We start from the raw sequence: 55707 nt of genomic DNA, 5'->3' as shown, positions 1-55707 counted from the left end.
CTCGCGGCTGCGTCGGCGGTCCAGTTCGCGCCGTGCCTCGGACAACTCCAGCAGGTTGTTGACCGTGGTCAGCAGCTTGCGGTCGTCCCAGGGCTTGGCCAGGTAGTCGGCGGCACCGGCCTTGACCAGGTCCACCGCGCTGCTCAGGTGCGTCCAGGCGGTCAGCAGGATCACCGGCAGGTCCGGGTGGCGCGCACGGATCTGTGCGAAGAGGACTTCGCCTTCCTCGCCGGAGGTGGTGTCCTCGCTGAAGTTCATGTCCTGGATCACCAGGTCGACCGGCTGCGACTCGAGCAGGGCCAGCCCCTCGGCCGGGCTCTGCGCCTGCAGGGTGTCGATATCGTGCAGGGAGAACAGCACGTCCAGCGCGGTACCCACACTGGCGTTGTCGTCGATGATCAGGATCGAAGGCATCAAGCGGTTCTGCAGAAAGGGATGGGCGGCGCCGATGGAGCCGTGTTCGTGTCCATACGCCGGGAGAGCCCGGCGCCACCCACCAAGCATAGCCAAACCCGTGGCGGCGCAGGGGCCGCCCTCGGGGGGGGAGTCTTGTAAGCCGGGCCGGCAGCGCGGCCCGGCCGGGACGGGCGTGGCCTCAGCTGCCCCGCGTGGCGACAGCTGGCGGCACCGCGGCGGCGCGGCGGGCTGGGCCGAACACCGCAATCTGGCCCAGTGCCCACAGCAGCAGCGCGCCCAGCGGCAGGTACAGCAGCGGCATGCGCGGTAGCTCGTACATGTTCATCAACGCCAGGTTGATCGCATAGGCGGCGAGCATGCCCAGCACGATACCCAGCGTGGCCAGCAGGAAGTTCTCGGTCTGGAAGTAGCGCAGGATCTGCCCGCGGGTGGCACCGAGTGCGCGGCGGATGCCGATCTGCTTGCTGCGCTGCTGTACCCAGAAGCTGGCCAGGCCGATGATGCCCAGTGCCGTGACCACCAGCAGCGAGATGCACACGGTGATCAGCAGCCCGACCATGGCCCTGTCGTTCTTGAAGTAGTCATTGCGCTGCGCCTCATAGGTCAGCTTTTCACGCACCAGCCGGTTGGGGTCGTTGCGTTCAAGCGCGGCGATCGCACCCTTGAGCACTTCCTCGCGCCGTTCCGGAGCGGTGCGCAGGACGTACGGACCCTGGGTGAAGTCAGTCCGCACAGGCAGCACGATCGACAGCGTGGTGTTGTTGTTGTAATCGGTGGGGGTGGCCAATGAAGCGACGATGCCCACCACGTGCAGTGGCTGCTTGCCCATGTAGAACGTTTTCCCCAGCGCATTCTCACCGGGGTACAGCTTGTCGGCGAGCGTGCGACTGATGATCACCGAGGAGGCGGTGTTGGTTGAAGCGTTTTTCTGTGCGTCCTCGAAGTTGCTGTATTCACTGGACTGGAAGTCACGGCCGGCGGTCAGCTGCAGCCCGAGCGTGGGCAGTCCGCCTTCGCCAAACATGTACATGGTGACGAAGGCGGTCGGGCGTTCCTGCTCCTGCTTCAGCGAAACACTGGTATTGGAGGAGTTTGGGCGGAACGGAAGCTGGTTGACCTTGGCCGCAGCGGTCACCCCGGAAACTGCGCGCAGGGCGGACAGGTCTTCCTGGGTGCGGGCCTGGCCATTGGTCTGCTTGCCGATGCCGCTGACGCGGACGAACACCAGCTCGCTTTCGGCCAGGCCGCTGGTCTGGCTGATCCGTTCAACGCGCTGGGTGACCAGGAACAGGGCATTGCAGACGATGGCGCAGGTCAGGGCGACTTCCAGCACGATCAGGGCGGCGGCCGTCTTGTGACGGCGCAGGGTGCTGAGGATGGGGCGGATATCCATGGGAGGTCCTCGTACTCGTGCTTACTGCGACTTGAGCTGGATGGCCGGGGTAACCTGCATCGCGCGCCAGGCGGGCAGGAAACCGGCGGCGAGGCTGGCGCACAGGGTCAGGCCGATGGCCAGCAGAAGCATGCTGCCGTCCAGGTGGGCCAGGTTCGCGTAGTCCACGGGTTGCTGGCGTACCGCATACAGGCCGAGCAGGGCCAGGCCGATGCCGAGCACGCCGCCGGCAGCGCCGACCGCACCGGCTTCAACCAGGCATTGCAGGAAGATCTGCCCACGGCTGGCACCGAGGGCACGGCGCACGCCGATCTCGCCACTGCGACGCAGGAACTTCGCCAGCAGCAGGCCCACCGTGTTGACCAGGCAGACGCCGAGGAAGCCCAATGCCAGCCACATCTGCAGGCGCACGTCGCTGGGCACGGCGTTCTTGAACGTCAACCACTCCATCACCGGGCGCAGCCGCACGTTGGTGGGACGCTCGAAACGGCCCGCCGCGCGCTGCTGGTCCGAGTAGTTGACCAGGTAGCTGCGATAGTCCTCGACCTTGGCCGGGTCAAGTTCCACCCAATACTGGATCCAGCTGCAGGGTGCGCTGATCGAGTTGCTGCTGCCATCCGGATTCTCGCCGAAGCAGTTCATGTTGCCGTTGCTGCCGAACTCCAGGTCCATCGCAGTGGAGAACGGCACCAGCAGGTCTTCATCCTTGCCGTAGTTGCCGGTGGTCAGATCGAAGAAGTGGGGTTCGGGGTTCCACTTCTTCATCACGCCGATCACCCGGAGTGAGTGGCCACTCAGGCGGATCTCGCGACCCGTGCTGTCCGCACCCTGGAACAGCTTGTCGTTGATCGCTTTCGACAGCACCACCACGCGGCTGCGGCTGTCATCGTCGCTGCTGCTCCAGGCGCGCCCGTACTGCATCGGCACGTCGAACATCGGGAAGAAATCAGCCGACGTCCAGCGCGTATCCACCGAGAACGGCTTGAGCGTGCTGAGCTCCGGTTCCACCGTGCCGCCGCCCGCACTCATCATCGCCTGGCGGACGCCGCGCTTCTCGCGCAGCAGGGTCTCGGCATCGCGCCGGGTCATCTGTTCCTCAGGCTCCTCACCCGGGGTGTAGCCGCCACGCGGGCGCGGCTCGACCTGCACATAGAACAGCTGGTCGCTCTTGCCGGGAATCGGGTCGCCGGACAGGACGTGGAACACCGTCAGCGTGGTCATCGAGGCGCCGATGCCCAGCGCGATGGCGACCACCATCAGCGCGGTCAGGATCTTGTTGCGGCGGAAGCTGCGTACCGCCAATCGGGCGTAGTAGGCGAACATGGGAGTGACCTCACTCGTTGACGGCGACGATGTGGCGCGGCGTGGCCAGCACCGGCTCGCGCACCAGGTCGGTAACCTGGCCGTCGACGATGTGTACGTTGCGCTGCGCGCGCGCGGCCAGTTCCGGGTCGTGGGTGACCATCACGATGGTGGTGCCAGCGGCATTGATCTCCTCCAGCAGTTCCATCACGCCGCGCGCCATCTGCGTATCCAGGTTGCCGGTCGGTTCGTCGGCCAGCAGCAGGCGCGGGCTGCCGGCCAGCGCACGCGCGATCGCCGCACGCTGCTGCTGGCCGCCCGACAGTTCATTCGGATAGTGCTTCATGCGCGAGCCCAGGCCGACCTGGGTCAGCGCCTTCTCGATGCGTTCGCGGCGCTCGTTGGCGCTCATCTTCCGATAGCGCAGCGGCACGTCGACGTTGTCGAACAGGTTCAGGTCGGGGATCAGGTTGAAGCCCTGGAAGATGAAGCCGATCTTCTGGTTGCGCAGGCGGCTGCGGGCGTCATCGCCCAGCGTGCTCACGTCCTGGCCGTCAAGCATGTAGGTGCCGCTGGTGAAGGTTTCCAGCAGGCCGGCGATGTTGAGGAAGGTGGTCTTGCCGGAGCCGGACGGACCGGTGACGGCGACGAACTCGCCTTCCTTGACCTGCAGTTCCAGTGAGCGCAACGCGTGGGTTTCCACCTGTTCGGTGCGGAAGACCTTGGCGACCGAACGCATTTCGAGCATGTACATGGGGTGTCCTCTCTCCAGGATTCAGGTATCAGTTGACGGAGACGCGTTCGGCGTCCTTGAACAGGTCGCTGCCGGAGACCACGATGCGGTCGCCCGGCTGCACACCCGACTTGATTTCCACTTCGCCCAGGCTGCTGACGCCCAGTTCCACCGGACGCCGCACTGCGGTGCGGCCATCCATCACGTAGGCCACGCCATTGCCCTGTTCGACGAACGGGCCGCGCTCGACCTTCAGCACGTCCTTGCGGGTATCGAGCAGCACGCGCACCGACATCCGCTGGCTCTGGCGCAGGCCCTCCGGCTGCTCACTGGCGAAGCGCACGCGGGCATTGACCTCGCCGTTGACCACTTCCGGCGACACCGCGCTGATCTCGCCCGGGAACGGCTTGCCGTTGCCGCCGGTCAGCTGCGCCGGCATGCCGATCGCCAGGTCACGGGCGAAGCTTTCCGGCACCTTGATCTCGACCTCGAACTTGGACAGGTCGACCACGCCCAGCACCGGCGCATTGGCGGCCAGGTTGGTGGACTGGATGGCCTGCACCTGGCCGACCTGGCCGTCGAAGGGTGCGCGCAGGGTCAGTGCATCGACCTGGCGCTGTACTTCAGCCACCACGGCCTTCTGGCGGTCGGCCAGCAGGCGCTTGTTGCGGGCATCCAGGTCCGCGCCCTGGCTCTGCAGTCGCGCATCGGTGGTGGCGTTGACCAGAGTGATGTCGGCCTTCTTCAGGGAGTCCTTGGCCTTGGCCAGGTCGATCTGCGGCACCGCACCGCCGTCGTAGCCGCGCTGGTAGCGCTGCAGGTCGCGGTCGGCGGCCTGCCGTTCGATCGTGGCCTGGTCGGTTTCCTTGCGCGACTTGGCCCGGGCCAGGGTGGCATCCAGCGCGGCACGGCTGGCCTCGGCTTCCAGGCCGGCCAGGGTGGCCTGTTCCTGGGCCAGCTTGCTGCGCAGTTCCGGGCTGTCGATGATCGCCAGTTCCTGGCCCTTCTTGACCACGTCACCGGCGACCACCTTCAGGTCCACGGTACCGGCCGAGATGGCGTACAGGATCGGGCTGTTGGCGGCGATCACCCGGCCGTCGGCGGCGATGTCACGGACCAGGTCGCCACGCTTCACTTCGGCGATGCGCACGCGGCTGCTGTCGAAGGAGCGGCTGGCGTTGGACCACGCGTGCACGGCCCAGCCGATGCCGGCCAGCAGCACGATGGCGCCCACTGCCGGCCAGCGGTAACGCTGCCAGTTGGCGCGGGTGGCGCCGGCCGGGGCGGAGGAAACGATCTGGTCCTGTGCGGAAGTGTCGCGGATCATCGGGTGCGTGCCTGACGGTGGTAGTTATTACCAAGCATGTAGCGTGCCAACTTTATTTCCTTTCAGGTCAATGGGTTGGGTGGGGCGCTCAAGTGTCCGGGTGTCCGCGGACACCTTTCCGGACACTTTCATTAAGCGGACAGGAGGGGGAAGCCGGACACGCGGGCTAGAATGCGCCGATCGTCTTCAAGGAAACGCGTGACATGTGTGGAATCGTGGGTGCAATCGCCGATCGCGACGTAGTGCCGGTGCTGATCGAGGGCCTGAAGCGGCTTGAGTACCGTGGTTACGACTCCTCGGGCATCGCGGTGATCGACCATGCCGAGCGCCCCGAAGTACGTCGCGTCCGTCGTACCGGCCGCGTATCGGAAATGGCGATGGCAGCCGAAGCCGAAGGCTTCAATGCGGTGCTGGGCATTGGCCATACCCGCTGGGCCACCCATGGGGGCGTCACCGAGGCCAACGCGCATCCGCACATCAGCCAGGGCGTTGCGCTGGTGCACAACGGCATCATCGAGAACCACGAAGAGCAGCGCGAGAAGCTGCGTGCGATGGGCTACACCTTCGAGTCGCAGACCGATACCGAAGTCATCGCGCACCTGATCCACCATCACCTGAAGGGCGGCGACGACCTGCTGGTGGCGCTGCAGCACACGGTGAAGGAGCTGACCGGCGCCTACGCGCTGGCCGTGGTCAGCCGCGCCGAGCCGGAGCGCTTCGTCTGCGCGCGCATGGGCTGCCCGCTGCTGATCGGCCTGGGCGAGGGCGAGAACTTCGTCGCTTCCGACGTCTCGGCGGTGATCTCGGCCACCCGCAAGGTGATCTTCCTGGAAGAGGGCGACACCGCCGAGATCCGTCGCGATGGCGTGCGCATCTTCGACGAGCATGACCAGCCGATCGAGCGCGACGTGCATCTGTCCGATGTGTCGCTGGCTTCGCTGGAGCTGGGTCCGTACCGCCACTTCATGCAGAAGGAAATCCACGAGCAGCCGCGCGCGCTGGGCGATACCATCGAGGCGGCGATCGACGCCGGTGGCTTCCCGGCCGAACTGTTCGGCAAGAACGCCGAAGCGGTGCTGTCGGGCATCGAGGGCGTGCAGATCATTGCCTGTGGTACCAGCTATTACTCCGGTCTGACCGCGCGCTACTGGATCGAAGCCATCGCCGGCCTGCCGTGCAGTGTGGAAATCGCCAGTGAGTACCGCTACCGCGCCGCGTATGCCAACCCGAAGCACCTGATCGTCACCATTTCCCAGTCCGGCGAAACGCTGGATACGATGGAAGCGTTGAAGTACGCCAAGTCGCTTGGCCACAAGCACACGCTGTCGATCTGCAACGTGCCGGAAAGCGCGATTCCGCGCGCCAGCGAGCTGGTCTGCTACACCCGTGCCGGCGCCGAGATCGGCGTGGCGTCGACCAAGGCCTTCACCACCCAGCTGGCCGCACTGTTCCAGCTGACCGTGGTGCTGGGCAAGCTGCATGGCCGCATCGACGCGGCGCAGGAAGCGGACTACCTGGAGCAGCTGCGCTTCCTGCCGGGCAGCGTGCAGCACGCACTGAACATGGAACCGCAGATCGCCGCCTGGGCCGAGCGTTTCGCGCGCAAGAGCAGCGCGCTGTTCCTCGGTCGTGGCCTGCATTACCCGATCGCGCTGGAAGGCTCGCTCAAGCTCAAGGAGATCTCCTACATCCACGCCGAGGCCTACCCGGCGGGTGAGCTGAAGCACGGCCCGCTGGCGCTGGTGGACGAGGACATGCCGGTGGTGGTGATCGCCCCCAACGACAGCCTGCTGGAGAAGGTGAAGTCGAACATGCAGGAAGTGCGCGCCCGTGGTGGCGAGCTGTTCGTGTTTGCCGACCAGGACAGCAACTTCAACGAGTCCGAAGGCGTGCACGTGATCCGCACGCCGCGCCATGCCGGCGTGCTCAGCCCGATCGTGCACACCATTCCGGTGCAGCTGCTGGCCTACCACACCGCGCTGGCGCGCGGCACCGACGTGGACAAGCCGCGTAACCTGGCCAAGAGCGTGACGGTGGAGTAAGACGCCACGCGGGCATCGGCAACTGCGCAGGCTTCCAGGAGCCTGCGCAGGTACAGGGTGGAAGCCGGCTACGGTGATCAATGAAGGCACGGTGCGGGCGACAGCGTCTTCACTGCTTGTTGCGCCTCAGAAGCCGCCAGTGGCAACGGCGGGTGCTACCGAGGATGCGCGTCGCGCGGGCGACCATACCGCCAGCTGGCCGATAAGCAGCAGCAGCGCCGCGCCGACGGGAAGATAGAGCGCGGGCAGGCGATCCAGCTCGTAGTGGCTCATCAGCACCTGGTTGATTCCGTAGGCGCCAATCATGCCCAGCGCGATGCCGATGCTCACCAACAGGAAATTTTCCAGCTGGAAGTAGCGCAGGATCTGTCTGCGGGTTGCACCGAGCGCGCGCCGGATGCCGATGCTGCGGGTCCGTTGCGAGACCCAGAAACTGGCGATTCCAAACAGCCCCAGCGCGGTGATCGCCAACAGCCCCATCATGAGTATGGCCAGCAGCCACGCCATGTCACGATCCTTCTGGTAGTACTGCCGCATCACGTCGGTGAAGGCGGCGTGCTCCATGATGACGCGACGGTTGCTGCTGCGTTCGAGCGCTGCGATCGCGGCCTTCTCGACCGCCTCACGCTGTGACGGATCGGTCCGGAGCGCGAACCGGCCCATCGTCAGATCCTTCATCGGTAGCAACAGCGAGAAGCCGGCGTTCTCGATGCCGCCATTGTCGTTTGGCCGGATCAGGCGTTCGACCACGCCGACAATGCGGTGTGGAGAATTGTCAGGGTTCCACGCGTAGATTTCCTTGCCAATGGCACTCTGCCCCGGAAACAGCCTCTCCGCCACGTCCCGGGTGATGATGGCCGATGGCACCCGCAGCGCCGGGCCACCGCTATTGAACTGTTCCCAGTCGACGTATTCGGAGGGAGAGAAATCCCGTCCTTCCACCAGCGTGAGTCCAAGGGTATCGAGCAGATCCTTGCCCAGGTACATGGCGACGTTGAGGCTGGGGCCGCGCTGGTTTCGATCCAGCCGAACCGATCCATTCCAGGCGGAATTGTCGAACGGAACATGATTCAGGCTGGTGGCGGCCTTGACGCCGGCGATCGAGCGCAACTCCGCCAGATCCTGCCGCACCTGCGCTCCGGGGTTCTCACTCTCGCCAATACCCGCGACGTTGATCCTCACGACCTGGTCGTCGGCCAAGCCGGTCGCCCGCTCCATGCGCTCCAACCGCTGGCTGATCATGAAGGTCGCATTGGAGACGATCGCACAGCTGAGCGCGATCTCGAGAATGATCAGAACCGCTTGGATCTTGTTGCGTTTGAGACTGGAGAGGATGGGGCCGATACTCATGGAATCTCCGGAACAGAAGGGTGCGACGTTTCGGCTGGATGCAGCAGGCGGTTCATGGTGCAGGCGCGGGCACGCACCGCCGCGGTTCTCCTATTGCAGCTTTGCCTGCACCGAAGGACTTACCTGCATTGCTCGCCATGCGGGAAAAATGCCTGCGGCCAGACTGGCAGAAACCGAAAGTACGAACGTTGCAAGCAGCATCGACATGCCCATGTGCACTTCCGATGCATAGCTGTGGGACTGATGGCGAACCGCCCACAGGCCGATGTTGGCGAGCAGCAGCCCGACGCCACCGCCAACCAGACCGATGGTCCCGGCCTCGACCAGGAATTGCCGGAATATGTCCCGACGAGAAGCGCCCAGTGCACGGCGGACGCCGATTTCAGGCGCGCGTCGCATGAACATCGCCATCAGCAGGCCCACCGTGTTGAGCAGGCATACGAGCAGGAAGCCCAGGGCCACCCAGAGCTGCAGCCGCACATCGGCAGGCACCGCACCGCGCTGGTCCAGCCAGTCCATGACGTTGTGCAACCTGACGTTGCTGGGGCGCTGGAATCGCCCGGCCGCCCGTTGTTGCTCGGAGTAGCTCTGCAGGTACCTTTGATAGGCCTGTGCGCGCTCAACGGTCGGAAGCTCGACCCAGTACTGGAGCCAGGAACATGGCGCATTGAGGGCCTGCGCGCCTTCTGGATCCGCGCTGACGTCGCCCCAGCAGTTCATGCTGCCCTGGATGCCCAGTTTCAGCGAAAGCGCGGTCCAGAACGGCACGAAGACCTGTTCCACGTCGCTGAAGCGATCGTTGGTCATGTCGTAGAACTTCGGCATCGGCCGCCATTGGTCAAGAACGCCGATGATCTGGAACCGGCGACCGGCAACCAGAAGGCTCTTGCCGGTGCTGTCGGAACCGCTGAACAGTTTTTCGTTCAGCGCCTTCGAGATGACCGCAACCTGCGCCCGGCCCTGGTCTTCGGTGGCGCTCCAGCCCCCGCCATATCGGAAGGGTGCCTCGAACATGGGGAAGAAGTCTGCCGAGGTGTACCGTGCGTCGACAATGAATGGCCGGATATGGGATGCCTCCGGTTCAACGGCCACACTGCCGCCAACCATCACCGCCTGGCGGTCAGCCTTGCGATCGCGGAGCAGGGCTTCTGCATCGAACCGGGTCAATTGTTCGGCCGGCTCCCCATCAGCGGCCTGATCGCTCTTTGGGCGAGGATCGAGCTGTGGATAGAACAGGCGCTCGCTTTTGGCGGGAATGGGGTTTCCCGACAGGGCGGAGAAGACCGTCAGCGCCGTCATCGAGCCGCCGATACCCACTCCGATGGCCGCAATCATCAACATCGTCAGGCCCTTGTTACGCTTGAAGCTGCGTAGGGCCAGATTCACATAGTAGGCAAGCACACATCGTCTCCAAGTGTCGCACCTGGGCCTGACCATGCAGCCAGGCCCGTCCGTTGGGTCGCTTCCAAGAGTCAGCTTGCCGGCATCGTCGAGAGCATCGCATCCTGGTCCATTGCCGGTGCTGCGCGTTCCCTTTCAAACTCGTCGGTGAATCCATCCAGCAGGCTCTGCAGCATGCGCGAGGACTCCGTTGGGTGATGGCAATCACCCCGGGTGGAGTACCAGGTGCAGATCAGTCGGATCTTCTCCAGCCCGATCCCTGAATCGGTATAGCTGATGCTTGCACGTTTGGGCGGTGCGGCGTTGACCAGCAGCATCGGGATCTTCCGGGAGCTGGTGGGTTCCACCGAAAGTTGCCAGTCGGTCGCGCTCTCATCAACCCGATCAAGGTTGTCCAGCATGTGATAGGCGCGCCGCGTTCCATCCTTGCAGGGAGCACACTTGCCGCAGGAGTTCTGGTGATAGAACCTGGCGAGGTCGCGTGCGACACCCACCATCGAGGTTCTATCGGACAGTACGATGATGACCCCGCTGCCCAGGCTGCCGCCGATGCCGGCCAGGCTGTCATAGTCCAGTTGCAGGTCCGCGTGTTCCGCTCCGACCGCGGTTCCACTCGTGCCGCCAACAAGTGCTGCCTTCAGGGACCCGTTCCCGGAGATGCCACCGGCGTGTTCATGGATGAGGGAGCCGAGCGCAGTGCCCAGCGGAAGCTCATATAGTCCCGGGCGGGCCACATCCCCGACAACACTGAAGATGGTGGTTCCACTGGCGTACCGGCTGCCGACTGCACGGAACTGCTCGGGACCGAGCCGGATGGCCAGCAGGGCCTGCAGAACGGTCTCGAGATTGTTCACTACCGTGGGTTGCTTCTGGAAACCGCTGCGGGTCGGCATCGCTGGCTTGCCACGTGGACGGCCTGGTCGGCCCTCAAGCAGTTCCAGCAGTGCGGTTTCTTCCCCCGCCAGATAGCCACTTTCAGACCGCTCGATTCGGATGTCACAGGCTGCAGGGTCCAGGAGCTTCTGCATGCGCGCCTCCTGCACAGCAGCCTCCAGTAGTTGCTGCTCATGCTCAAGCGACTGCCCGAGGTGGATGAAGGCGACCTGCGCGCCCACGATACTTGCTGCAAGTGCAACAGCCTCGATGACGGCGTGCGGATTCAGCCTGATCAGTGCGGATTCCTTGCCGCCGCCCAGTTGGCCGGTATTGGCATTGCAGACGAAGAAGCGCGCTGCTGCGCTGTTGTCACGGACCTGCTTCCACTTCACTGCGGTGGGAAAGCCACCGCCCGCCCGTCCGCGCAGGCCGGACGCAGCCAGGCGTGCCAATGCATCTGCAGCGCCCCCTCGCATTGCCTGGGCCAGGGTATCGTAGCCGCCGACGCTGAGGTAGCCGGCGAGGCCCCCGCGGCCGCTTCCACGCAGTTCGCCCAGCAGCGGTCCTTCGACGATGATGTCCTGCGTCGAGTGACTGCTCATGCTTTCAAGTGCATTCGATCCCATGGAATCCGTCCTGTCTGATGATGATCTTCTCTGATGCAGGCATGAGCAGATGTGCGGCGGAGAGAGTTCCTCATGTCCCGCTGCGTCAACGGCTGCCTCCGCTACTTGCGTGCAACCTCTCGCATGGGCCAGTCGTACGGCATGCCGGGGTTGTCGCCATAGGCGACTACGGCACGCTTTCCACGCAGGGCGAACGTCCTGTCCACGCTGACCCACGCCACGCTCTCCCCGGAAGCCAGCAGGGGGGACTGGCTGGTCAGGACAAAAGCCTCACCGTCGGCATTGAATCGAAGCGTCTGGTTCTCAATACGCCCGTGCGCCTGGGCCCCGGGGAACGTACTGGTCGAAAGCGTGATCAGGCCGAACTGCGGGACATAGACAAAGAGGTACCCGATCTCGGTTCTGGAGATGGAAAAATGGCTGGCGATCGCGGCGTTGCCACGATAGAGCGTGCCATCGGTGATCGAGAATCCGGCCGAGGGCGTGAATGTTGAATGGGGCGCTGCCGAGGCACTCATGGCTGCCACGGCAAAGACGATTCCCATCAGGTGAACATGGCGTTTCATGCGATGTCCCTAGTGGAATTTTCTGGTGCGTTGTCAGGATCCCCCCTTGAGCATTGGCTCAAGGGGGGATTTTCAGCCGGCTTTACAGCTGCTGCATCGAGTCATCGCCGCTGCCGCTGCCACCACCCGCACCGCCGCCGCTGCATGCACAGCCGCAACCACATGCGCCTGCAGCTGCCTGCAGGTCCTGCGTACCGGTAAACACCTGAGGATTGAACATGCTGTTTTCTCCTTCGTTGTGTACAACCATGAGCCGTGCACATGCACGGCCCGCCTTTAACCGCAACACGGGCTCACGGCACTACGCACAGACACCTTCCGTGGCGTGAAGCGGCAACTCGCAGTTTGCCCACATGCGGTCGACGGCAAGCTTCTCGAGATGCCTGCAGTAGAGTTCGTTGTGCTTTTCGAACTCACCATAGACATTGAAGGCGGTAGACCTGCATCCGCCGTTGCAGAAGTACTTGACGTCGCAATGCCTGCAGACATCCAGATTGTCGACAACCGCCGTCCTGACGCGACGCATGACGGGCGATGTGTCATAGATCTCCTTGATATCCAGTTCCCTGACGTTTCCGCAGATGAACTGGTCGAAATGCATCGTCTGGCACGGGTATACGAATCCCGCCGGATCAACACTGAACTCACCTTCGCCCACGCCACAGTGGTTGCGCGGCACGACGGGGGATGGGGGCGCGGTCTTCACCGGTTGCGGCGTACGGCCTCGCAGATAGTCCCGGGTACGGTTCTGGGCGAGTCCCCATTCGGCCAGGGTGGGGATCTGCTGGATGCTCAGCTCCTGGTGATCGCCGGCCTGGAACAGGATCGGAGCGAGGCCGTCAACACCGAGATCATCGAGCGCGAACTCGTAGATCTCCTTCATGAACCCGATGTTCTTGTCAGTCAGCGCGGGCACCAGCGAGATGCGTGGGCCGGGCTTGCCGCGCCGCTTGCGAACCTCAACCAGCTTGCGGATGCCGCGGATCGTTGGTGCGAACGTGTTGCGTCCCCGGTAGCGCTCATGCATGTGCCGTTCATGCCCATCCAGGCTGATGGTCACCATGTTGACGAACTCGCAGAGCTTCTCGGCGACCGCATCCTTGATCAGGATGCCATTGGTCAGCACCTCGATCTTGAGCGTGCTGCTCAGGGATCGGGCGTGCTCGAACAGTTCCAGCGCGTCTGGTCTCATCAGTGGCTCGCCACCGGTGAAGACCAGGTGCTTGACGCCGTTCTCGACCAGTCGGGTTATCAGCGCCTTGCTCTCGTCGGTGGTCAGGATCGAAGCGATCCTGCCCTGCTTCTCCATCTTGATCTTGTACTCCCGATCACTCTTGTTGTAGCAGTACGGGCACTTGAGGTTGCAGTTGTTGGTGAGGTGCATGTACACCGTGTGTGCGAAAGCACGAGGACCAAAGGTCGGCCGTTCGCCTTCGTCGTACTCGTCGTGGTGCAGGAAGCCGACGCTGGAAAGATCGTCAACGAACTGATGCACTGCCGTGCGCGCAATGTCCTCGGTCATGCCGAAGCGCTCGACGATTTCGCTGACGATGTCCTCGGTGGTCCGGTACAGCTGCAACCGGGTCAGGATGAAGTGGCCGGAATCGTTCACCCGCACCCATTTGAAGTTGTGCGGGTCGAAGTAGAGGTACCAGCCATCCCGATTCCACATGCGGACGCGGGGGGGGAGCATCACCATGTTCATTGTCGATCCTCTCAGGTCGTTTCCATTCCGATGGGGTCTTTCCCGTGGACGTGCTGCGACTGGAACTGTTGCAGGAACAAGCGAGCGTATGCCCCCTGCGAGGCGATGAGTTCTTCGTGGGTCCCCTCTTCGACCAGCACGCCCTTCTCGATGAGGACGATCCTGTCGGCCAGCATCAGGGTCGACAGGCGATGGGCGATGATGATGGTTGTCCTGCCCCGGCATAGCGACTGCAGGCTTCGCTGGATGGCTTCCTCCGACTGCGAATCCAGCGCCGATACCGCCTCATCGAGGATGAGGATCCGGGGGTCACGCAGGAACATGCGGGCGAGTGCGATCCGCTGGCACTCGCCGCCCGACAGAGTGAGCCCACGCTCACCTACGCATGTCTCGTAACCTTGAGGGAGGCTGCTGATGAAGTGGTGGGCATTGGCATTGCGGGCAGCGGCGACCACTTCTTCCTGCGTTGCCATCGGCCGTCCGAGGCGGATGTTGTCCAGGATGCTTCCGGTGAACAGGAACGCTTGCTGCTCGACAATACCGATGGCCGCCCGGAGATCTGGAAGCGCGACACTGCGGATGTCGGATCCATCGATCAGTATCTGTCCTGCCTGGATCTCATTGAGTCTTGGCAGCAGGCGGACCAGCGAGCTTTTCCCCGCGCCCGAATGGCCGACCAGGGCGACCGTTTCGCGCCCAGCGATGGTCAGGCTGAAATCCTGGAATACCTTGGATTCGGGTTTGTAGGCGAAGTCGATGGCGCGGAATTCGACCCGTCCCTGGGAGAGCCTGAAGGTCTCTCCATGAGCGTGCTCGGGTTCTTCGTCGAGGAATTCATAGATCCGCTGCACCGCAGAGGCCGCCTGCTGGATGCCGATGTTGGCGGCAACCAACGCGTTGACCGGGGCATACAGGAAGTTCATCAGCGAAAGAATGCCGACGACCTGGCCGAGCGACATCTCACCCTGTGTTACCAGGTGCAGTCCGTACCACAGCACGAAAGCTGTGCTGAGCGAGGTGACCAGGCTGGTGCCGATGCCGCTGACGACGCCGAACCAGTTGGTCCGCACGTAGACGCCTTTGAGTGTTTCCAGTCGCTGCGTCATCAGTTCGGCCTGGCTGTTCTCCTGGCCGAGCGATTTGATGGTGGCCACACCGGCCAGGCGCTCGCTGATCGCTGCGGATGTGGCCGCCTGTTGTTCCTGCATGTCCGCGCTGAGCGAGCGCATGCGCTGGTTGGTGAAAAGACGAATGCAGCCGAATGGGATGATGGTGAGCAGCAGCACCGCGCCCATTCGGGGCTGCAGGTAAAGGATGATCGCGGCGCCGACGACGAAGGTCAGGGCATTGACCGCGATGGTCACGAAGTTCCTGACCAGCGCGCCTTCGACGGCGCGCGCATCGTTCATGAGGCGGGACTGCAGGTAGGTCGAGTGCTTGTTGGTGAAGAACTTGAGCGGGAGTGACTGCAGGTGCCGGAACAGCGTCGATTGCGCGTCGACGATGATCGACTCCTTCAGCGTCAGCGTTACGCTTTCATTGATGTAGGAGAACGCGTGGCGAAGCAGGATGAGCGCAACCAGTGCCATTCCCAGCTGGTTGACGATGCTGAAAGCGCGCTTTTCGACAACAACATCGATGATGTGCATCGTCAGCAGCGGAACGGGCAACTGGAGCAGCACCGACAGGACCATCAGGCTGGCCGCCAGCGTTACGGATGCCTTCCGGTGCCCGATGAAATCCCGCCAGAAGCGCCTGAGCAAAACCGACAGCGCGCTTTGCGAAGCGCGGGGGGCTACATCGGCGTTATGCCGGTTCTTGTCCAGTTCCATATGTATGGCTCATGAACATCCTGTTATGAGCGTTAAGTACCTGTGCCATGTAAGGCTGTCAAGGCAGGGTGCGCAATTCTTTTCCTTGTGGATGCGCGAGGAGCGCTGCGGCGCGAGAGCCGATCTGCCCGGATCGGTTGCCGTGCCTCCCTTTCACGCCCATCAGGCGGGGCGCTCACGGCGGAAGTGGTACGCGGTCGGATGATTTTGTCCGGCCTGTCGGCGCGGAGCACGGGATCTTGAGTGCGCAGATCTCGACGCATTCAGCGTCGGTTTCAACCACGGTGCCATTCTCTGGATCGTCAGTAGGTTCCCACGACGAACTGTCCTATCGATGCCGGTAGTGACCGATGGTCGCAGTCGTAGAATCGATTTGACCGAGGTCCGGGTTGAGCGGTTGAGCCCACCTCGTTCGCGTTGCAGCACGTCGTCTGCCGATCCATTCCAAGCGGCAGAGGGGTGCGCCAGACGTGCGCTGAAAGGTCTGTTCCCGGGGAGGGGGCGTATCGGAAGAGCACACTTTTTTGACTTCAGTGACCTGCACCAGGAAACAAGAATGAACGTCCGCGAACTCCTGCAATCCAAGAAAGAAGCTGTCATCACCATCGACGCCGAAGACACCATCGGTGCCGCCGCCCACAAGATGAGCGCGAACAAGATCGCTGCGCTGGTGGTGATGAAGGACGATGCCCCGGTCGGCATCATTTCCGAAAAGGACATCGTGCGCACCCTGGCCGACGACGGCCCGCAGGCCGGCCGCCGGGTGATTTCCAGCCTGCCGTCCACCGGCCTGGAGGGCATTGCGCCGGAAGCGACCCTGAAGCAGGCCATGTCGTTGATGACGTACTCGCGGCGCCGTCATCTGATGGTCACTGAAGGCGCCCGCCTGGTCGGCATCCTCAGCCTGGGCGATATCGTGAAGAACCTGCTGGGCGAGCTGGAACTGGAAAAGGCCGTGCTTCAGGACATCTACATGGCCGCCCACTGAGGCTGCGGCACTGGAAGCAGAGAAGCCGGGCATTGCCCGGCTTCTTCGTTCACGGCATCGGTGAAATCAGAAAGTGACCTTCACCGAGTCGGCGCTGTAGTTCGCCGGGCCGTGGTAGACCACTTCGATGTTGTTGCCATCCGGATCGAGCACGAAGGCACCGTAGTAGCCCGGATGGTAGGGGCGTTCGCCTGGCGCGCCATTGTCGGTGCCGCCGGCAGCGATTGCGGCGGCATGGAAGGCATCGACGGTGGCGCTGTCGCGCGCCTGGAAGGCCAGATGGTGGCGGCCGGTCAGGTGGCCGGCGGCGGCCTCGCTGCTGGCGCTGGAAATGAACAGCTCGTCGGCCCAGAAGAAGTCCGGCCCTTTGCCACCCAGCGGGACGCCGATCGTATCGAACACCGCCTGGTAGAAGCGGCGGCTGGCGGCGAGGTCGCGTACGACCAGCTGGATGTGGTCGATCAGTCGCCCGCGGTGCAGTTCCATCGTTTCCATACGAACCTCGCAAAAAAGGGGACGGAGGGGATTAAGTCGCTTCCGGCCCAATAGTGCCAGAAACGACTTAATCCCCTCCGTCCCCTTTTTGTCAGTTGGCGATGATCTCGACCCAGTAGCCGTCCGGGTCCTTGATGAAGGCCAGGTTCTTCATGCGGCCGTCGGTCAGGCGCTTCTGGAAGGTCACGCCGAGGTCTTCGAAGCGCTGGCAGGCGGCTTCGATGTCCGGCACCGACACGCAGATGTGGCCGAAGCCGCGCGGGTCGCTGTTGCCGTCGTGGTAGACCGCGCCGTCCTGGCTCTCGGTACCGTGGTTGTGGGTCAGTTCCAGCACGCCCGGCAGGCCGGCCATCCACGCGCGGCGCTGGGCATCGTCTTCCGGTACCACCGCGCCGGCCGGCACGTAGGCCAGGAAGTACAGGCTGAACTGGGCGTCCGGGAAGTCGCGCTTGTCGATCAGCTGGTAGCCGAGCACGCGGGTGTAGAAGTCCAGCGAGGCGGTGATGTCCTTCACCCGCAGCATGGTGTGGTTGAACACGAAGCCGCTGGTTTCGGCCGGGGCCTGGGCGGCGACGCCGGGGATATCGCGCAGGGCGGGAATGGTCATGGGGGAGGTCCTTCAGACGGGGCCGTTGCCGGCCGGATGGCTTCATTCTACCGGCCCGCACCTGACGGCACCGCGACGTACAATGGGCGGATCGCACCGTTCCGTCCTGATAACGATTGCCCGCCATGTCGCAGCGTGAATGGGTGGCCGCCGCCATCCGCAAGATCGAAGCCGATTTCAACCGTTCCGCCGATACCCACCTGATCCCGCTGGCGCTGCCCGGGTTCGAGGGCATCGATCTGTACCTGAAGGACGAGTCGAGCCATCCCACCGGCAGCCTCAAGCACCGGCTGGCGCGCTCGCTGTTCCTGTATGCGTTGACCAACGGCTGGTTGCGCGAGGGGCGGCCGGTGATCGAGGCCTCCAGTGGATCGACCGCCGTCTCTGAAGCCTATTTCGCGCGCCTGCTGGGCCTGCCGTTCATTGCGGTGATCCCGGCGACCACCTCGCCGGAAAAGATCGCCGCGATCGAGTTCCACGGGGGCCGCTGCCACCTGGTCGAGCGTGCCTGCGACCTCAACTGTGATTCGGAAAAGCTGGCCCGCGAAACCGGCGGCCACTTCATGGACCAGTTCACCTATGCCGAGCGCGCTACCGACTGGCGCGCCAACAACAACATTGCCGAATCCATCTTCAAGCAGATGGCCGAGGAGCCCAGCCCGGTTCCGGAGTGGATCGTGTGCAGCCCCGGCACCGGCGGTACCGCCGCCACGCTGGGGCGTTATGTCAGCTATCGCCGGCATGACACCCGCATCCTGTGCGCGGACCCGGAAGTGTCGGTGTTCTTCGACGGCTACAAGGCTGCCGTGGCCGGTGAACAGGACTGGCGCGGACTGACCTGCAGCGGTGGCTCGCGCGTGGAAGGCATCGGCCGGCCACGGGTGGAGCCGAGTTTCATCCCGACCAGCGTCGATGCGATGGTGAAGGTGCCCGACGCGCTGAGCCTGGCCGCGATGCGCCATGTCAGCCGCCAGCTCGGACGCCGTGTCGGTGGCTCCACTGGCACCAATTTCATCGGCGTGCTGCAGGCGGCGCAATGGATGCGCGAGGCGGGCCACCAGGGCAGCATCGTCAGCATCCTGTGCGACAGCGGCGAGCGCTACGCGCAAAGCTATTACGATCCGTCGTGGTACGCGCGGCAGGGCATCGATGTCGACGGCGCCGATGCACAGTTGGCCGCAGCGGTGGCCGGGCAGGGGTTGCCGGAACTGCCGTGGTGCAGCCTGGAAGCGTTGTAGCGCCCTTGTAACGTCGAGCCATGCTCGACTCCGGGAAAGAGCCGTCGAGCATGGCTCGACGCTAGAGATTCAATACCCCGCTGCGGTGAACGCATCCAGCACCGCGTCGCGCAGCGCATCTGGCAAGGCCTCGATGTCCATTGCGCGGTCATCCAGGTGCAGGCTGGGGTCCAGGATGCTGGCACGGCCCTGGGCCAATGCCTGCAGCCACAGCAGCACGCAGATCACGAACTCGCGCTCGTGGCCCAGCTGCAGCTGGCTGGCGCCGCGCTCGACCACTTCGAACGGGTACCACTCCTGGGCGTCGTTGAAGGTGCCGCCCTGCTGCAGCACCGCCTGCAGCTGCTGCAGGTGGCGCGGGGCGTCATCGCCGGCATCGCACAGCGCGGCGATCCAGGTCAGTTCGGCCGGGCTGGCGGACAGCGCCAGCGACCGCGCCGGTGAGGTGGATGCAACTGCAGCCAGACCTTCCATGTGGGGCCTCGTTCGGTACCTACCGCTGCGGACTCCCCCGCAGCCAGAGCTTCGGTGCGTGACCGTAAGGCCGATGTGAATGCCGCGCCCCCTTGTCAGCCACGCCTGCCAGCGCCATATCTACCGGGCTGCCCGCCCGCCGGGCCCGTTTCCTGGAGATCTGCCGTGACCGTTGCCAACCCCCTGCTTGATGTTTCCGGCCTGCCGCGCTTCGAGGCGATCCGCCCCGAGCACGTCGCACCGGCGCTGGATGTGCTGCTGGCTGAGGCCGAAGCCGCCGTCAGCAAGGCCGAGCAGGTGCAGCCGGTGCGCTGGGAGACCTTCGTCGCCCCGCTGGACGATGCCACCGAGCGCCTGTGGCGCGCCTGGGGCCTGGTCGGCCACCTGCAGGGCGTGGTCAACACCCCGGAACTGCGTGAGGCCTACAACAGCAACCTGCCGCGGGTGACCCGCTTCGCCAGCGCGCTGGGCCAGAACCTGGCGCTGTACCGCCAGTACCAGGCACTGGCCGCCAGCCCGGAGGCCGCGCACTTCGACGAGGCCCAGCGCAAGGTGCTGGACAACACGCTGCGTGATTTCCGCCTGGGGGGGGCCGAGCTGGCGCCCGAGGCGCAGCAGCGCTTTGCTGCGATCAAGGAAGAGCTGTCGGCGCTGTCGGCGAAGTTCTCGCAGAACGTGCTCGATGCCACCGATGCGTGGTCGCTGATCATCGAGGACGAAGCACGACTGAAGGGGCTGCCGGAGGACGTGAAGGCTGCCGCGCACGCTGCGGCGGAAAAGGAGGGCAAGTCCGGCTGGAAGCTGACCCTGCAGATGCCGTGCTACCTGCCGGTGCAGACCTGGGCCGAAGACCGCGACCTGCGCGAGATCCTGTACCGCGCCAGCGCGCAGCGTGCATCCGAATTCGGCGATGACGCGCTGGACAACAGCAGCAACATCGACCGCATTCTCGCCCTGCGCGCGGAGCTGGCCGCGCTGCTCGGCTTCGCTTCGTACGGCGATTATTCGGTGGCGACCAAGATGGCGCAGGATCCGGCCGAAGTGCTGGGTTTCCTGCGCGACCTGGCCACGCGCGCCAAGCCGTTCGCCGCCAAGGACCGCGCCGAACTAGAGCAGTTCGCGCGCGAACAGTTGGGCATCGAGACACTGCAGGCCTGGGACCTGGCATTCGCCGCCGACCGCCTGAAGCAGGCGCGCTACAGCTATTCCGAGCAGGAGGTGAAGCAGTACTTCACCGAACCAAAGGTGCTGGGCGGCCTGTTCTCGGTGATCGAGCAGCTGTATGGCCTGCGCGTGCAGGAGGACAGTGCGCCGGTCTGGCATGAAGACGTGCGCTTCTTCCGCCTGGTCGATGCGCAGGGCGCGCTGGTGGGCCAGTTCTACCTGGACCTGTACGCACGCGAAGGCAAGCGCGGCGGTGCGTGGATGGACGATTGCCGCAACCGCCGCGAGCGTGCCGACGGCAGCGTGCAGACCCCGCTGGTCTACCTGGTGTGCAACTTTGGCCGTGGTGCCAACGGCAAGCCGGCGACCTTCAGCCACAACGAAGTAACCACGTTGTTCCATGAGATGGGCCACGGCCTGCACCAGCTGCTGACCCGCATCGGCGAACTGGGTGTGGCCGGCATCAACGGCGTGGAATGGGACGCGGTGGAGCTGCCCAGCCAGTTCATGGAGAACTTCTGCTGGGAATGGGACCACCTGCAGGGCATGACCGCGCATGTTGAAACGGGTGAGCCACTGCCGCGCGCGCTGTACGAGCGCATGCTGGCCGCGCGCAATTTCCACAGCGGCATGGCCACGGTGCGCCAGCTGGAATTCGGCCTGTTCGACATGCTGCTGCACAGCCAGTTCGAACCGGCGCAGGACAGCGTGCTGGCACTGCTGGACCGCGTGCGCGCGGAAGTGGCCGTGAACCACCCGCCGGTCTGGAATCGCTTCCCGCACCAGTTCAGCCATATCTTCGCCGGTGGTTACGCCGCGGGTTACTACAGCTACAAGTGGGCCGAAGTGCTCAGCGCCGATGCCTACGCCGCGTTCGAGGAAGCGCCGCAGGCACTGGCTGAAACCGGTGCACGCTTCCGCGATGAGATCCTGTCGCGTGGTGGCAGCCGCCCGGCGGCGGAGAACTTCAAGGCCTTCCGCGGCCGCGCACCGCAGATCGACGCGCTGCTGCGCCACTCGGGCATGGCGTAAGCCGTTGTGGTGGGTGCCAACCTGGGTTGGCACGTTACCGCTATCCACGCATGGCGTGGATCTACCGGAATGTTCGGACATGGCGTAACGCTTTGGTAGGCGCCAACCTTGGTTGGCGAAAAGCCCAGGCCAACCAAGGTTGGCCTCTACCTGGCGTCCCGGCTTGTGATCATTCGGCGTAGATCATCTTCCGGGTCATGCCGCCGTCGACGATGAAATCCTGGCCGGTGCTGAAACCGGACAGTGATGACAGCAGGTACACCGCCAGCGCGCCGATGTCTTCGGGGCGGCCAACCCGGCCGACCGGGTGCTGTGCCTGGTCGATGGCCGAGTACTCCGGCGCGTGTCGTCGCGAGGGGGCCTGCCAGGCGGTGGTTCCGACCCAGCCCGGACTGATGCTGTTGACCCGCACCGTTGGGCCGGCACTGATCGCCAGCGCATGGGTGAACGCCACCAGCCCACCTTTGGCCGCAGCGTAGGCCTCGCTGTGCGCTTCGGATTGCCAGGCGCGGGTCGAGGCGATGTTGATGATCGCGCCGGCAGCACTGGCCGTCAGCGCCGGTAGTGCGTGCTTGCTGCACAGGAAGGCACCGTGCAGCGAGGACAGCCGGCGCTGCCACTCGTTCCAGTCCATGTCCTGCAGCAGCGTGCCATGCGGTCCGGCGATGCCCGCGTTGTTGACCAGCCCGTCGATGCGGCCGAAACGCTGCAAGGCGACGGCGATGAAGTCGCGCACGCTGGCTTCGTCGGTGATGTCCAGGCGCTGGAATGCGGTGTCGTCACCGCGCTGCCATTCCGCCAGACACGCATCGCCGGCCTCCACGTCCAGGTCGCCGATCAGCACGCGTCCGCCGGCACCGAGCACCGCCTGGGCGATGCCACGGCCGATGCCGTTGGCGCCGCCGGTGACCAGCACCACCTTGCCCGACAGCGGCGCGGCCGGCCATGCGGCAATCGGCGGCACCGTGCTCACGTCAGGTCTTCGCCACGCAGGCGGCGATGCCAGCCGTCCACGCCGATGCGGTCCAGGGTCTGGATGTTGCGCTCGACGATCACGTCCGGGTCCGGATAGACATCCACCGCGCGCGCCACGCTGTCTTCGCGCAGCAGGTGCAGGGTGGGGAAGGGCGCGCGATTGGTATAGTTGCTGGCGTCGTCCGCGGCCACGCCGTCGAACTGGTAGTCCGGGTGGAAGCTGGCCACCTGCAGGATGCCCTGCAGGTCCAGTGCCTCGATCGCGGCGTCGGCGTTGTCGAGGAAATCGTTGTAGTCGAGGAAATCGGTCAGCACCTGCGGATGCACGATCAACGTGGTGTCGATCTGTTCGGCCGGCGTATCGCGCAGCAGCACCAGTTCCTCGGCCAGCTGCTCAACCAGGGCTTCTGGCGTGGTCGCATCGCTGAGCACGATGCGGACCTGGTCCTTCACATACACCGCCTTGGCGAACGGACACAGGTTCAGGCCGATGACGATGCGCTCCAGCCACAGGCGGGTGGCGGCGATCGGGTCATCGGTGGGCAGGTGGGAATCGGTCATGGCGGGCACGTCGGCTGGCGGGGCCGCCATTGTAGGCGCGTCGCTGGCAACGCGCCGTCGTACCTGCCGCTGGCAGCGCCGGGGCGTGCCCGGCGGATGCCTCAGTCGCGGAAGTTGTTGAACTGCAGCGGCAGCTCGAACTTGCCGGCCTTGAGCACGGCGATGGCGTCCTGCAGGTCGTCGCGCTTCTTGCCCTGCACGCGCAGCTTGTCGCCGTTGATCTGGCTTTCCACCTTCAGCTTGGCATCCTTCAGCGCCGCCGCGATCTTCTTGGCGATCTTCTGCTCGATGCCCTGCTTGACGGTGATCTTTTGCCGGGCCTGGGCCAGGTTGGTCTCGATGTCGCCGAACTCCAGGCTGAGCACGTCGATGCCGCGTGCGGCCAGGCGTGCGCGCAGGATGTCGTTCATCTGCTTGAGCTGGAACTCGGTCGGCGCGGTCTGGTTGATCACATCGCCATCGCGCTCGAACTTGGCGTCCACGCCCTTGAAGTCGAAGCGGGTGCTCAGTTCGCGGTTGGCCTGGTCGATGGCGTTGGTCAGCTCGTGGGTGTCGACTTCGGACACGACGTCGAAGGAAGGCATGGGCGATGCTCCGCAGGATTCAGTGGTGGCCATTCTATCGCGAGGGCCCGCATGACTGCCTTCTGTAGAGTCGAGCCATGCTCGACCGCTGTGTGAAGAACAGTCGAGCATGGCTCGACTCTACAGAAGGGCGGCAGTTGAGCATGGCTCGACTCTACAAGCCGGTGTGGTCGGCGATAATGGGCCATGAACGTGCAACGCTCCCCCTCGCGTGCGGTGGCCTGGATGGTCGCTGCGGTCGCCTGTTTCTCGCTGATGGACGCTGGCATGAAGCAGCTGTCGGCCAGCTATCCGACCCTGGAAGTGACCTTCCTGCGCGGCGCGGCCTCGTTGCCGTTCGTGCTGGTCTGGGTGCTGGCCAGCGCCGGGCCGCGCTCGCTGGTGCCGCGTCGCTGGGGCCTGCACCTGCTGCGTGGCGCGCTGGGCATGGCGATGATCGGCTGCTTCGTGTTCGCCCTGCGCGACCTGCCGCTGTCCACCGCCTACACCATCTATTTCGTCGCCCCGCTGCTGATCGCCGCACTGTCGGTGCCGCTGCTGGGCGAACGGGTCGGGCCGCGGCGTTGGGTCGCCATCGGCATTGGCCTGGTCGGCGTGCTGGTGGTGCTGCGACCGGGCGTCGACGGTTTCATCTCGGTGCCCGGCCTGATGGTGCTGGCCGCCGCCACCGCCTATGCCGTGGCGGCGATCACGGTCAGCCTGCTGACCCGCACCGATACCTCGCAGTCGATGGTGGTCTGGTTCCTGGTGATCATGGCCATCGGCGCCGGCCTGCTGTCCCTTCCCGGCTGGGTGCCGCTGCAGCTGGCGCATGCGCCGCTGATCGCCGGCATGGGCCTGGCCGGGGCGCTGGGCCAGATCGCCCTGACCAAGGCGTTCCAGCTGGGCGAGGCTTCGATGATCGCGCCCCTGGAATACAGCGGGCTGGTCTGGGTGATCGGCTGGGACCTGGCCTTCTGGGGCCAGCTGCCCGATGGCTATACCTGGGTGGGTGCGGCGATCATCGTCGCTTCCGGCCTGTACCTGCTGCACCGCGAGCGGGTGAACCGGCAGGAACCGCCGAAGCCGCTGGATCATCCCTGAGTCGGCTGGGCCAGGGAATGGGGTCAGAGCCCCTGCGGGGATCCGACCCCGGGGTCGGATCCCCGCAGGGGCTCTGACCCCAGCCAACGCGCCGGTGCGGGTGCCTTAGAACCAAAAGGAATAACATTCTGGCCCATGGCGCGGGCGCGCGACCGCCTGCGCTGGTAGGCTGCACGCCCCCTTCCGTCACCCAGCCGGTGAGCCACGCCCGTGATCGAGTTCCAGCGCCTGCACAAATCCTATGCCGTTGCCGGCCGCGAAGTCAGCGCGCTGCAACCGCTGGACCTGACCATCGAGGCCGGTGAGGTATTCGGCATCATCGGCCATTCCGGCGCTGGCAAGTCGACCCTGATCCGCATGATCAACCGCCTGGAAGAACCCAGCGGCGGACGGCTGCTGATCGGTGGCGAGGATGTCACCGCACTGGACGCGGATGGCCTGCGCACGCTGCGCCGGCGCATCGGCATGATCTTCCAGCACTTCAACCTGCTGTCGTCGCGCACGGTGGCCGGCAATGTCGCCTTCCCGCTGGAGCTGGCCGGCACGCCGAAGGCGGAGATCGACGCGCGCGTGGCCGAGCTGCTGCAGACCGTGGGCCTGGAAGCGCATGCGCAGAAGTACCCCGCACAGCTGTCCGGTGGCCAGAAGCAGCGCGTCGGCATCGCCCGTGCGCTGGCGACCCGCCCGCAGATCCTGCTGTGCGACGAGGCCACCAGCGCGCTGGATCCGCAGACCACGGCCTCGGTGCTGTCGCTGCTGTCGAAGATCAACCGCGAGCTGGGCCTGACCATCGTGCTGATCACCCACGAGATGGACGTGATCCGCCGTGTCTGCGACCGCGTTGCCGTCCTCGACGCCGGCCAGATGGTCGAGACCGGACCGGTTACCCGGGTGTTCCTGCATCCGCAGCACCCGACCACGCGCCGGTTCGTCAGCGAATCGGAGCACGTGGACGAAGGGGCGTTGCACCGCGATTTCGACGTGGTGGGCGGGCGCATCGTGCGCCTGACCTTCCTCGGCGGCGATACCTACGAACCCCTGCTCGGCAGCGTCGCGCGCCAGACCGGGGTCGACTACAACATCCTGTCCGGCCGCATCGACCGGATCAAGGACACCCCCTATGGCCAGCTGGTGGTCGCCCTGGTGGGCGGTGACCAGTCCGCCGCGCAGGCCGCCTTCGTGGCTGCCGGCGTGCATGTCGAGGAGCTGCGTCGATGATCATCGCCACTGCCGGCGGTTTCTTCCGCCACCTGGATGCGGGCAAGTGGGCCGACATCGGCCAGGCCACCATCGACACCCTGCTGATGCTGCTCGGTTCGCTGCCGCTGACCCTGGCCATCGGCCTGCCGCTGGGCGTGCTGCTGTACCTGTTCGGTGCGCCGCAGATGAAGCGCCGTCCGTTCGCCTATGGCGTGCTGGCGCTGGTGGTGAACCTGCTGCGCTCGGTGCCTTTCATCATCCTGATGATCGTGCTGATTCCGGTCACGCTGTTCCTGATGGGAACGTCGCTGGGCGTGCGCGGCGCGATCGTGCCGCTGGTGATCGGCGCGGCGCCCTTCTATGCGCGCCTGGTCGAGACCGCGTTGCGCGAAGTGGACCGTGGCGTGATCGAGGCGACCCAGGCGATGGGCGCCACCACCTGGCAGCTGGTCACCCGGGTGCTGCTGCCGGAAGCGCGGCCGGGCCTGATCGCCGGTGCGACGGTCACCACCGTGGCCCTGATCGGCTTCACCGCGATGGGCGGTGCGATCGGTTCCGGCGGCCTTGGTGACCTGGCGTTCCGCGATGGCTACCAGCGTTCGCACACCGACGTGGCCCTGGTTACCGTGGTCCTGCTGCTGGTGCTGGTGCAGCTGCTGCAGATGCTCGGCGACCGCCTGGTCGCGCATTACAGCCGCAAGTAACGGGCGCCGGGCATCGTTCGGGTAGTGCCGGCCGTTGGCCGGCAGCCTGTAGCCTGCAGAGTGTCGATATTGTGCCTGTCATAGCGCCAGGCTCTGGAAGCCGCCACGCCCATCAGGAATCGATATCGCCAGACTGGGACTGGCAGCACATCGCGTTCCTTGGTATGTTCCGTTAAACGTAATACGTTTTGCGGAATGATCCGTTCATTCCGCTGCAAGCAGACCCGCGCCCTGTTTGAAGGAACCTGCCCACGCGCCTGGCGCCAGATCCGGCGAGTGGCGGAACGCAAACTGCAGCTGCTCGACTCGGCACAGACGTTGGCCTTCCTGCGCAGCCCGCCCGGGAATCGTCTTGAGGCGCTGTCAGGCGATCGAAGAGGGCAGTACAGCCTTCGCATCAGCAATCAATGGCGGCTCTGCTTTACCTGGACCGACGGCGGCGCCGATGCCGTGGAAATTGTTGACTATCACTGAGGTGCCCGCCATGAAGCGTCCCCACAACGGCATGCGCGCCATCCATCCTGGCGAGATCCTGCGCGAAGAGTTCCTGCTGCCCCTGGCGCTGAGCGTGAATGCGCTGGCGAAGGCCCTGGATGTGCCCGCAACGCGACTGCACGCCATCGTGCACGGCCAACGCAGCATTTCGGCGGACACTGCAGCGCGGCTGGCGCGGCATTTTGGTGGGGATGCCGCGTCCTGGCTCGCGATGCAGGCGGCCTACGATCTCAAGACATTGCCAACGCGCAGCGAAATCGAACGCCGGGTGCAGCCACGCGCGGCGTGAAGTCCGGGCGCACGGACCCGGTTCCGCACCCGCGATCCGATCAACGCGCGTTCGGTACTTCGTAGCCCAGCTTGCCGACCTGTTCCGGATGCTGCGGCACGCGCTTGAGCTTGTCGGTGTTCACGCCGTACTCGTCGCGCAGGCGCTCGGCCAGCTCCTTGTACAGGGCCTTGTCCATGTCCGGCTTGCGCGCGAAGATCCAGGCCATCTCGCGGCCCGGATAACCGATCAGTGCCCACGAGTAGTCGGGGGCGACTTCCAGCACCCGCGAATGGGTCGGCACCACGCGATAGAACCAGGTTCGCCAGCCGTGGTTGCCGCTGTCCGGATCGACGCTGGCACGTGCGCGTATTTCCTGCAGCGGTTCGCCGAAGCCATCACGGTAGCGGTAGGTGATGCCGACCTTGTGCTCGTCGCGCAGCTCGTACTCGTTGACGCTGGCGACATGCCCGCGTTCGATGAAGTTCGGCACGCGGCCGATCACATACCAGGTGCCCATGAAGCGCTTCAGGTCGATCGGCGCCCCCGGGGCGGCCGCGTCGGTGGCGCTGGCGCGGGGCGACGGCGGCTCACTGGCGGCCATGGCAGGACCTGCCAGGGACAGAGCCAGCAGCACGGCGCAGAACGGGCGGATCGAAGTCATGCGGGAGCGGGCTCCAGTGGGCTTGCACGCGCATGGTCGACTGTGTGCACGCGATCCGTCAATGGTGTCGCATCCTGTGAGAAGGGGCTTGCCCAAGCTGTGTTGCATTGTCTACCGGAGAAGCCCCATGAATGCTCGTTCCGTCCCTCGCCCTGCAACTGAACGCGTCATCGAACGCGCCGACCCGCGCCTGCTGCGCGGCGTGCAACAGCTGGCCCTGGCCGGACTGGCGCTGGTACTGGTCTGGCCGGCGGCACGTGGCAGCAGCGCATGGCTGGGCTGGCTGCCGATGTGGCTGGTGGGCATGCCGCTCACGGCCTGGTGGGCGCTGCTGCGCTTTCCGCTGCCGCGCCTGTCATGGCGGCGGCTGGCGCGGCGTACCGGTGGACAGGCGCGCCGTCGGCCGGCTCCCGCCGCACGCGGCCGGCGCAGTCCGGCGGCCACGGCCTGACCTTCGACACGGGGGAGGCTGCGACATTCCGTGCTAGCGTTCCACGGCTTATGACTGCCTGGAGCTGCAATGTCACGACTCGCTTCCGCCTGCCTGTTGGCCGGCATGATGACCGCTGCCTCGGTGGGGACCGCCGTGGCCGCTGAAGACACCGATCGCTACGCCTGGCTGGAGGACGTCACCGGCGACAAGCCACTGTCCTGGGTCAAGGAACAGAATGCCAAGTCCGAGGCGCGCCTGGCGCAGACTCCGGCCTTCAAGCAGATGGAGACCAGCATCCGCGAGGTGCTCGACTCCGATGCCAAGATCCCCGGCGTGCAGAAGATCGGCGACTACTACTACAACTTCTGGAAGGACCAGCAGCACGAGCGCGGCCTGTGGCGCCGCACCACCCTGGCCGAGTACCGCAAGGCCTCGCCGCAGTGGGAAACCGTGCTCGACCTGGATGCGCTGAACAAGGCCGAGGGTGAGAACTGGGTCTGGCACGGCGCCGATTGCCTGCGCCCGGATTACAGCCGCTGCCTGATCGCGCTGTCGCGCGGCGGCGCCGACGCCGACGTCACCCGTGAGTTCGACCTGGCCAACAAGACCTGGATCAAGGACGGCTTCTTCCGTCCGGAGTCGAAGGGTGGCCTCAACTGGGTCGACCGCGACACCGTGTTCGTCTACACCGACTTCGGTGCCGGCACGATGACCACGTCCGGCTATCCGCGCGTGGCCAAGCTGTGGAAGCGCGGCACGCCGATGGCCTCGGCCACCGTGGTGTACGAAGGCAAGCCGGAAGACATGTACATCGCGGCGATGCACGATGACACCCCGGGCTTCGAGCGCAACCTGGTCAGCCGCACGCTGGCGTTCTACAACAACGAGCTCTACCTGCGTGGCGACGACGGCACGCTGACCAAGATCGACGCGCCGAACTCTGCCGAGAAGGGCCTGCACAAGCAGTGGCTGACCCTGGAACTGCGCGATCCGTGGACCGTGGGCGGCAAAACCTACGCGTCCGGTTCGCTGCTGGCGACGAAGCTGGACGACTTCCTGGCCGGCAAGCGCGACTTCGAGGTGCTGTTCACCCCGACCGCGACCACCTCGCTGGCCAGCGCCACCTGGACCAAAAGCCACCTGGTGCTGAACGTGCTGGATGACGTCAAGAACCGCCTGTCAGTGCTGACCCCGGGCGCAGATGGCTGGAAGACCAGCCGCTTCGTCGGCGCGCCGGCCTTCGGCACGCTGGCCGTGGGCGCGGTGGACAGCAATGACAGCGACGCGGTGTGGCTGACCGCCACCGACTACCTGACCCCAACCACGCTGGCGCTGGCCGAGATCGGCCAGGCACCGGAAACGCTGAAGACCATGCCGGCCTTCTTCGATGCCAAGGGCAAGGTGATCGAGCAGCACTTCGCCACCAGCAAGGACGGCACCCGCGTGCCGTACTTCGTGGTGCACGACAGGGCGATGAAGCTCGATGGCTCCAATCCGACCCTGCTGTACGGCTACGGTGGTTTCGAGATCTCGCTGACCCCGAGCTATTCCGGTGGCATGGGTCGCGCCTGGCTGGAGAAGGGCGGCGTGTACGTGGTCGCCAACATCCGTGGCGGCGGCGAGTACGGCCCGCGCTGGCACCAGGCGGCGCTGAAGCAGAACCGCCACAAGGCCTATGAAGACATGGCCGCCGTGGCACGGGACCTGGTCAAGCGCAAGATCACCTCCGCCAAGCACCTGGGCGTGCAGGGCGGCAGCAACGGTGGCCTGCTGACCGGCAACATGCTGACCCAGTACCCGGAACTGTTCGGTGCGGTGGTGGTGCAGGTGCCGCTGCTGGACATGAAGCGCTACAGCCACCTGTTGGCCGGCGCCTCGTGGATGGCCGAGTACGGCAACCCGGACACCAGCGACTGGGAGTTCATCAAGACCTTCTCGCCGTACCACTTGTTCAACGCGAAGAAGAACTACCCGCCGGTGCTGTTCACCACCTCCACCCGCGATGACCGCGTGCACCCGGGCCACGCCCGCAAGATGGCGGCGAAGATGATCGACGCCGGCAAGGACGTGACCTACTACGAGAACATCGAAGGTGGCCACGGCGGCGCAGCCAACAACGCGCAGGCCGCGCACATGTCGGCGCTGGCCTACAGCTTCCTGTGGGAGCGGTTGGGCGGCAAGTAAGCAGAACGGAAAACGCCGCCCTCGGGCGGCGTTTTTCTTTGGGGCCACATATCCACGCATGGCGTGGATCTACCCATGAACGTCACGCATGGCGTGGATCTACCTATGTACCGTGCGCTGGAACAGTAGATCCACGCCATGCGTGGATGCCGTTCGCGCGGACGATCAGCCGCTCCAGCGCTTCAACCCACGCGCGATGCGCGCCACCGCCTCCTGCAACCGCGGCACTTCCTGGGTGTATGCCAGCCGCACATGCTGGTTGGCGCGGTGGAAGCCGAAGTCCAGGCCCGGGGTGAACGCCACGTGCTCGGTTTCCAGGAAGTGCGCGCAGAACGCCTGCGCGTCGTCGGTGAAGGCGCTGACATCGGCGTACAGGTAGAACGCGCCCTGCGGCTCGACCTCGATGCGGAAGCCCAGCTCACGCAGCGCGGGCAGCAGGAAGTCACGGCGCTGCCGGAACGCCTCGCGGCGCTGTTCGAAGATCGCCATCGATTCCTCGCTGAAGCAGGCCAGCGCGGCATGCTGGGCAATGCTCGATGCGCTGATGTACAGGTTCTGCGCCAGCTTCTCCAGATCGGGTACCGCTGACGGCGGTGCCACCAGCCAGCCCAGCCGCCAGCCGGTCATGCCGAAGTACTTGGAGAAACTGTTCAGCACGAACGCGCTGTCGTCCACCTGCAGCACGCTGGGTGCATCCAGGCCGTAGGTCAGGCCGTGATAGATCTCGTCCACCACCAGGTGGCCGCCCCGCGCGTGCAGGGTCTGCGACAGGGCGGCCAGTTCGTCGGCGGACAGCACGGTGCCGGTCGGATTGGCCGGTGAGGCGACCAGCGCGCCGACGCTGTCGGCATTCCAGTGCTGTTCCACCAGGGACGGGGTCAGCTGGTAAGCGGTGTCCGGGCCGACCGGCACCAGCTGTGCGCCGCCTTCGACGAGGCGCAGGAAGTGGCGGTTGCAGGGGTAGCCGGGGTCGGCCAGCAGCCAGTGGCGGCCGGGATCGACCAGCAGGCTGCTGGCCAGCAGCAGCGCACCGGACCCGCCCGGGGTGACCAGGATGCGTTCGGGATCGATGTCCAGCCCATAGTGGCTGCGATAGAAGCCGCTGATCGCCTGCCGCAGTGCCGGCAGGCCACGCGCGGCGGTGTAGCGGGTGTGGCCGGCGGCCAGTGCGGCCTGGCCGGCACGCACGACGGGTTCGGCGGTGGTGAAGTCCGGTTCGCCGATTTCCAGGTGGATCACATCGTGGCCGGCCTGCTCCAGCGCCTGTGCGCGGGCCAGCAGGGACATCACGTGGAACGGGGCGATTTCATGGCTGCGCCGGCTGTAGCCCGGCGTGTGGGGCAGGGTACTCATATGCCCATGGTACGCCGCGCGCGGGGAGCATGCGTTTGGGTAGTGCCGGCCGCTGGCCGGCATTCCGACCCATTCCGGAGTTCATGAGGTTGCCGGCCAGCGGCCGGCACTACCGGCAGGGTTGCCGGCAGTCCTTCCGCGACCCAGACTCGGACACAAGGACGCCATTGCATTGCCGCTCAAGGAGCCTTATCTCATGAAATCCACCCTCTGCCTGTTACTCGCCAGCCTGATGACCACCACTGCTACCGCCGCCACGCCGCCCGTTCCGCCGGATGCCGCCAAGCATCCGCATGTGGTCAAGGCGCCGTTCGGCGCGACCCGCAACGATGACTATTACTGGCTGCGCGACGACAAGCGCGAGAACAAGGAGATGCTGGCCTACCTGCAGGCCGAGAATGCCTACGCCGACCAGCTGCTGGCACCACTGAAGCCGCTGGAAGACACCCTGTACAAGGAGATCGTCGGCCGCATCAAGCAGGACGATTCCAGCGTGCCGGCGCGCGAGCGCGGCTACTGGTACTACAGCCGCTTCGAGACCGGCCAGGACTACCCCATCCACGCGCGCCGCAAGGGCAGCATGGAGGCGGCCGAGGAAATCCTGCTGGACGTCAACGCGATGGCCGCCGGCAAGGGCTACTTCAGCGTCGGCTCGATGGAAGTGAGCCAGGACAACCAGCTGCTGGCCTGGGCCGATGACGATGTCGGCCGCCGCCAGTACACGATCCGCTTCAAGGACCTGGCCACCGGCCAGGTGCTGCCCGATGTGATCACCGGCAGTTCCGGCGACCTGGTCTGGGCCGACGACAACCGCACCGTGCTGTACGTCGAGAACGATCCGGAAACGCTGTTGACCGTGCGCGTCAAGAAACACGTGCTGGGCACCCCGGCCAGCACCGACACCGTCGTCTACGAAGAGAAGGACGACAGCTTCTACATGGGCATCGGCCGCACCCGCGACGATCGCTTCATCACCATCGGCGTGCACAGCACCGTGTCCTCGGAAGAGCGCTACGCGCCGGCCAGCGACCCGACCACCTTCACCGTGCTGGCGCCGCGCCAGCGTGATGTCGAGTACGACGCCGACCACTACGACGGCCGCTGGGTGATCCGCACCAACGACGGTGCGAAGAATTTCAAGCTGGTCACCGCACCGACCGATGCCACCTCGCGCGCGCAGTGGAAGGACTGGATCGCGCACGACGATGCGGTGTTCATCGAAGGCTTCGAGCTGTTCGACAGCTACACCGCCATCGCCGAACGGTCCGAGGGCCTGGAGCGCATCCGCCTGCTGTTCAAGGATGGCCGCAGCGACTACGTGAAGGCCGATGAGCCGGCGTATTCGATGGGCTTGGGCGACAACACCGAGGCCGATACGCCGTGGCTGCGCTACGTCTACACCTCGATGACCACCCCGACCACCGTGTTCGAGCTGAATACCGCCACCGGCGAGCGTCGCCAGCTGAAGCAGCAGCCGGTGATTGGCTATGACGCCTCGAAGTACGAGACCGACCGCGTCTGGATCACCGCTCGCGATGGCGTGAAGGTGCCGGTGTCGCTGGTCTACCGCAAGGGCTACCAGAAGGACGGCAAGGGTGCGCTGTTCCAGTACGCCTACGGCAGCTACGGCATGTCGATGGACCCGTACTTCAACCAGACCGCGGTGAGCCTGCTCGATCGTGGCGTGGTGTATGCCATCGCCCACATCCGCGGCGGCCAGGAGATGGGGCGCGACTGGTACGAGAACGGCAAGCTGCTGCACAAGCAGAACACCTTCAACGACTTCGTCGACGTCACCCGTGGCCTGGTGGCGCAGGGCTGGGCGGCGAAGGATCGCGTGGCCGCGTCCGGCGGCAGCGCCGGTGGCCTGCTGATGGGTGCCGTGGCCAACCAGGCTCCGCAGAATTACCGGGTGATGGTGGCGCAGGTGCCGTTCGTCGACGTGGTCACCACCATGCTCGACCCGACCATTCCGCTGACCACCAACGAATACGACGAGTGGGGCAACCCGGAGCAGAAGCAGTACTACGACTACATGCTGTCCTACTCGCCCTACGACAACGTGAAGCCGCAGGCCTACCCGGCGCTGTTCGTGGGCACCGGCCTGTGGGATTCGCAGGTGCAGTACTGGGAGCCGGCCAAGTGGGTGGCCAAGCTGCGTGACGACAACACCGGCCACTACCCGATCCTGTTCCGCACCAACATGGAAGCCGGCCACGGTGGCAAGTCGGGGCGCTTCCAGCGCTATCGGGAGCTGTCCGAGTCTTACGCGTTCGTGCTGCAGCAGCTGGGCATCGCCCAGCCGTAACGGCGAAGGGGTGCCGGGCGCTGCCGGGCACCCCGAACCGGTATCCTTGCGGCCATGAGCCTGCCCGAGCCATCTGCACCCCGCGATACCGCCACGCCGCCGCGCGTGGTGCGTTTCCGTTGGGCGTGGTGGCTGCTGGCCTACGTCAGCCTCGGCACCGGCATCGTCGGCATCTTCGTTCCGGGCCTGCCGACCACCGTATTCATCCTGATCTCGGCCTGGGCTGCATCACGTGGCTCCGAACGCCTGCACACCTGGTTGCTGCAGCATCCGCGCTTCGGCCCGGCCATCGCCAACTGGCAGGCGCACGGTGCGGTCAGCCGCTACGGCAAGTGGATGGCCACGATCACCATGGCGGTGTGCGCCGCGATCATGCTGTGGTGCGTGCCGATCGCCTGGGTGAAGTGGTTCTCGATCGGCAGCATGACCGTGGTGGCGATCTGGCTGTGGACGCGGCCGCTGCCACCGCCCGCGGATTGAGCGCCTGCGGGAGTGCCGGCCGCTGGCCGGCAACCCGATCCCCTGCACGAACCGCTCAGCCGCCAATGGCTATACTCGGGGCATGAAGATCCCCCATCGAAACGCCATCCTGATTCCGCTGGCAGCGGCCTCGCTGCTGCTCCTCGCCGCCTGCGGCAACAAGGGCCCGCTGGTACTGCCGCAGAAGCCGGTGCCGGTGGAAGAAACCGTCGAACCCGCAGCCGAGCCCGCCACCGAGGCGACCCCGGCGGAGACCCAGGGAACCGCTACCCCGGCCACGACCGTGGACCCGGCTGCACCGGCCACCCAGCCGGCACCCGCGCCAGCGAAGAAGGCGGGCAGCGGGAATGAGTAAGGCCGGTTCCAAGGCCCTGCGCTTCAGCAAGATGCATGGCGCGGGCAATGATTTCGTAGTGATCGACCTGCGTGATGGCACTGCGCCGCCCACGCCTGAACTGGCCGCGCGCCTGGCCGACCGCCACACCGGCGTTGGCTGCGACCAGATCCTGACCATCGAGGCGCCGCGTGCGGACGGTTCGGTGGCCTCGTACCGCATCTGGAATGCCGACGGTTCCAACTCGGAACAGTGCGGCAACGGCGCACGCTGCATCGCCGCCTGGCTGGTGCGCGAGGGCAGTGCGCAGGGCGATGCATTCGTCATCGACAGCCCGCTGGCCAGCCATGAAGTGAAGGTGCTGGGCGAGGGGCAGTTTGCGGTGACGATGGGGGTGCCCGCCTTCGAGCCGGGCAACGTGCCGCTGATGGGTTTTGCACACCCGCGCGAGGAATACCTGCTGCCGCTGCAGGGCGAGAGCGTACGCTTCGCCGCGGTGTCGATGGGCAATCCGCATGCGGTGATCGAAGTGGGCCTGATCGATGCCGCACCGGTCGAGCGCGTCGGTGCGCTGCTGCAGCAGCATGCGTCGTTCCCGCGCTCGGTGAACGTGGGCTTCGCCCAGGTGATGAGCCCGGCGCACGCCCGCCTGCGCGTGTTCGAGCGCGGCGTTGGCGAAACCCTGGCCTGCGGCAGTGGTGCCTGCGCCGCCGCGGTGACCCTGATGCAGCGTGGCCGCCTGCAGCGCGATGCGCGCATCAGCCTGCCCGGTGGCGACCTGCGCATCCAGTGGCCGGGCGATGGCCAGCCGGTGGTGATGGCCGGCCCGACCGCATTCGTCTTCGAAGGGGAGTGGATCGCATGACCGAAACCGTCGACAAGCTCGGGGCCCATGAAGTCGCTGCCTGGTTGCGGCGTCATCCCGGCTTCCTCAAGCAGTTCCCGGACCTGGCCCTGACCCTGGTGGTGCCGCGCGACGACGGCCCGACCGCGTCGCTGGCCAGCTACCAGCTGGAAGTGCTGCGCGAGAAGAACCGCGAGCTGGCACGACGGTTGGCCGATCTGGGCGCGACCGCCCAGGTCAATGAACGCCTGGCGGTGCGCACGCACCAGCTGACCCTGGCGCTGATGAAGCAGGACAACGCCGCCGACACCCTGCGTGCGATGGCCGCATCGCTGCAGGAAGACTTCGCCGGTGACCTGGTGCGGCTGGTGGTGCATGCGCCGGTGGCCGGGCTGGAACAGGCCGACTGGCTGCAGGTGATTGCCGCTGACGATCCGCAGCTGGGCCCGTTCCGCGATTGCCTGAACGACGGCGAGCCGATCTGTGGCCGCCTGCAGCCGGAAAAGAATGCCGTGCTGTACGGCGTGCGCAGCGAGGAAGTGCAGACCACCGCGCTGCTGCCGCTGCCGGGCGTCGGCCTGATCGCGGTCGGCAGCCACGATCCGAATCGCTTCTACCCGGGCATGGGGACGTTGTTCCTGCGCATGATGGGCGACGCGCTGGTCACCGGCCTGAAGCGCTTCCCCGGCTGAGCAGGGCACGTCGACGATGAGCGCGGTACAGGCCTTCCTGCAGCACCTGCAGGTGGAGCGGCGGATGTCGGCCCATACGCTCGACGCCTACCGCCGCGACCTGGACGCGCTGTCGGCCTGGGCCGCGCCGCGTGGCATGGCAGTGGAGGCACTGGATGCCGACGCGGTGCGCCAGTTCGTCGCCGACGAGCACCGGCGTGGCCTGTCGGCCAAGAGCCTGCAACGCCGCTTGTCGGCCTGCCGCAGTTTCTACGCCTGGCTGCTCAAGCACGGGCGCATCGAGGTCAGTCCGGCAGCGACGCTGAAGGCGCCGCGCGCGCCGCGCCGCTTGCCCCAGGTGCTTGATGCCGACGAAGCCGTGCAGCTGGTCGAGCTGGAGCCGGAAGGTGAACTCGGCCGCCGTGACCGCGCGCTGCTGGAACTGTTCTATTCCTCCGGCCTGCGCCTGAGCGAAGTCTGCGCGCTGACCTGGCGTGACCTGGATTTCGACAGCGGCCTGGTCAACGTGCTGGGCAAGGGCAACCGCCAGCGCCGGGTGCCGTTCGGCTGGCCCGCACGCGAGGCGTTGCAGGCATGGCGTGCGGAAAGTGGCGGCGGTCCGGCCTCGCCGGTGTTCCCCGGCCGCAACGGGCCGATCAGCCAACGCGCGGTGCAGATCCGCATCCGCCAGCTGGCGCAGCGCCAGGGCCTGTTCAAGCACGTGCACCCGCACATGCTGCGGCACAGTTTCGCCAGCCACATCCTGGAATCGTCCGGCGACCTGCGCGGTGTGCAGGAGCTGCTCGGCCACGCCGACATCGCCACGACGCAGATCTACACCCACCTCGATTTCCAGCACCTGGCCAAGGTCTACGACGCCGCGCATCCGCGCGCCAAGCGCCGCAGCAGGGACGACAAGGCTGAATAGCCTGCCCTTGATCTGGATCAGGGCAGGTCGGATGCAACCGGCGCACCGTGGCCGCAGGCCACGAGGACACCGCCGCCATGGCGAAGCCCATACCGTTGCATCCCAGACACCCCGAGCGCATCTGCTGGGGCTGCGACCGTTACTGCGCCGCTGAAGCGCTGGCCTGCGGCAATGGCTCCGGCCGCACCCAGCATCCGATCGAGACGCAGGGTGAAGACTGGTACCTCGCCTGGGGCATCGAGCCGAATCCGGACCGGCCTTCGCAGGCCAAGCGCTGAACGGCAGGCGTTCCACGTTCGGGCGGCGGGGTCCGCGCGCATTCCGATGCGCTCGTTAAAAGGGCGCCCTCTTCCCATGGGGCGCCACCAAGCGCTGAACGGCAGCCATCCGCGCAGGCTTGATCGCACCCGGCGCTGTCCCCATCTCCCGTGAACAGCTATCGGAGGCCGCATGGACCCCAGTCAGAACCCCAACGTTTTCCACGCCACCACCATCGTCTGCGTCCGTCGCGGCGAGCACGTGGCCATTGCCGGCGACGGCCAGGTCACGCTGGGCCACACCGTGATGAAGGGCAATGCGCGCAAGGTGCGCCGCCTCGGTCGTGACGGCCAGGTGCTGGCCGGCTTCGCCGGTGCCGCCGCCGATGCCTTCACCCTGTTCGAACTGTTCGAGGCCAAGCTGGAAAAGCATGGCCAGCTGCAGCGCGCTGCGGTCGAGCTGGCCAAGGATTGGCGCACCGAGCGCCGCCTCGGCAAGCTTGAGGCCCTGCTGGCGGTGGCCGACAAGGAAACCTCGCTGATCATCAGCGGCACCGGTGATGTGATCGAGCCGGAGGACGGCATCATCGCCATCGGTTCCGGTGGTTCCTACGCACTCTCGGCCGCGCGCGCACTGATGGCGCACACCGAACTGGATGCGCGCACCATCGCCAGCGAAGCGATCGGCATCGCCGGCGACATCTGCATCTACACCAACCGCAACGTGGTGGTCGAGGAGCTGTGAGGGTTGTGCCGGCCGATGGCCGGCAACCTCATGAGCCCGGACACACGTGCCTGGTTGCCGGCCAGCGGCCGGCACGACCGACAACGCATTCGTGAGCACATCCATGTCGAAGATCGAAGTTTCCTCCGCCACCATGACCCCGCGCGAGATCGTGCAGGAACTGGACCGGCACATCGTCGGCCAGCACGACGCCAAGCGCGCCGTGGCGATCGCCCTGCGCAACCGCTGGCGCCGCATGCAGCTGGTGCCTGAGCTGCGCAATGAAGTGATGCCGAAGAACATCCTGATGATCGGCCCGACCGGCGTCGGCAAGACCGAGATCGCACGTCGCCTGGCCACCCTGGCCAACGCGCCGTTCGTGAAGGTCGAAGCGACCCGCTTCACCGAAGTCGGCTACGTCGGCAAGGACGTCGAGCAGATCATCCGCGACCTGGCCGATACCGCGGTCAAGCTGTACCGCGAACAGGCCAAGGTGCGCGTGCGTACCCAGGCCGAAGAGCGTGCCGAAGACCGTATCCTCGATGCGCTGCTGCCGCGCCGCAGCGGTGGCATCGGTTTTGATCCGGAAGTCGCCCGCAACGAACCGTCGGCGCAGGACAACGAGACCCGCATCAAGTTCCGCAAGATGCTGCGCAATGGTGAGCTGGACGAACGCGAGATCGAACTCGACCTGGCTGCCAACGTCAGCATGGACATCATGACCCCGCCGGGCATGGAGGAAATGGGCCAGCAGCTGAAGTCGATGTTCGCCAACCTTGGCGGCGGCGCCAAGGCGCACAAGCGCACGCTGACCATCAAGGCTGCACGTCCGCTGCTGATCGAGGAAGAAGCCGGCAAGCTGGTCAACGAGGACGACATCCGCACTGCCGCGATCGAGGCCTGCGAGCAGCACGGCATCGTCTTCATCGACGAGATCGACAAGGTCGCCAAGCGTGGTGACAACGTGGGCGGTGGCGACGTGTCCCGCGAAGGCGTGCAGCGCGACCTGCTGCCGCTGGTGGAAGGCTCCAACGTGTCGACCAAGTACGGCACGATCAAGACCGACCACATCCTGTTCATTGCGTCGGGCGCGTTCCACCTGGCCAAGCCCAGCGATCTGATTCCGGAGCTGCAGGGCCGCTTCCCGATCCGCGTTGAACTGGGAGCGCTGAGCAAGGGTGATTTCGTGCGCATCCTGACCGAGCCGAAGGCCGCGCTGACCAAGCAGTACGAAGCACTGCTGGCCACCGAAGGCGTCAAGGTCAGCTTCACCGCCGACGCCATCGATCGCCTGGCCGAGATCGCCTTCCAGGTGAATGAGCGCCAGGAAAACATCGGTGCGCGTCGCCTGCATACGGTGCTGGAGCGCCTGCTGGATTCACTCAGCTACGAAGCGCCGGACCGCGACGGCGAAACCCTGGCCATCGACAGCGCCTACGTCGATGCCCACCTGGGTGAGCTGGTGCAGGACCCGGACCTGAGCCGCTACATCCTGTAACGCCCGATGGGGTCGGATCCCTCGCCGTGGCGAGGGCTCTGACCCGCTCGCTGCAACAGAAAAGGCCGCCGCAAGGCGGCCTTTTTCCTGTGCGGTCAGCGTGATTGCCGCGCGCGGTAGGCCTGCAGCACCTGGTCGATCACCGCACTGGTGCGGGCGGCGCTGATGCCGTTCGAGGGCGAGCGCCCGTTGCCGCGCAGTTCGTCCACGAGGGAGGCAATCAACGGTTGCTGGATCGACGGCGGGTTGGGGATGTCGAACGTCTGCACGCCGGCTTCGGTTTCCAGCTCCATCGGAACGTCCTCGAAGGTGGCAAAGCGCAGCTGCCCACGGTCGCCGGTGATCTCGATCTCATCCTGGCGGCGGAACGCGCAGAAGCTCCATTGCGCGATGCCGTGAGCACCCGTCCCGGTGCGGAAGCACATCGAGACGCTGTCCTCGGCGGCGTAGGCGCCGGTCAACGAACTGGCCAGGCCACGCACATCGCTCAGCGGCCCCAGCAGATGATCCAGCAGGTCCAGGGTGTGCGAGCCCAGGTCGACGAACAGGCCGCCGCCGGCGATCGCCGGATTGGTCCGCCAGAAGTCAGGCGATGCGGCATTCGCCGAATGCGGCCGATGCAGGGTCGCGCGCACGCTGCGCGGCGTGCCGATCGCGCCGCTGTCCAGCAACTGCTTCACCTGTGCGAAGCGGGGCAGGGCGCGGCGGTAGTAGGCCACGAATACCGGTACGCCGCTGCGGGCGCTGGCTTCAACGATGCGCTGGCACTCGCCGTGGTCCATGGCCATCGGCTTTTCGATATAGACCGGCTTGCTCGCGGCAATCGCCTGCAATGCGTACTGCATGTGCGTGGAGGGCGGTGTTGCGACGTACACCGCGTTCACCTCCGGATCGGCGATGAGTGCATCGGCGTCCGCGTACCAGCGGGGAATCGCATGGCGCCGCGCATAATCCTCGGCCAATGCGGCATTGCGGCGCATGACCGCTGCCACCCGCGAGCCGGGTATGCTGGCCAGGGCGGGGCCGCTCTTCTTCTCGGTGACGCTGCCGCAGCCGATGAAGCCCCATACCACGTTGTCCAGGATCATCACGATGCGTCCAGAAAAGGGAAGGTCCGCCGGGTTCAACCCAACAGTGAGCGTAATCGATCACCGGCGGAGGCGGAGACATCAGCACCGGTGGGCAGGAAGCAACGAAGCTGCCACTGCCGGGTCCGGATCGCGTCCTTTGCGGTCGGCGTGCTCCACGGCGGATAGACACGGAGGGCGCGCTTTCCGCCCTCGCCATCGCGCGACATCACGCCGCGCTCGATCAGCAGGTCACGACTGAAGATGAACTGCCCGCGCTGTGTTCCGTCGAAGATCGCGATCACCACGAAGTGCACAGCATCGGCTGCATCCAATGGAGCGATATCAGAACCGGGGGCGGGGCGCTTCCACAGGGTTACGAACTGGCCGGTCTTGGTGGGGGTGATCTTCGCGACGCGGAACACGATGCTGTGACCCTCAAGGGCAAAGCGGCAGGCACCGTACTCTGCGCTTTCCGCTTCCGCCACGATCGGTCCGGTCAACTGCAGCCCTGCGGGCAGGTAGAGATCGTGCAGTGCCGCGATGGCGGCAGCAACGCCGCTCATGCTTCCGGCAACGGCTCGGGCACCGTTCCGGGAACGAACACACCGTCCTTCACGTAGGCGGCCAGGGTCATGTCCAGTGCGAGCATGCCGTCGCGCTTGAGGTCCATCAGTTCCGGTTCGACCATTGCCCCGTGCAGCACGCCCAGCACGGTGGCGTGCAGCATGCGTGCGGCGATCTTGGGGTCGGCGCCTTCGCGCAGCTGGCCCAGATCGCGGGCGCGGCGCAGGGCGCGCTCCATCCGGTCCAGCGCATCGCGGAATCCGGCCTGCTGCATCTCGGTCAGCACCTTGGTGTCAGCCGACGCATCGCTGCGCAGCATGATTTCCATGGTCTTGCGCAGGCGCTCGTCCTCGGACAGCTCGATGAACGAGTGGATCATTACCGCGCGCAGGTCGTGCACCGGGGTGTCGCGCTGGTCGGTGGAGGTGCGCTCCAGTTCCTGCATGAAGGGCAGGTGCACGCGCTCGACGATCGCGGCCAGCACCTCGCTCTTGTTCTTGAAGTGCCAGTAGACCGCGCCACGGGTGTAGCCGGCGCGGGCACCGATCATCTCCAGCGTGGTACGGGCCACGCCGTGTTCATGGAAGCAGGCTTCGGCGGCGTCAAGGATGCCTTCCCGGGTTGCCTGGGTGTCCTCTTTGGTCTTGCGGGCCATGGGTGTGGGTACGAGTGCGGGTGAAACGTGGCTGAATTGTACCGGTTTACAAACAAACAAGCATGTATGTATATTTCGCACCCATCATTCCCGTCGTGTGCGTGGCAGGCCGGTCCGGCTCCCACTCCACCCGGGTGGGCGCGATCTGCGGGGCTTTCACCGGAACAAGGGGAAGTCCAGCGGTATCAGCCTCCTCTGAGATTCCTTCCTCCAAGAGCCTTTCCGTCATGTTGCTGAGCCGAATCCGACCCTTTGCACTGTCGCTGGCAATCGCCGCGACCGTGGCTGCCTGCGGCGGCCAACCCCAGGCCCCCGAACAGGGCCCGGGTGACGTCACCGTGGTCACGCTGAAGTCCGAGACCGTGGGCCTGACCCGCGAGCTGCCGGGCCGTACCAATGCCTTCCTGGTCGCCGAAGTGCGCCCGCAGGTCAACGGCATCGTCGCCAAGCGCCTGTTCACCGAGGGCGGCATGGTCAAGGCCGGCGAGGCGCTGTACCAGCTCGACGACGCCAGCTACCGGGCCCAGGCCAACAACGCCCGCGCCCAGCTGGCCCGCGCCGAAGCCACCGCCAATGCCGCCCGCCTGAGTGCCAAGCGCATCACCGAGCTGGCCAAGGTCGATGCGGTCAGCCAGCAGGACCTGGAAAACGCCGTGGCCGCGCAGAAGCAGGCCGAGGCTGACGTCGGGGCCGCCAAGGCTTCGCTGGATGCGGCCAACGTCACCCTGGGCTACGCCCGCATCACCGCGCCGATCAGCGGCCGCATCGGCAAGTCCAGCGTCACCCAGGGTGCGCTGGTCAGCGCCGGCCAGGCCAACGCACTGGCCACCGTGCAGCAGCTGGACCCGATCTATGTCGACCTGACCCAGTCCTCGGCCGAGCTGCTGCAGCTGCGCCGCGAACTGGCCGCCGGCCGCCTGCAGGACAACCAGACCCTGCCGGTCAGCATCCTGATGGAAGACGGCAGCACCTTCGAGCACAAGGGCACGCTGGAGTTCTCCGAAGTCAGCGTCGATCCGACCACCGGCAGCTTCGGCCTGCGCGTGAAGGTGGACAACCCGGACGGCCTGCTGATGCCGGGCATGTACGTGCGTGCGGTGATCGGCGGCGGCGTGCGCAGCGACGCGGTGCTGGTGCCGATGCAGGGCATCGCCCGCGATCCGAAGGGCGACACCACGGCGATGGTGGTCGACAAGGACAACAAGGTCGAAGTGCGCCCGGTCAAGGTCAGCCGCACGGTCGGCGACAAATGGCTGGTCGAGGACGGTCTGAAGGCTGGTGACAAGGTCATCGTCGAAGGCCTGCAGAAGATCGGCCCCGGCATGCCGGTCAAGGCCACCGAGAAGGGCGCTGCTCCGGCCAAGCCGGCAGCGGCCGCCCAGCCTGCCGCCCCGGCCGGCGACGCGAAGTAAGCGGAGAACCCCATGGCACGCTTTTTCATCGATCGACCCATCTTCGCGTGGGTGATCGCCATCATCATCATGCTCGCCGGCGGCCTGGCCCTGTTCAAGCTGCCGGTCTCGATGTATCCCAACGTCGCACCGCCGGCGGTGGAAATCAGCGCCACCTATCCGGGTGCATCGGCCAAGGTGGTCGAGGACTCGGTGACGCAGATCATCGAGCAGAACATGAAGGGCCTTGATGGCCTGATCTACTTCTCCTCCAACAGCTCGTCCAACGGCCAGGCCACCATCACCCTGACCTTCGAGAGCGGCACCAACCCGGACATCGCCCAGGTGCAGGTGCAGAACAAGCTGCAGCTGGCCATGCCGCTGCTGCCGCAGGAAGTGCAGCGGCAGGGCATCAACGTGGCCAAGTCCAGCTCGGGCTTCCTGAACGTCATCGCGTTCGTGTCCGAGAACGGCAGCATGGATGCCAACGACATCGCCGACTACGTCGGTTCCAATGTCGTCGACCGTCTCAGCCGTGTGCCGGGCGTGGGCAACATCCAGGTGTTCGGTGGCAAGTACGCCATGCGCATCTGGCTGGACCCGAACAAGCTGCACACCTATGGCCTGTCGGTGCCGGAAGTGACCGCCGCGATCAAGGCGCAGAACGCCCAGGTGGCCATCGGCCAGCTCGGCGGTGCGCCGTCGGTGAAGGGCCAGCAGCTCAACGCCACGATCAACGCGCAGTCGCGCCTGCAGACCCCGGAACAGTTCCGCAACATCATCGTGCGCGGTGCGCAGGACGGTGCCGAACTGCGCCTGGGCGATGTCGCCCGCGTCGAGCTGGGTGCCGAGTCCTATGACTTCGTCACCCGCTACAACGGCCAGCCGGCCAGCGGCCTGGCGGTCACCCTGGCCACCGGCGCCAACGCGCTGGATACCGCAGCCGGCGTGGATGCCGCGCTGCAGGACATGAAGAGCTTCTTCCCGGCCGGCCTGAAGGCCGAGATCCCGTACGACACCACCCCGTTCGTGCGCGTGTCGATCAAGGGCGTGGTGCAGACCCTGATCGAAGCGATCGTGCTGGTGTTCGTGGTGATGTACCTGTTCCTGCAGAACTTCCGCGCCACCCTGATCCCGACCATCGCCGTGCCGGTGGTGCTGCTGGGTACCTTCGGCGTGCTGGCGATGCTGGGCTTCTCGGTGAACATGCTGACCATGTTCGCGATGGTGCTGGCGATCGGCCTGCTGGTGGACGATGCCATCGTGGTGGTGGAGAACGTCGAGCGCATCATGTCCGAGGAAGGGCTGTCGCCGCTCGAAGCGACCCGCAAGTCGATGGGCCAGATCACCGGCGCACTGGTGGGTATCGGCCTGGTGCTGTCGGCGGTGTTCGTGCCGATGGCCTTCATGAGCGGCTCCACCGGCGTGATCTATCGCCAGTTCTCGGCCACGATTGTTTCTGCGATGGCCTTGTCGGTGCTGGTGGCGATCGTGCTGACCCCGGCGCTGTGCGCGACCATGCTCAAGCCGCTGAAGAAGGGTGAGCACCACGTCGCACACAAGGGCTGGTCCGGTCGTTTCTTCAATGGTTTCAACCGCGGCTTTGACCGTACCAGTGAAAGCTACCAGCGCGGCGTGCGCGGCATCATCCACCGTCCGTGGCGCTTCATGGGCATCGTGGCGGCACTGTTCGTGCTGATGGGCGTGCTGTTCGTGCGCCTGCCCAGCTCGTTCCTGCCCAACGAAGACCAGGGCGTACTGATGGCGCTGGTGCAGGCCCCGGTCGGCGCCACTCAGGAACGTACGCTGGAATCGATCGCGGCACTGGAAAACCACTTCCTGCAGAACGAGAAGGATGCGGTGGACTCGGTGTTCTCGGTGCAGGGTTTCAGCTTCGCCGGCATGGGCCAGAACGCCGGCATGGCCTTCGTCAAGCTGAAGGACTGGAGCGAGCGTGACGCCAACAACGGCGTGATGCCGATCACCGGTCGTGCCATGGCGGCACTGGGACAGATCAAGGATGCCTTCATCTTCGCCTTCCCGCCGCCGGCCATTCCGGAACTGGGTACCGCTTCGGGCTACACCTTCTTCCTGAAGGACAACAGCGGCCAGGGCCACGAGGCACTCGTCGCCGCGCGCAACCAGCTGCTGGGCCTCGCCGCCGGCAGCAAGAAGCTGGCCAACGTGCGCCCGAACGGCCAGGAAGACACGCCGCAGTTCCGCATCGATATCGACGCGGCCAAGGCGACCTCGCTGGGGCTGTCGATCGACCAGATCAACGGCACGCTGGCCGCCGCGTGGGGCAGCTCGTACATCGATGACTTCGTCGATCGCGGCCGCGTCAAGCGTGTGTTCGTGCAGGCCGACCAGGCGTTCCGCATGGTGCCGGAGGACTTTGATCTCTGGTCCGTGAAGAACGACAAGGGCGAGATGGTGCCGTTCAGTGCGTTTGCCACCAAGCACTGGGACTACGGCTCGCCGCGCCTGGAACGCTACAACGGCGTGTCGGCGATGGAAATCCAGGGCGAACCGGCCCCGGGCGTGGCCTCCGGTGATGCCATGGCCGAGATCGAACAGCTGGCCAAGCAGCTGCCGCAGGGCTTCGGCATCGAGTGGACGGCGATGTCCTACCAGGAGCGCCAGGCCGGCTCGCAGACGCCGCTGCTGTACACGCTGTCGCTGATGATCGTGTTCCTGTGCCTGGCCGCGATGTACGAAAGCTGGAGCGTGCCGACCGCGGTGCTGCTGGCGGCCCCGCTGGGTATCCTCGGCGCGGTGCTGGCCAACACCTTCAAGGGCCTGGAGCGCGACATCTACTTCCAGGTGGCGATGCTGACCACGGTGGGCCTGACCAGCAAGAACGCGATCCTGATCGTCGAGTTCGCCAAGGAAAACCTGGAGAAGGGCGCCAGCCTGATCGAGTCGATCATGCATGCCGTGCGCGACCGCCTGCGCCCGATCGTGATGACCTCGCTGGCCTTCGGCATGGGCGTGGTACCGCTGGCGATCTCCACCGGTGCCGGCTCCGGCGCCAAGCAGGCGATCGGCACCGGCGTGCTCGGCGGAATGATCGTCGGCACCGTGCTCGGCGTGTTCTTCGTACCGCTGTTCTTCGTGGTGGTGCAGCGCCTGTTCAAGCGCAAATCCTCGACGTAAGCGAAACGGTCGTGCCGGCCGCTGGCCGGCACGACCTCCTGCCATCCGGCAGTACCGATGGAAGTCATTCCCATGAAAAGTGCATCCCTGTTCCTTTCCATCGCCGCCGCGCTCGCGCTGGGCGGCTGCTCCACCCTGGCACCGAAGGACACCGCCGTCGCTCCGGCCATTCCGGCGCAGTGGCCGGCCGAGGCCACGCAGGGCCAGGTGGCCGATGTCGCCGCCGTCGGCTGGCGCGATTTCTTCACCGATGCGCGCCTGCAGCAGGTGATCGACCAGTCGCTGCAGAACAACCGCGACCTGCGCGTGGCCGTGCTCAATGTTGAACGCGCGCGCGGCCAGTACCGCGTGCAGCGCGCCGACCGCGTGCCCGGCGTGGCCGTCACCGGCCAGATGCAGCGCCAGGGCACCGACGCCGGTGTCACCGAGCAGTTCACCGCCGGTGTCGGCGTGGCCGAGTTCGAGCTGGACCTGTTCGGCCGCGTGCGCAATCTCAGTGAAGCGGCGCTGCAGCAGTACTTCGCCGTGGCCGCCAACCGCCGCAACGCGCAGCTGAGCCTGGTGGCCGAGACCGCGACGGCGTGGCTGACCTATGGCGCCGATGCGCAGCGGCTGAAGATCGCCGACGCCACGCTGAAGACCTACGAGGACTCGCTGCGCCTGGCCGAAGCCCGCCACGAGCGTGGTGGCAGTTCGGCGCTGGAACTGACCCAGACCCGTACCCTGGTCGAGACCGCGCGCACCGATGCCGCGCGCCTGCGCGGGCAGCTGGCGCAGGACCGCAACGCACTGGCGCTGCTGGCCGGTGGCCAGCTGGATCCGACGCTGCTGCCGGACAGCATCGAACCGCAGCTGCTGGCGCTGGCACCGCCGCCGGCCGGCCTGCCCAGCGACGTGCTGCTGCAGCGCCCGGACATCATGGCTGCCGAACACCAGCTGCTGGCCGCCAATGCCAACATCGGCGCGGCACGTGCGGCGTTCTTCCCGAGCATCTCGCTGACCGGCAGCATCGGCAGCGGCTCGAGCGAACTGTCCAACCTGTTCGACAGCGGCACCCGCGTGTGGAGCTTCCTGCCGAAGATCACCCTGCCGATCTTCCAGGGTGGCAAGCTGCGCGCCAACCTGGCCATCGCCAATGCGGACCGTGACATCGCGCTGGCGCAGTACGAGAAGTCGATCCAGGTGGGCTTCCGCGAAACGGCCGATGCGCTGGCATTGAATGTCAGCCTGGATGAGCAGGTGAGTTCACAGCAGCGCCTGGTGGAAGCGGCCGAACAGGCCAACCGCCTGTCGCAGGCACGCTACGACGCTGGCCTGGACAGCTTCGTGACCCTGCTTGATGCGCGGCGTACCGCCTACAACGCGCAGCAGACCCAGCTGCAGGCGCAGCTGGCGCAGCAGGCCAACCGCATCACCCTGTACAAGGTGCTGGGTGGCGGCTGGCACGAGCGCAGCTGAGAGAAGCCGGCCAGCGGCCGGCTCTACCCGGATGATCGATGGTAGTGCCGGCCGCTGGCCGGCAGTGTCATTCCAGGGCCAGCTACACCGCCTCATCGTCGCGCCGCGCCACATGGCAGGCGCGCACCCGCGCCAGCGCGTCGCCGGCTTCGCGGGCCATCTGCTCGTACTCGCGGCGGATCTCTTCCAGCCGCTCTTCGTCCAGTTCTTCCAGATCCAACAGTTCGTTGTTGGCCTCTGCGGTGGCACGGATCAGCTCGTCGAGCTTGATCTGCATCGCGGCGGTATCCGCGTTCTGCGTGTGCTGGATCAGGAACACCATCAGGAAGGTGATGATGGTGGTACCGGTGTTGATCACCAGCTGCCAGGTGTCGTTGAAACCGAACACCGGACCGCTGATGCCCCAGATCACCACGATCGCTACCGCAGCCAGGAAGGTCCACGGCGAACCGGTGGCGGCCGCGGCCTTCTTGGCGATCGTATTGAACAGATTGCGTGCTTTCATCGTCGTCGTCCCACTCAGGTGACGAGGATGATCGGCAGTGGCTCGTGCAGGGGCCGTGCAGCCGTCGCGAGGCAGCTCAGGCGCGCAGGCGCGGCGCGTCCTGCAGGCGCACCGGGCTGGTCTGGTAGACGTGCTGCCAGCAACGGTCGACGAATTCGCGGGCCTGGGCTTCGCTCAGGCGCGGCATGATCTGCAGTGCGTACTGGGTCTGGAACATCTCGTCGCGCTGCGCATTGCTGGCGCGCGGCTGGGTGATCAGCGAATCGCAGGCAAACTTGATCCATGGCACGTACGAGCCGAACGAGTTGTGCGGCAGTGCGCCGTCGGCATGCTGGCGGCGCCAGTGGTCAAGTTCGGCGTCAACGTTGATGACCGGGGGAATGGTGGGGACTTCGGCGTGCATGTCGATCCAATCGGTTGAAGTGGATGGGAGTGGGGGTTCATCGCAGTGTGGCGTATGCGCCGGTGCAAGCCGTGTCAGCGCGGCGTGGAGCCGGCGTTGCGATTGCCTATCAATTGCGCGTGCTCGACCGCACCGAGGTCTTCGGCGATGTCGGCCATCGCGTTGCACAGAGGCGCTCATGGTCGAGCGGATGGCCACGCACCAGTTCCAGCTGCAGGCCCTGGTAGGCGGTCCAGAACAGCGCGCCGCGCTGGTGCAGCGCGTACTGCTGCTGCAGGCGTTCGCGGATGGCATCGAGAACCGGGTCGGGCGTAGGGCGAACGGCGTGCGCGCACATGGCTGGCTCCGCCGGGGGGAGAAGGCCCCGGTAACCCCACCCTAGGCGCGTTGCCCGGGTGGGGTGTTACCGCTGTGTATGCAGGCCTGGCAGCTGACTGTGCACGGGTTCACGGCAATGGCCGCAAACGCTGCCGGGACAAGGGTGTGCCGGCACTGAAGCGTTCATTAAGCGGGTTCAACAGTACGCTGCGTGGTGCTCATTCACCGATGTCTTCGTTCCAGATGTCCGGATGGCGGCTGATGAAGTCGCCGAGCAGGTCGACGCATTCCTGGTTGTCGAGGTCGATCACGTTGACGCCGTTCTCGCGCAGCCAGTCGATGCCGCCCTGGAAGGTGCGCGATTCGCCCACCACCACGGTGCCGATGTTGAACTGGCGGACCAGGCCCGAGCAGTACCAGCACGGGGCCAGGGTGGTGACCATGATGGTGTCCTGATAGCGGCGCTGGCGGCCGGCCTTGCGGAAGGCGTCGGTCTCGCCATGCACGGAGGGGTCGCCTTCCTGCACGCGGCGGTTGTGGCCACAGCCGAGCAGGCGGCCGTCGTTGTGGTACAGCGCCGCGCCGATCGGTACGCCGCCTTCGGCCAGGCCCTGGCGGGCTTCGGCGATGGCGGTTTGCAGCAGGGCCTGGTAGTCGGGCGTGGTGATCATGCGGGGGCTCCGGTAAGTCGTGGCCCGCCATGATACGGGCAGGGGGTGCCGCTGGCCCCCGGCGGTGCGATAATCGGGGCCATGAGCGAATCCCCCTACAAAGCCGGTACCACCCATTTCGGGTTCCGCGACGTCGCCGCCAAGGACAAGCAGAAGCTGGTCGGCCAGGTGTTCACCTCGGTCGCGCGTAACTACGACCTGATGAACGACCTGATGAGCCTGGGCGTGCACCGGGCGTGGAAGCGCTACTACGTGGCGACCGCGCAGGTGAAGCCGGGCGACCGCGTGCTCGACCTGGCCGGCGGCACCGGCGACATCGCCGCCCTGCTGAAGGAGCGCGTCGGCGCCGAGGGCTCGGTGGTGCTGGGCGACATCAACGCCGGCATGCTGTCGGTCGGCCGTGACCGCCTGACCAACCGCGGCCTGGTGCTCGGCCTGGACTACGTGCAGTGCAACGCCGAAGCCCTGCCGTTCCCGGACAACAGCTTCGACCTGGTCACGATTGCCTTTGGCCTGCGCAACGTGACCGACAAGGACGCTGGCCTGCGCGAGATGTACCGCGTGCTGAAGGTGGGCGGCCAGGCCCGCGTGCTGGAGTTCTCCGAAGTCACCGCGGACTGGTTCAAGCCGATCTACGACTTCCACTCGTTCAGGATCCTGCCCAAGCTGGGCAAGCTGTTCGCCAACGATTCGGACAGCTACCAGTACCTGGCCGAGAGCATCCGCAAGCACCCACCGCAGGATGAACTGAAGGCGATGATGGGGCAGGCCGGTTTCGAGCGCTGCCACTACAAGAACCTGACCGGCGGCATCGTTTCGATCCACTCCGGCTACAAGCTGTAAAGCGTGTGGGGCCGCCGGGCATGGCCCGGCGCTACCTGTTCTGGTAGGTGCCAACCTTGGTTGGCACACGCTTGCACCGGGCGCTGACACATCCGTGCCAACCAAGGTTGGCACCTACCTGTGGATGCCGACCTTGGTTGGCATGTGCGGGAGGCGCAGGATCAGCCCCGCCCGCCATTACCCCGCACCGCGCAACGCCTGCGGGGCCGCAGGGAGGTACCATTGGGGGTCTGATCCCCGTAACGGTCCCGATTCATGCGTAATCCGCTGATGCTCCTTCCGCTGGCCGTGGCCCTGGCCGCCGGCTGCTCCCAGGAGGCGGCCGCGCCCGCCGCCGCCCCGACTGCCGCAAAGGCTCCCGCCGCCCCCGTGAACGCCGAGAACCGCAGCCACGACGAAAGCTCGTACGCCGAGCCGGACAAGGTCGTCATCAAGGACATCGCGCTGGATCTGAAGCTGGACTTCGACCAGAAGCAGATCGGCGGCACCGCCACCTACACCCTGGAATGGAAGCAGAAGGATGCCAAGCAGCTGGTGCTCGACACCCGCGAGCTGACCGTGTCCAAGGTCGAGGCCGTCGCCGCCGATGGCGCGCGCAGCGCGCTGAAGTTCGAGCTGGCCCCGGTCGACAAGGTGTTCGGCAGCAAGCTGACCATCGAGGCCCCGGAACAGCCGGCCAAGGTGGAAGTGACCTACCACACCGCACCGACCGCTTCGGGCCTGCAGTGGCTGGCGCCGTCGATGACCGAGGGCAAGAAGCTGCCCTTCATGTTCAGCCAGTCGCAGGCGATCCACGCCCGTTCCTGGGTGCCGCTGCAGGACACCCCGAGCGTGCGCTTCACCTACAGCGCGCACGTGGTCTCGCGCCCGGACGTGATGGTGCTGATGAGCGCCGACAACGATCCGAAGGCCGCGCGTGACGGTGACTACACCTTCAAGATGCCGCAGCCGATTCCGTCGTACCTGCTGGCCATCGCCGCCGGTGACCTGGTGTTCGAGCCGATCTCCGGCCGCTCCGGCGTCTGGGCCGAGCCGACCATGGTCAACAAGGCCGCCAAGGAATTCGAAGACACCGAGAAGATGATCGGTGCCGCCGAGAAGCTGTACGGCGAATACCGCTGGGGCCGCTACGACATGCTGGTGCTGCCGCCGTCGTTCCCGTTCGGCGGCATGGAGAACCCGCGCCTGACCTTCGCCACCCCGACCGTGATCGTCGGTGACAAGTCGCTGGTCTCGCTGGTCGCACACGAACTGGCGCACAGCTGGTCGGGCAACCTGGTGACCAACGCCAGCTGGAAGGACATCTGGCTCAATGAAGGCTTCACCACCTACGTCCAGGGCCGCATCACCGAAGCCCTGTACGGCAAGGAGATGGCCGAGATGGAGAAGCAGATCGACCAGACCGACCTGCTGGCCGAAGTGAAGGACATGAGCCCGGCCGACCAGGCGCTGGCGCTGCCGCCGCTGAACGAGCGTGACCCCGACGAAGCCCTCAGCCAGGTGGCCTATGTCAAGGGCTCGTGGTTCCTGGAATTCCTGGAACAGCGCTTCGGCCGCGAGACCTTCGATCCGTTCCTGCGCGGTTGGTTCGATGACCACGCATTCCAGAGCGCGAACACCGACCAGTTCGTCGAGTACATGAAGAAGAACCTGCTGCCGAAGAATCCGTCGGCAGTGACCGAGGCCGAACTGAAGGCATGGCTGGACGAGCCGGGCATTCCGGCGTTCGCGGCCAAGGCGCAGTCGCGCAACTTCAGCAGTGTCGATACCGCGCGCATTGCCTTTGCCAGCGCCGGCACCGTGCCGAGCAGCCAGGTCATCGCCGACTGGAGCACGCAGGAATGGGTGCGCTTCATCGACGGCCTGGGCGCGACCCAGCCGCTGGACAAGCTGGCCACGCTGGACAAGGCGTTCCACTTCACCGGCACCCCGAATGGCGAGATCGCCATGCGCTGGTACCCGCTGGCGATCCGCAGCGGTTACGAGCAGGCCAATGAAGGTGCAGCCGCGTTCATCGAGCGCGTCGGTCGTCGCAAGCTGATCATGCCGATCTACGCCGAACTGGTGAAGACGCCGAAGGGTCTGGAGCTGGCCAAGCAGGCCTTCGAAAAGGCCAAGCCGGGCTACCACCCGATCACCACCGCCTCGGTCCAGGACATGCTGGCCAAGGCCGAAGCCAAGTATGAAGACGCGCCGGGTATCCCCCGGCGCTTTTCTTTGTAGAGTCGAGCCATGCTCGACTGGCTCTTCAACAGCAGTCGAGCATGGCTCGACTCTACAAGAATGCGAAAACACCAAGGACCTCCGCCATGAAACGACTGATCCTGCTCACCGCCTGTGCCCTGGCCCTGGCCGCCTGCAGCAACCCCGAGGAAGAGCGCAAGGCGCAGGAAGCCGCCGCGGCCGCCGTGCAGGCGCAGAAGGAGGCCAAGGCCGAAGACGTGGCCAAGCAGTACGACATGGCCGTGGCCGCGCAGGACTGGGAACGCGCGCGCCTGCATGGCGCCTCGCTGCTGGACCAGTACAAGGACACCGCCGCCGCCGAGCGCATCGCCGCAGGCTTCGACGAGGTCAAGGCCAAGGGCGATGCCGCGCGCGACCTGCGCCGCATGCAGGCGCTGTGGCAGTACAACCAGATCCCGGTAGGCAGCAAGGGCAACCAGGTTTCGGCGCAGATCTACAGCAAGGAACGAGTGGACGTGGATGGCAGCGGCGCCAAGCCGGTGCAGCTGGTGTTCCGCGATCATCCGGAGTGGAAGCGGCATGCCTACCTGGTGCTGCAGGCCGGCGATTTCCGCTGCCCGCAGTGCACGGTGAAGGTGACCGTGGACGACGGCAAGCCGATTTCCATGGCGGCGTGGCGGCCGAAGACCGATGAAGCCATTGCCCTGTTCATCACCGACCAGAAGGCGCTGTGGAAGCTGGCGCGCAAGGGCAAGTCGATCAGCATCGAGTTCCCGGTCAAGGCTGGCGGCACGCGCACGGCCGTGTTCGAAACCGGCGGTGTCGACGCCAGCCGCATGCCGCAGTGGTGGCAGTGATGATCGCGACGGGCAGCGCAGTGCACGCGTTGTCCGCGATCCGGCACTGGGTGTTCGACATGGACGGCACGCTGACGGTGGCCGTGCATGATTTCGCCGCGATCCGCCGCGCGCTGCAGATTGCCGCGGAGGAAGACATCCTCGACCATATCGCAGCGCTGCCGGATGCACCGGCCCAGGCCAAGCGTGAGTGGCTGCTGGATCACGAACGCGCGCTGGCCGAGGACGCACTGCCGGCGCCGGGTGCGGTGAAGCTGCTGCGTGCGCTGGCAGCCGACGGTTGCCGGCTGGGCATCCTGACCCGCAACGATCATGCGCTGGCGAAGCTGACGCTGGACGCGATCGGGGTTGGGGAACTGTTCGACGATGCCGACATCATCGGCCGCGATGAAGCCGTGCCCAAGCCCTCACCGGATGGGCTGCAGCAGCACCTGCGGCATTGGGGCATCGCAGCGTCGGAGGCGGTGATGGTCGGTGACCACGCCTACGACCTCGAGTGTGGCCGCGCCGCGGGCACGCACACCGTGCTGGTCAACCTGCCGGAAAATCCGTGGCCGGGCCGTGCCGACTGGCATTTCGCCGATTGCCGCGACCTGTTGGCCGCTTGGCAGCAGAAGGGGTAGTGCCGGCCGCTGGCCGACAGTGTCGACCAGGGTCGACACCTACCAACAGCATTCCCGATAGCGCATCGGGTGGAAAGCCCCCTTGTTGTTCAAGGGGGCGCGCCGAAGGCGCGGGGATAAGGTGGAATGCGCGAGCAATCTGGTTACGCGCTAAGCGCGTAGCCAAATTGCTGTTTGAACTGCTCGTTGAACTCATCAAAGGTGAAGCGCTGGTTCTGCGTGCCCGGGTGCTCGACCTTCAGCGCGCCCATCAGGTTGCCCATGCGGCCGATGGTCAGCCAGTCGTAGCCCTTCTGGATGCCGTAGATCAGGCCGGCGCGGAAGGCGTCGCCACAGCCGGTCGGGTCGACCACGCGGCGCTCGTGTGCCGGCGGGATGTCGTAGCTCTTTTCCGGGGTGTGGATGACCGCGCCCTTCGGGCCGCGGGTGGTGATGTAGGCCTTCACCCGGCTGACGATCTCCTTCTCGTCCCAGCCGGTGCGTTCCTGCAGCAGGTTCGACTCGTAGTCGTTGACCACCACGTAGTCGGCCTGCTCGATGAAGGCGCGCAGCTCCGGGCCGTTGAACAGCGGCATGGCCTGGCCCGGGTCGAAGATGAACGGAATGCCGTCTTCGTGGAATTCCTGCGCGTTCTGGATCATGCCTTCGCGGCCGTCCGGGCCGACCAGGCCCAGGGTCACGCCCGGCACGCCACGCACGTGGTTCTCGTAGGAACGCATCATCGCGCCCGGGTGGAAGGCGGTGATCTGGTTGTTGTCGTGATCGGTGGTGATGAACGCCTGCGGGGTGAACAGCTCATCGATCACGCGCACGCGCGACAGGTCGATGCCCAGGCCGTCGAAGTATTCGCGGTACGGGCCGAAGTCCGAACCCACGGTGCCCATCGGGATCGG

At 65.8% G+C, this 55707-nt stretch carries 54 protein-coding genes and 1 pseudogene (2 of these 55 running past the window's edge); 27 read left to right on the top strand and 28 right to left on the bottom strand.

Annotated elements, in window-relative coordinates; all coding sequences use genetic code 11:
• The 5 genes from DFO63_RS09260 to DFO63_RS09240 all read right to left on the bottom strand — a co-directional run.
• Positions 1 to 414 carry the 5' portion of a sigma-54 dependent transcriptional regulator gene (locus tag DFO63_RS09260; RefSeq protein ID WP_101766117.1) on the bottom strand. 933 nt of this gene lie to the left of the window's left edge, so the window shows 414 of its 1347 coding nt (coding positions 1–414); it begins with the start codon at positions 412 to 414; its stop codon lies beyond the left edge, outside the window.
• A 181-nt stretch (positions 415 to 595) separates the two neighbouring features.
• Positions 596 to 1810 carry an FtsX-like permease family protein gene (locus DFO63_RS09255; RefSeq protein ID WP_101766116.1) on the bottom strand — a complete coding sequence of 405 codons (1215 nt, stop codon included), beginning with the start codon at positions 1808 to 1810 and terminating at the stop codon, positions 596 to 598.
• 21 nt (positions 1811 to 1831) lie between these two features.
• Positions 1832 to 3133 (bottom strand): ABC transporter permease, encoded by a 1302-nt coding sequence (locus DFO63_RS09250; RefSeq protein ID WP_049445932.1) that lies wholly within the window; start codon positions 3131 to 3133, stop codon positions 1832 to 1834.
• Between the two features lie 10 nt (positions 3134 to 3143).
• Positions 3144 to 3866 carry an ABC transporter ATP-binding protein gene (locus DFO63_RS09245; RefSeq protein WP_005419487.1) on the bottom strand — a complete coding sequence of 241 codons (723 nt, stop codon included), beginning with the start codon at positions 3864 to 3866 and terminating at the stop codon, positions 3144 to 3146.
• A 28-nt stretch (positions 3867 to 3894) separates the two neighbouring features.
• A complete protein-coding gene (locus tag DFO63_RS09240; protein WP_049445934.1) occupies positions 3895 to 5172 on the bottom strand; it encodes an efflux RND transporter periplasmic adaptor subunit in 1278 nt (425 codons plus the stop codon).
• Positions 5173 to 5375: 203 nt separating this feature from the next.
• Between DFO63_RS09240 and glmS the strand changes: the two genes are divergently transcribed.
• Positions 5376 to 7214 carry a glutamine--fructose-6-phosphate transaminase (isomerizing) gene (gene glmS / locus DFO63_RS09235; protein WP_049445935.1) on the top strand — a complete coding sequence of 613 codons (1839 nt, stop codon included), beginning with the start codon at positions 5376 to 5378 and terminating at the stop codon, positions 7212 to 7214.
• A gap of 126 nt (positions 7215 to 7340) precedes the next feature.
• Here the strand turns inward: glmS and DFO63_RS09230 are convergent, their stop codons facing one another.
• The 7 genes from DFO63_RS09230 to DFO63_RS09195 form a co-directional block, all read right to left on the bottom strand.
• On the bottom strand, positions 7341 to 8564 hold the full coding sequence (locus DFO63_RS09230) for an FtsX-like permease family protein (protein WP_049445938.1): 1224 nt from the start codon (positions 8562 to 8564) through the stop codon (positions 7341 to 7343).
• 90 nt (positions 8565 to 8654) lie between these two features.
• The gene (locus tag DFO63_RS09225; protein WP_101766113.1) at positions 8655 to 9965 is read right to left on the bottom strand and encodes an FtsX-like permease family protein; all 1311 of its coding nucleotides are present in this window, start codon (positions 9963 to 9965) and stop codon (positions 8655 to 8657) included.
• 71 nt (positions 9966 to 10036) lie between these two features.
• Positions 10037 to 11443, bottom strand: coding sequence for an NADH-ubiquinone oxidoreductase-F iron-sulfur binding region domain-containing protein (locus tag DFO63_RS09220; protein WP_049445943.1), 1407 nt, complete (start codon positions 11441 to 11443; stop codon positions 10037 to 10039).
• 125 nt (positions 11444 to 11568) lie between these two features.
• On the bottom strand, positions 11569 to 12033 hold the full coding sequence (locus tag DFO63_RS09215) for a hypothetical protein (protein ID WP_049445945.1): 465 nt from the start codon (positions 12031 to 12033) through the stop codon (positions 11569 to 11571).
• An 82-nt stretch (positions 12034 to 12115) separates the two neighbouring features.
• Positions 12116 to 12253, bottom strand: coding sequence for a hypothetical protein (locus DFO63_RS22105; RefSeq protein ID WP_157804500.1), 138 nt, complete (start codon positions 12251 to 12253; stop codon positions 12116 to 12118).
• A gap of 81 nt (positions 12254 to 12334) precedes the next feature.
• Positions 12335 to 13738, bottom strand: coding sequence for a PqqD family peptide modification chaperone (locus tag DFO63_RS21980; protein WP_158298010.1), 1404 nt, complete (start codon positions 13736 to 13738; stop codon positions 12335 to 12337).
• A gap of 11 nt (positions 13739 to 13749) precedes the next feature.
• Positions 13750 to 15570 carry an ABC transporter ATP-binding protein gene (locus tag DFO63_RS09195; RefSeq protein ID WP_049445951.1) on the bottom strand — a complete coding sequence of 607 codons (1821 nt, stop codon included), beginning with the start codon at positions 15568 to 15570 and terminating at the stop codon, positions 13750 to 13752.
• A 556-nt stretch (positions 15571 to 16126) separates the two neighbouring features.
• Between DFO63_RS09195 and DFO63_RS09190 the strand changes: the two genes are divergently transcribed.
• Positions 16127 to 16558 carry a CBS domain-containing protein gene (locus DFO63_RS09190; RefSeq protein WP_049421412.1) on the top strand — a complete coding sequence of 144 codons (432 nt, stop codon included), beginning with the start codon at positions 16127 to 16129 and terminating at the stop codon, positions 16556 to 16558.
• A 66-nt stretch (positions 16559 to 16624) separates the two neighbouring features.
• Here the strand turns inward: DFO63_RS09190 and DFO63_RS09185 are convergent, their stop codons facing one another.
• Together DFO63_RS09185 and gloA are read right to left on the bottom strand one after the other, a co-directional pair.
• Positions 16625 to 17053: a VOC family protein gene (locus tag DFO63_RS09185; protein WP_049444930.1), complete on the bottom strand. Its 429-nt coding sequence runs from the start codon at positions 17051 to 17053 to the stop codon at positions 16625 to 16627.
• A gap of 91 nt (positions 17054 to 17144) precedes the next feature.
• Positions 17145 to 17660 carry a lactoylglutathione lyase gene (gloA, locus tag DFO63_RS09180; RefSeq protein ID WP_101766108.1) on the bottom strand — a complete coding sequence of 172 codons (516 nt, stop codon included), beginning with the start codon at positions 17658 to 17660 and terminating at the stop codon, positions 17145 to 17147.
• Positions 17661 to 17785: 125 nt separating this feature from the next.
• Here gloA and DFO63_RS09175 point away from each other — a divergent pair, with 125 nt between their 5' ends.
• Positions 17786 to 18898: a PLP-dependent cysteine synthase family protein gene (locus DFO63_RS09175; protein ID WP_049444934.1), complete on the top strand. Its 1113-nt coding sequence runs from the start codon at positions 17786 to 17788 to the stop codon at positions 18896 to 18898.
• Positions 18899 to 18967: 69 nt separating this feature from the next.
• Here the strand turns inward: DFO63_RS09175 and DFO63_RS09170 are convergent, their stop codons facing one another.
• On the bottom strand, positions 18968 to 19372 hold the full coding sequence (locus DFO63_RS09170; protein ID WP_014038551.1) for a hypothetical protein: 405 nt from the start codon (positions 19370 to 19372) through the stop codon (positions 18968 to 18970).
• 165 nt (positions 19373 to 19537) lie between these two features.
• Here DFO63_RS09170 and DFO63_RS09165 point away from each other — a divergent pair, with 165 nt between their 5' ends.
• Complete coding sequence (locus tag DFO63_RS09165) at positions 19538 to 21568, top strand: M3 family metallopeptidase (RefSeq protein ID WP_119006796.1); 2031 nt, start codon at positions 19538 to 19540, stop codon at positions 21566 to 21568.
• Positions 21569 to 21737: 169 nt separating this feature from the next.
• Here DFO63_RS09165 and DFO63_RS09160 read toward each other — a convergent pair whose 3' ends face one another.
• The 3 genes from DFO63_RS09160 to DFO63_RS09150 form a co-directional block, all read right to left on the bottom strand.
• Complete coding sequence (locus tag DFO63_RS09160) at positions 21738 to 22541, bottom strand: SDR family oxidoreductase (protein WP_119006795.1); 804 nt, start codon at positions 22539 to 22541, stop codon at positions 21738 to 21740.
• On the bottom strand, positions 22538 to 23104 hold the full coding sequence (locus DFO63_RS09155; RefSeq protein ID WP_032129027.1) for a DUF1415 domain-containing protein: 567 nt from the start codon (positions 23102 to 23104) through the stop codon (positions 22538 to 22540). Before DFO63_RS09155 ends, DFO63_RS09160 begins: the two co-directional genes overlap by 4 nt.
• Positions 23105 to 23205: 101 nt before the next feature.
• Positions 23206 to 23688: a YajQ family cyclic di-GMP-binding protein gene (locus DFO63_RS09150; RefSeq protein ID WP_014038547.1), complete on the bottom strand. Its 483-nt coding sequence runs from the start codon at positions 23686 to 23688 to the stop codon at positions 23206 to 23208.
• A gap of 186 nt (positions 23689 to 23874) precedes the next feature.
• On the opposite strand from DFO63_RS09150, the gene DFO63_RS09145 reads away from it, so the two are divergent.
• The 5 genes from DFO63_RS09145 (at position 23875) to DFO63_RS09125 (ending at position 27459) form a co-directional block, all read left to right on the top strand.
• Positions 23875 to 24771, top strand: coding sequence for a DMT family transporter (locus DFO63_RS09145; RefSeq protein WP_049444938.1), 897 nt, complete (start codon positions 23875 to 23877; stop codon positions 24769 to 24771).
• 210 nt (positions 24772 to 24981) lie between these two features.
• Positions 24982 to 25989: a methionine ABC transporter ATP-binding protein gene (locus tag DFO63_RS09140; protein WP_014038545.1), complete on the top strand. Its 1008-nt coding sequence runs from the start codon at positions 24982 to 24984 to the stop codon at positions 25987 to 25989.
• Positions 25986 to 26675, top strand: a complete 690-nt coding sequence (locus DFO63_RS09135) for a methionine ABC transporter permease (RefSeq protein WP_014038544.1) — start codon at positions 25986 to 25988, stop codon at positions 26673 to 26675. Before DFO63_RS09140 ends, DFO63_RS09135 begins: the two co-directional genes overlap by 4 nt.
• A 195-nt stretch (positions 26676 to 26870) precedes the next feature.
• Entirely contained in the window at positions 26871 to 27149 is a 279-nt protein-coding gene (locus DFO63_RS09130) for a type II toxin-antitoxin system RelE/ParE family toxin (protein ID WP_049444941.1), read from the top strand.
• A 10-nt stretch (positions 27150 to 27159) separates the two neighbouring features.
• Positions 27160 to 27459 carry a HigA family addiction module antitoxin gene (locus DFO63_RS09125; protein ID WP_006471116.1) on the top strand — a complete coding sequence of 100 codons (300 nt, stop codon included), beginning with the start codon at positions 27160 to 27162 and terminating at the stop codon, positions 27457 to 27459.
• 40 nt (positions 27460 to 27499) lie between these two features.
• Here the strand turns inward: DFO63_RS09125 and DFO63_RS09120 are convergent, their stop codons facing one another.
• A complete protein-coding gene (locus DFO63_RS09120; protein ID WP_049444944.1) occupies positions 27500 to 28102 on the bottom strand; it encodes a lipocalin family protein in 603 nt (200 codons plus the stop codon).
• A gap of 127 nt (positions 28103 to 28229) precedes the next feature.
• Between DFO63_RS09120 and DFO63_RS09115 the strand changes: the two genes are divergently transcribed.
• Complete coding sequence (locus DFO63_RS09115) at positions 28230 to 28553, top strand: hypothetical protein (protein WP_119006794.1); 324 nt, start codon at positions 28230 to 28232, stop codon at positions 28551 to 28553.
• A gap of 69 nt (positions 28554 to 28622) precedes the next feature.
• Positions 28623 to 30719, top strand: coding sequence for a prolyl oligopeptidase family serine peptidase (locus tag DFO63_RS09110; RefSeq protein ID WP_049444948.1), 2097 nt, complete (start codon positions 28623 to 28625; stop codon positions 30717 to 30719).
• Between the two features lie 165 nt (positions 30720 to 30884).
• Here DFO63_RS09110 and DFO63_RS09105 read toward each other — a convergent pair whose 3' ends face one another.
• Positions 30885 to 32072, bottom strand: coding sequence for a pyridoxal phosphate-dependent aminotransferase (locus DFO63_RS09105; RefSeq protein WP_049445499.1), 1188 nt, complete (start codon positions 32070 to 32072; stop codon positions 30885 to 30887).
• Positions 32073 to 32268: 196 nt separating this feature from the next.
• Between DFO63_RS09105 and DFO63_RS09100 the strand changes: the two genes are divergently transcribed.
• From DFO63_RS09100 to hslU, 9 genes are all read left to right on the top strand, one after another.
• Positions 32269 to 34380, top strand: a complete 2112-nt coding sequence (locus tag DFO63_RS09100) for an oligopeptidase B (protein WP_049443715.1) — start codon at positions 32269 to 32271, stop codon at positions 34378 to 34380.
• Positions 34381 to 34434: 54 nt separating this feature from the next.
• Complete coding sequence (locus tag DFO63_RS09095) at positions 34435 to 34860, top strand: YbaN family protein (protein WP_014038537.1); 426 nt, start codon at positions 34435 to 34437, stop codon at positions 34858 to 34860.
• 82 nt (positions 34861 to 34942) lie between these two features.
• Positions 34943 to 35215 (top strand): lipoprotein, encoded by a 273-nt coding sequence (locus DFO63_RS09090; RefSeq protein WP_049443713.1) that lies wholly within the window; start codon positions 34943 to 34945, stop codon positions 35213 to 35215.
• Positions 35208 to 36059 (top strand): diaminopimelate epimerase, encoded by an 852-nt coding sequence (gene dapF, locus DFO63_RS09085; protein ID WP_049443711.1) that lies wholly within the window; start codon positions 35208 to 35210, stop codon positions 36057 to 36059. The genes DFO63_RS09090 and dapF overlap by 8 nt, the downstream gene beginning before the upstream one ends.
• Positions 36056 to 36730, top strand: coding sequence for a DUF484 family protein (locus tag DFO63_RS09080; RefSeq protein ID WP_049443709.1), 675 nt, complete (start codon positions 36056 to 36058; stop codon positions 36728 to 36730). Before dapF ends, DFO63_RS09080 begins: the two co-directional genes overlap by 4 nt.
• A 16-nt stretch (positions 36731 to 36746) precedes the next feature.
• Complete coding sequence (gene xerC / locus DFO63_RS09075; protein ID WP_049443707.1) at positions 36747 to 37637, top strand: tyrosine recombinase XerC; 891 nt, start codon at positions 36747 to 36749, stop codon at positions 37635 to 37637.
• 77 nt (positions 37638 to 37714) lie between these two features.
• The gene (locus DFO63_RS09070; protein WP_049443881.1) at positions 37715 to 37915 is read left to right on the top strand and encodes a DUF3079 domain-containing protein; all 201 of its coding nucleotides are present in this window, start codon (positions 37715 to 37717) and stop codon (positions 37913 to 37915) included.
• A gap of 172 nt (positions 37916 to 38087) precedes the next feature.
• Positions 38088 to 38639: an ATP-dependent protease subunit HslV gene (gene hslV / locus DFO63_RS09065; RefSeq protein ID WP_005411093.1), complete on the top strand. Its 552-nt coding sequence runs from the start codon at positions 38088 to 38090 to the stop codon at positions 38637 to 38639.
• A gap of 103 nt (positions 38640 to 38742) precedes the next feature.
• Positions 38743 to 40116: an ATP-dependent protease ATPase subunit HslU gene (hslU, locus tag DFO63_RS09060; RefSeq protein WP_014038532.1), complete on the top strand. Its 1374-nt coding sequence runs from the start codon at positions 38743 to 38745 to the stop codon at positions 40114 to 40116.
• A 95-nt stretch (positions 40117 to 40211) separates the two neighbouring features.
• Here hslU and DFO63_RS09055 read toward each other — a convergent pair whose 3' ends face one another.
• The 3 genes from DFO63_RS09055 to smeT are packed head-to-tail and all read right to left on the bottom strand — an operon-like array spanning position 40212 to position 42405.
• Positions 40212 to 41204 (bottom strand): Gfo/Idh/MocA family oxidoreductase, encoded by a 993-nt coding sequence (locus DFO63_RS09055; protein ID WP_049443703.1) that lies wholly within the window; start codon positions 41202 to 41204, stop codon positions 40212 to 40214.
• Positions 41205 to 41239: 35 nt separating this feature from the next.
• Complete coding sequence (locus tag DFO63_RS09050) at positions 41240 to 41749, bottom strand: MepB family protein (RefSeq protein ID WP_049443701.1); 510 nt, start codon at positions 41747 to 41749, stop codon at positions 41240 to 41242.
• Positions 41746 to 42405, bottom strand: coding sequence for an efflux transporter SmeDEF transcriptional repressor SmeT (gene smeT, locus DFO63_RS09045; protein WP_005419430.1), 660 nt, complete (start codon positions 42403 to 42405; stop codon positions 41746 to 41748). The genes DFO63_RS09050 and smeT overlap by 4 nt, the downstream gene beginning before the upstream one ends.
• A gap of 227 nt (positions 42406 to 42632) precedes the next feature.
• Here smeT and smeD point away from each other — a divergent pair, with 227 nt between their 5' ends.
• Genes smeD through smeF form a run of 3 tightly spaced genes read left to right on the top strand, consistent with a single transcriptional unit; the run spans position 42633 to position 48410 of the window.
• Complete coding sequence (gene smeD / locus DFO63_RS09040; RefSeq protein WP_049443698.1) at positions 42633 to 43817, top strand: multidrug efflux RND transporter periplasmic adaptor subunit SmeD; 1185 nt, start codon at positions 42633 to 42635, stop codon at positions 43815 to 43817.
• A gap of 12 nt (positions 43818 to 43829) precedes the next feature.
• Positions 43830 to 46952 (top strand): multidrug efflux RND transporter permease subunit SmeE, encoded by a 3123-nt coding sequence (gene smeE, locus DFO63_RS09035; RefSeq protein ID WP_049443696.1) that lies wholly within the window; start codon positions 43830 to 43832, stop codon positions 46950 to 46952.
• A gap of 57 nt (positions 46953 to 47009) precedes the next feature.
• On the top strand, positions 47010 to 48410 hold the full coding sequence (smeF, locus tag DFO63_RS09030) for a multidrug efflux RND transporter outer membrane subunit SmeF (RefSeq protein WP_119006793.1): 1401 nt from the start codon (positions 47010 to 47012) through the stop codon (positions 48408 to 48410).
• An 82-nt stretch (positions 48411 to 48492) separates the two neighbouring features.
• On the opposite strand, the gene DFO63_RS09025 is transcribed toward smeF, so the two are convergent.
• The 4 genes and pseudogenes from DFO63_RS09025 to DFO63_RS09010 form a co-directional block, all read right to left on the bottom strand.
• The gene (locus DFO63_RS09025; RefSeq protein ID WP_014038527.1) at positions 48493 to 48915 is read right to left on the bottom strand and encodes a low affinity iron permease family protein; all 423 of its coding nucleotides are present in this window, start codon (positions 48913 to 48915) and stop codon (positions 48493 to 48495) included.
• A 76-nt stretch (positions 48916 to 48991) separates the two neighbouring features.
• Positions 48992 to 49318 carry a hypothetical protein gene (locus DFO63_RS09020; protein ID WP_014038526.1) on the bottom strand — a complete coding sequence of 109 codons (327 nt, stop codon included), beginning with the start codon at positions 49316 to 49318 and terminating at the stop codon, positions 48992 to 48994.
• 74 nt (positions 49319 to 49392) lie between these two features.
• Positions 49393 to 49655 (bottom strand): annotated as a pseudogene (locus DFO63_RS09015) (hypothetical protein).
• Positions 49656 to 49854: 199 nt separating this feature from the next.
• Positions 49855 to 50307, bottom strand: coding sequence for a nucleoside deaminase (locus tag DFO63_RS09010; protein WP_005419409.1), 453 nt, complete (start codon positions 50305 to 50307; stop codon positions 49855 to 49857).
• Positions 50308 to 50388: 81 nt separating this feature from the next.
• On the opposite strand from DFO63_RS09010, the gene ubiE reads away from it, so the two are divergent.
• The 4 genes from ubiE (at position 50389) to DFO63_RS08990 (ending at position 54814) form a co-directional block, all read left to right on the top strand.
• Positions 50389 to 51150, top strand: a complete 762-nt coding sequence (ubiE, locus tag DFO63_RS09005; RefSeq protein ID WP_006471026.1) for a bifunctional demethylmenaquinone methyltransferase/2-methoxy-6-polyprenyl-1,4-benzoquinol methylase UbiE — start codon at positions 50389 to 50391, stop codon at positions 51148 to 51150.
• A 255-nt stretch (positions 51151 to 51405) separates the two neighbouring features.
• Positions 51406 to 53373, top strand: coding sequence for a M1 family metallopeptidase (locus tag DFO63_RS09000; protein WP_119006792.1), 1968 nt, complete (start codon positions 51406 to 51408; stop codon positions 53371 to 53373).
• A gap of 86 nt (positions 53374 to 53459) precedes the next feature.
• Complete coding sequence (locus DFO63_RS08995; RefSeq protein ID WP_049443690.1) at positions 53460 to 54191, top strand: hypothetical protein; 732 nt, start codon at positions 53460 to 53462, stop codon at positions 54189 to 54191.
• Positions 54191 to 54814 carry an HAD family hydrolase gene (locus tag DFO63_RS08990; protein ID WP_049443688.1) on the top strand — a complete coding sequence of 208 codons (624 nt, stop codon included), beginning with the start codon at positions 54191 to 54193 and terminating at the stop codon, positions 54812 to 54814. Before DFO63_RS08995 ends, DFO63_RS08990 begins: the two co-directional genes overlap by 1 nt.
• 143 nt (positions 54815 to 54957) lie before the next feature.
• On the opposite strand, the gene DFO63_RS08985 is transcribed toward DFO63_RS08990, so the two are convergent.
• Positions 54958 to 55707: the 3' portion of a carbohydrate kinase family protein gene (locus tag DFO63_RS08985; RefSeq protein WP_049443686.1), read on the bottom strand. The gene runs 189 nt beyond the window's last position; the window shows 750 of its 939 coding nt (coding positions 190–939); the start codon falls outside the window, past its right edge; the stop codon is at positions 54958 to 54960.

The organism is Stenotrophomonas sp. AG209 (assembly GCF_003550055.1).
In the GTDB taxonomy this organism is placed as follows: domain Bacteria; phylum Pseudomonadota; class Gammaproteobacteria; order Xanthomonadales; family Xanthomonadaceae; genus Stenotrophomonas.
Note: the sequence above shows the minus strand (reverse complement) of the source record. Positions and strands in the feature narration are given on the sequence as shown.

Excerpts from the sequence above, each read along its gene's own strand:
- DFO63_RS09255 (WP_101766116.1), bottom strand. The coding sequence starts at position 1,810 with ATGGATATCCGCCCCATCCTCAGCACCCTGCGCCGTCACAAGACGGCC.
- DFO63_RS09250 (WP_049445932.1), bottom strand. The coding sequence starts at position 3,133 with ATGTTCGCCTACTACGCCCGATTGGCGGTACGCAGCTTCCGCCGCAAC.
- DFO63_RS09245 (WP_005419487.1), bottom strand. The coding sequence starts at position 3,866 with ATGTACATGCTCGAAATGCGTTCGGTCGCCAAGGTCTTCCGCACCGAA.
- DFO63_RS09240 (WP_049445934.1), bottom strand. The coding sequence starts at position 5,172 with ATGATCCGCGACACTTCCGCACAGGACCAGATCGTTTCCTCCGCCCCG.
- glmS (WP_049445935.1), top strand. The coding sequence starts at position 5,376 with ATGTGTGGAATCGTGGGTGCAATCGCCGATCGCGACGTAGTGCCGGTG.
- DFO63_RS09230 (WP_049445938.1), bottom strand. The coding sequence starts at position 8,564 with ATGAGTATCGGCCCCATCCTCTCCAGTCTCAAACGCAACAAGATCCAA.
- DFO63_RS09220 (WP_049445943.1), bottom strand. The coding sequence starts at position 11,443 with ATGAGCAGTCACTCGACGCAGGACATCATCGTCGAAGGACCGCTGCTG.
- DFO63_RS09215 (WP_049445945.1), bottom strand. The coding sequence starts at position 12,033 with ATGAAACGCCATGTTCACCTGATGGGAATCGTCTTTGCCGTGGCAGCC.
- DFO63_RS22105 (WP_157804500.1), bottom strand. The coding sequence starts at position 12,253 with ATGTTCAATCCTCAGGTGTTTACCGGTACGCAGGACCTGCAGGCAGCT.
- DFO63_RS21980 (WP_158298010.1), bottom strand. The coding sequence starts at position 13,738 with ATGAACATGGTGATGCTCCCCCCCCGCGTCCGCATGTGGAATCGGGAT.
- DFO63_RS09195 (WP_049445951.1), bottom strand. The coding sequence starts at position 15,570 with ATGGAACTGGACAAGAACCGGCATAACGCCGATGTAGCCCCCCGCGCT.
- DFO63_RS09190 (WP_049421412.1), top strand. The coding sequence starts at position 16,127 with ATGAACGTCCGCGAACTCCTGCAATCCAAGAAAGAAGCTGTCATCACC.
- DFO63_RS09185 (WP_049444930.1), bottom strand. The coding sequence starts at position 17,053 with ATGGAAACGATGGAACTGCACCGCGGGCGACTGATCGACCACATCCAG.
- gloA (WP_101766108.1), bottom strand. The coding sequence starts at position 17,660 with ATGACCATTCCCGCCCTGCGCGATATCCCCGGCGTCGCCGCCCAGGCC.
- DFO63_RS09175 (WP_049444934.1), top strand. The coding sequence starts at position 17,786 with ATGTCGCAGCGTGAATGGGTGGCCGCCGCCATCCGCAAGATCGAAGCC.
- DFO63_RS09170 (WP_014038551.1), bottom strand. The coding sequence starts at position 19,372 with ATGGAAGGTCTGGCTGCAGTTGCATCCACCTCACCGGCGCGGTCGCTG.
- DFO63_RS09155 (WP_032129027.1), bottom strand. The coding sequence starts at position 23,104 with ATGACCGATTCCCACCTGCCCACCGATGACCCGATCGCCGCCACCCGC.
- DFO63_RS09150 (WP_014038547.1), bottom strand. The coding sequence starts at position 23,688 with ATGCCTTCCTTCGACGTCGTGTCCGAAGTCGACACCCACGAGCTGACC.
- DFO63_RS09145 (WP_049444938.1), top strand. The coding sequence starts at position 23,875 with ATGAACGTGCAACGCTCCCCCTCGCGTGCGGTGGCCTGGATGGTCGCT.
- DFO63_RS09135 (WP_014038544.1), top strand. The coding sequence starts at position 25,986 with ATGATCATCGCCACTGCCGGCGGTTTCTTCCGCCACCTGGATGCGGGC.
- DFO63_RS09130 (WP_049444941.1), top strand. The coding sequence starts at position 26,871 with ATGATCCGTTCATTCCGCTGCAAGCAGACCCGCGCCCTGTTTGAAGGA.
- DFO63_RS09125 (WP_006471116.1), top strand. The coding sequence starts at position 27,160 with ATGAAGCGTCCCCACAACGGCATGCGCGCCATCCATCCTGGCGAGATC.
- DFO63_RS09120 (WP_049444944.1), bottom strand. The coding sequence starts at position 28,102 with ATGACTTCGATCCGCCCGTTCTGCGCCGTGCTGCTGGCTCTGTCCCTG.
- DFO63_RS09115 (WP_119006794.1), top strand. The coding sequence starts at position 28,230 with ATGAATGCTCGTTCCGTCCCTCGCCCTGCAACTGAACGCGTCATCGAA.
- DFO63_RS09110 (WP_049444948.1), top strand. The coding sequence starts at position 28,623 with ATGTCACGACTCGCTTCCGCCTGCCTGTTGGCCGGCATGATGACCGCT.
- DFO63_RS09105 (WP_049445499.1), bottom strand. The coding sequence starts at position 32,072 with ATGAGTACCCTGCCCCACACGCCGGGCTACAGCCGGCGCAGCCATGAA.
- DFO63_RS09100 (WP_049443715.1), top strand. The coding sequence starts at position 32,269 with ATGAAATCCACCCTCTGCCTGTTACTCGCCAGCCTGATGACCACCACT.
- DFO63_RS09095 (WP_014038537.1), top strand. The coding sequence starts at position 34,435 with ATGAGCCTGCCCGAGCCATCTGCACCCCGCGATACCGCCACGCCGCCG.
- DFO63_RS09090 (WP_049443713.1), top strand. The coding sequence starts at position 34,943 with ATGAAGATCCCCCATCGAAACGCCATCCTGATTCCGCTGGCAGCGGCC.
- dapF (WP_049443711.1), top strand. The coding sequence starts at position 35,208 with ATGAGTAAGGCCGGTTCCAAGGCCCTGCGCTTCAGCAAGATGCATGGC.
- DFO63_RS09080 (WP_049443709.1), top strand. The coding sequence starts at position 36,056 with ATGACCGAAACCGTCGACAAGCTCGGGGCCCATGAAGTCGCTGCCTGG.
- xerC (WP_049443707.1), top strand. The coding sequence starts at position 36,747 with ATGAGCGCGGTACAGGCCTTCCTGCAGCACCTGCAGGTGGAGCGGCGG.
- DFO63_RS09070 (WP_049443881.1), top strand. The coding sequence starts at position 37,715 with ATGGCGAAGCCCATACCGTTGCATCCCAGACACCCCGAGCGCATCTGC.
- hslV (WP_005411093.1), top strand. The coding sequence starts at position 38,088 with ATGGACCCCAGTCAGAACCCCAACGTTTTCCACGCCACCACCATCGTC.
- hslU (WP_014038532.1), top strand. The coding sequence starts at position 38,743 with ATGTCGAAGATCGAAGTTTCCTCCGCCACCATGACCCCGCGCGAGATC.
- DFO63_RS09055 (WP_049443703.1), bottom strand. The coding sequence starts at position 41,204 with ATGATCCTGGACAACGTGGTATGGGGCTTCATCGGCTGCGGCAGCGTC.
- DFO63_RS09050 (WP_049443701.1), bottom strand. The coding sequence starts at position 41,749 with ATGAGCGGCGTTGCTGCCGCCATCGCGGCACTGCACGATCTCTACCTG.
- smeT (WP_005419430.1), bottom strand. The coding sequence starts at position 42,405 with ATGGCCCGCAAGACCAAAGAGGACACCCAGGCAACCCGGGAAGGCATC.
- smeD (WP_049443698.1), top strand. The coding sequence starts at position 42,633 with ATGTTGCTGAGCCGAATCCGACCCTTTGCACTGTCGCTGGCAATCGCC.
- smeE (WP_049443696.1), top strand. The coding sequence starts at position 43,830 with ATGGCACGCTTTTTCATCGATCGACCCATCTTCGCGTGGGTGATCGCC.
- smeF (WP_119006793.1), top strand. The coding sequence starts at position 47,010 with ATGGAAGTCATTCCCATGAAAAGTGCATCCCTGTTCCTTTCCATCGCC.
- DFO63_RS09025 (WP_014038527.1), bottom strand. The coding sequence starts at position 48,915 with ATGAAAGCACGCAATCTGTTCAATACGATCGCCAAGAAGGCCGCGGCC.
- DFO63_RS09020 (WP_014038526.1), bottom strand. The coding sequence starts at position 49,318 with ATGCACGCCGAAGTCCCCACCATTCCCCCGGTCATCAACGTTGACGCC.
- DFO63_RS09010 (WP_005419409.1), bottom strand. The coding sequence starts at position 50,307 with ATGATCACCACGCCCGACTACCAGGCCCTGCTGCAAACCGCCATCGCC.
- ubiE (WP_006471026.1), top strand. The coding sequence starts at position 50,389 with ATGAGCGAATCCCCCTACAAAGCCGGTACCACCCATTTCGGGTTCCGC.
- DFO63_RS09000 (WP_119006792.1), top strand. The coding sequence starts at position 51,406 with ATGCGTAATCCGCTGATGCTCCTTCCGCTGGCCGTGGCCCTGGCCGCC.
- DFO63_RS08995 (WP_049443690.1), top strand. The coding sequence starts at position 53,460 with ATGAAACGACTGATCCTGCTCACCGCCTGTGCCCTGGCCCTGGCCGCC.
- DFO63_RS08990 (WP_049443688.1), top strand. The coding sequence starts at position 54,191 with ATGATCGCGACGGGCAGCGCAGTGCACGCGTTGTCCGCGATCCGGCAC.